At 50.6% G+C, this 57,671-nt stretch carries 50 protein-coding genes and 1 tRNA gene (1 of these 51 cut by a window edge); 14 read left to right on the top strand and 37 right to left on the bottom strand.

All coding sequences use genetic code 11. From position 1 onward, the window contains the following. Positions 1–35 precede the first annotated feature (35 nt). Together HCX92_RS13275 and pyrF are read left to right on the top strand one after the other, a co-directional pair. Positions 36–425 (top strand): diacylglycerol kinase, encoded by a 390-nt coding sequence (locus HCX92_RS13275; RefSeq protein ID WP_169295442.1) that lies wholly within the window; start codon positions 36–38, stop codon positions 423–425. A gap of 6 nt (positions 426–431) precedes the next feature. Beyond that, a complete protein-coding gene (pyrF, locus tag HCX92_RS13280; RefSeq protein WP_169295443.1) occupies positions 432–1,253 on the top strand; it encodes an orotidine-5'-phosphate decarboxylase in 822 nt (273 codons plus the stop codon). Between the two features lie 25 nt (positions 1,254–1,278). On the opposite strand, the gene HCX92_RS13285 is transcribed toward pyrF, so the two are convergent. The 6 genes from HCX92_RS13285 to ribBA form a co-directional block, all read right to left on the bottom strand. Beyond that, positions 1,279–1,791 (bottom strand): CinA family protein, encoded by a 513-nt coding sequence (locus tag HCX92_RS13285; RefSeq protein WP_169295444.1) that lies wholly within the window; start codon positions 1,789–1,791, stop codon positions 1,279–1,281. Positions 1,792–1,869: 78 nt separating this feature from the next. Then, positions 1,870–2,430, bottom strand: coding sequence for a phosphatidylglycerophosphatase A (locus tag HCX92_RS13290; protein WP_169295445.1), 561 nt, complete (start codon positions 2,428–2,430; stop codon positions 1,870–1,872). Positions 2,431–2,475: 45 nt separating this feature from the next. Further along, a complete protein-coding gene (gene thiL, locus HCX92_RS13295; RefSeq protein WP_169295446.1) occupies positions 2,476–3,450 on the bottom strand; it encodes a thiamine-phosphate kinase in 975 nt (324 codons plus the stop codon). 6 nt (positions 3,451–3,456) lie between these two features. Next, positions 3,457–3,903 carry a transcription antitermination factor NusB gene (gene nusB / locus HCX92_RS13300; protein ID WP_169295566.1) on the bottom strand — a complete coding sequence of 149 codons (447 nt, stop codon included), beginning with the start codon at positions 3,901–3,903 and terminating at the stop codon, positions 3,457–3,459. Between the two features lie 26 nt (positions 3,904–3,929). After that, on the bottom strand, positions 3,930–4,466 hold the full coding sequence (gene ribH, locus HCX92_RS13305; RefSeq protein WP_169295447.1) for a 6,7-dimethyl-8-ribityllumazine synthase: 537 nt from the start codon (positions 4,464–4,466) through the stop codon (positions 3,930–3,932). Positions 4,467–4,500: 34 nt separating this feature from the next. Then, on the bottom strand, positions 4,501–5,649 hold the full coding sequence (ribBA, locus tag HCX92_RS13310; RefSeq protein WP_169295448.1) for a bifunctional 3,4-dihydroxy-2-butanone-4-phosphate synthase/GTP cyclohydrolase II: 1,149 nt from the start codon (positions 5,647–5,649) through the stop codon (positions 4,501–4,503). Positions 5,650–6,078: 429 nt separating this feature from the next. On the opposite strand from ribBA, the gene HCX92_RS13315 reads away from it, so the two are divergent. The 3 genes from HCX92_RS13315 to HCX92_RS13325 all read left to right on the top strand — a co-directional run bounded on the left by HCX92_RS13315 (position 6,079) and on the right by HCX92_RS13325 (position 9,952). Further along, positions 6,079–6,561, top strand: a complete 483-nt coding sequence (locus HCX92_RS13315; RefSeq protein ID WP_169295449.1) for a MarR family winged helix-turn-helix transcriptional regulator — start codon at positions 6,079–6,081, stop codon at positions 6,559–6,561. Positions 6,562–6,613: 52 nt separating this feature from the next. Next, positions 6,614–8,152 carry a glycerol-3-phosphate dehydrogenase gene (glpD, locus tag HCX92_RS13320; protein ID WP_169295450.1) on the top strand — a complete coding sequence of 513 codons (1,539 nt, stop codon included), beginning with the start codon at positions 6,614–6,616 and terminating at the stop codon, positions 8,150–8,152. A gap of 90 nt (positions 8,153–8,242) precedes the next feature. Further along, entirely contained in the window at positions 8,243–9,952 is a 1,710-nt protein-coding gene (locus tag HCX92_RS13325) for a CYTH and CHAD domain-containing protein (RefSeq protein WP_169295451.1), read from the top strand. 179 nt (positions 9,953–10,131) lie between these two features. On the opposite strand, the gene ftsY is transcribed toward HCX92_RS13325, so the two are convergent. Continuing rightward, positions 10,132–11,256, bottom strand: a complete 1,125-nt coding sequence (gene ftsY / locus HCX92_RS13330) for a signal recognition particle-docking protein FtsY (protein WP_211182408.1) — start codon at positions 11,254–11,256, stop codon at positions 10,132–10,134. A gap of 441 nt (positions 11,257–11,697) precedes the next feature. Here ftsY and rsmD point away from each other — a divergent pair, with 441 nt between their 5' ends. The 3 genes from rsmD to HCX92_RS13345 all read left to right on the top strand — a co-directional run bounded on the left by rsmD (position 11,698) and on the right by HCX92_RS13345 (position 13,361). Continuing rightward, positions 11,698–12,285: a 16S rRNA (guanine(966)-N(2))-methyltransferase RsmD gene (gene rsmD, locus HCX92_RS13335; RefSeq protein WP_169295453.1), complete on the top strand. Its 588-nt coding sequence runs from the start codon at positions 11,698–11,700 to the stop codon at positions 12,283–12,285. Between the two features lie 42 nt (positions 12,286–12,327). Next, positions 12,328–12,837 (top strand): pantetheine-phosphate adenylyltransferase, encoded by a 510-nt coding sequence (coaD, locus tag HCX92_RS13340; RefSeq protein ID WP_169295454.1) that lies wholly within the window; start codon positions 12,328–12,330, stop codon positions 12,835–12,837. A gap of 278 nt (positions 12,838–13,115) precedes the next feature. Then, the gene (locus tag HCX92_RS13345) at positions 13,116–13,361 is read left to right on the top strand and encodes a YfhL family 4Fe-4S dicluster ferredoxin (RefSeq protein ID WP_169295455.1); all 246 of its coding nucleotides are present in this window, start codon (positions 13,116–13,118) and stop codon (positions 13,359–13,361) included. A 72-nt stretch (positions 13,362–13,433) separates the two neighbouring features. Here the strand turns inward: HCX92_RS13345 and HCX92_RS13350 are convergent, their stop codons facing one another. The 12 genes from HCX92_RS13350 to HCX92_RS13405 all read right to left on the bottom strand — a co-directional run bounded on the left by HCX92_RS13350 (position 13,434) and on the right by HCX92_RS13405 (position 25,133). Then, positions 13,434–13,784 (bottom strand): hypothetical protein, encoded by a 351-nt coding sequence (locus HCX92_RS13350; RefSeq protein ID WP_169295457.1) that lies wholly within the window; start codon positions 13,782–13,784, stop codon positions 13,434–13,436. Positions 13,785–13,869: 85 nt separating this feature from the next. Further along, positions 13,870–16,575 carry an AsmA family protein gene (locus HCX92_RS13355; RefSeq protein WP_169295458.1) on the bottom strand — a complete coding sequence of 902 codons (2,706 nt, stop codon included), beginning with the start codon at positions 16,573–16,575 and terminating at the stop codon, positions 13,870–13,872. 100 nt (positions 16,576–16,675) lie between these two features. Then, entirely contained in the window at positions 16,676–17,767 is a 1,092-nt protein-coding gene (gene ychF / locus HCX92_RS13360; protein WP_169295459.1) for a redox-regulated ATPase YchF, read from the bottom strand. Between the two features lie 99 nt (positions 17,768–17,866). Continuing rightward, positions 17,867–18,235 (bottom strand): glycine zipper family protein, encoded by a 369-nt coding sequence (locus HCX92_RS13365; RefSeq protein WP_169295460.1) that lies wholly within the window; start codon positions 18,233–18,235, stop codon positions 17,867–17,869. Positions 18,236–18,244: 9 nt separating this feature from the next. Beyond that, positions 18,245–19,003: a CPBP family glutamic-type intramembrane protease gene (locus tag HCX92_RS13370; protein WP_169295461.1), complete on the bottom strand. Its 759-nt coding sequence runs from the start codon at positions 19,001–19,003 to the stop codon at positions 18,245–18,247. A 2-nt stretch (positions 19,004–19,005) separates the two neighbouring features. Next, entirely contained in the window at positions 19,006–19,605 is a 600-nt protein-coding gene (gene pth / locus HCX92_RS13375; RefSeq protein WP_169295462.1) for an aminoacyl-tRNA hydrolase, read from the bottom strand. Between the two features lie 123 nt (positions 19,606–19,728). Then, on the bottom strand, positions 19,729–20,322 hold the full coding sequence (locus tag HCX92_RS13380) for a 50S ribosomal protein L25/general stress protein Ctc (protein WP_169295463.1): 594 nt from the start codon (positions 20,320–20,322) through the stop codon (positions 19,729–19,731). 103 nt (positions 20,323–20,425) lie between these two features. Next, positions 20,426–21,376, bottom strand: a complete 951-nt coding sequence (locus tag HCX92_RS13385; protein WP_169295464.1) for a ribose-phosphate pyrophosphokinase — start codon at positions 21,374–21,376, stop codon at positions 20,426–20,428. A 104-nt stretch (positions 21,377–21,480) separates the two neighbouring features. Then, positions 21,481–21,557: transfer RNA gene (locus HCX92_RS13390), tRNA-Gln, on the bottom strand. Between the two features lie 235 nt (positions 21,558–21,792). Further along, positions 21,793–22,722 (bottom strand): 4-(cytidine 5'-diphospho)-2-C-methyl-D-erythritol kinase, encoded by a 930-nt coding sequence (ispE, locus tag HCX92_RS13395; RefSeq protein ID WP_169295465.1) that lies wholly within the window; start codon positions 22,720–22,722, stop codon positions 21,793–21,795. 9 nt (positions 22,723–22,731) lie between these two features. Next, on the bottom strand, positions 22,732–23,310 hold the full coding sequence (gene lolB, locus HCX92_RS13400; protein WP_169295466.1) for a lipoprotein insertase outer membrane protein LolB: 579 nt from the start codon (positions 23,308–23,310) through the stop codon (positions 22,732–22,734). Beyond that, positions 23,307–25,133: a lipopolysaccharide assembly protein LapB gene (locus HCX92_RS13405; RefSeq protein WP_169295467.1), complete on the bottom strand. Its 1,827-nt coding sequence runs from the start codon at positions 25,131–25,133 to the stop codon at positions 23,307–23,309. The genes lolB and HCX92_RS13405 overlap by 4 nt, the downstream gene beginning before the upstream one ends. A gap of 142 nt (positions 25,134–25,275) precedes the next feature. Here HCX92_RS13405 and mutM point away from each other — a divergent pair, with 142 nt between their 5' ends. After that, positions 25,276–26,103 (top strand): bifunctional DNA-formamidopyrimidine glycosylase/DNA-(apurinic or apyrimidinic site) lyase, encoded by an 828-nt coding sequence (gene mutM, locus HCX92_RS13410; protein ID WP_169295468.1) that lies wholly within the window; start codon positions 25,276–25,278, stop codon positions 26,101–26,103. Here mutM and HCX92_RS13415 read toward each other — a convergent pair. Further along, positions 26,084–27,505, bottom strand: coding sequence for an FAD-binding oxidoreductase (locus HCX92_RS13415; RefSeq protein ID WP_169295567.1), 1,422 nt, complete (start codon positions 27,503–27,505; stop codon positions 26,084–26,086). The two genes, mutM and HCX92_RS13415, sit on opposite strands and share 20 nt — an antisense overlap. Positions 27,506–27,674: 169 nt before the next feature. Here HCX92_RS13415 and HCX92_RS13420 point away from each other — a divergent pair, with 169 nt between their 5' ends. After that, on the top strand, positions 27,675–29,063 hold the full coding sequence (locus HCX92_RS13420) for a phosphomannomutase/phosphoglucomutase (protein WP_371808426.1): 1,389 nt from the start codon (positions 27,675–27,677) through the stop codon (positions 29,061–29,063). 173 nt (positions 29,064–29,236) lie between these two features. Here HCX92_RS13420 and HCX92_RS13425 read toward each other — a convergent pair whose 3' ends face one another. The 10 genes from HCX92_RS13425 to coq7 form a co-directional block, all read right to left on the bottom strand. After that, on the bottom strand, positions 29,237–30,361 hold the full coding sequence (locus HCX92_RS13425; protein ID WP_169295469.1) for a glycosyltransferase family 4 protein: 1,125 nt from the start codon (positions 30,359–30,361) through the stop codon (positions 29,237–29,239). Between the two features lie 4 nt (positions 30,362–30,365). Next, positions 30,366–31,529: a glycosyltransferase gene (locus HCX92_RS13430; RefSeq protein WP_169295470.1), complete on the bottom strand. Its 1,164-nt coding sequence runs from the start codon at positions 31,527–31,529 to the stop codon at positions 30,366–30,368. Further along, positions 31,526–32,656 (bottom strand): glycosyltransferase family 4 protein, encoded by a 1,131-nt coding sequence (locus tag HCX92_RS13435; protein WP_169295471.1) that lies wholly within the window; start codon positions 32,654–32,656, stop codon positions 31,526–31,528. The genes HCX92_RS13430 and HCX92_RS13435 overlap by 4 nt, the downstream gene beginning before the upstream one ends. A gap of 44 nt (positions 32,657–32,700) precedes the next feature. Continuing rightward, on the bottom strand, positions 32,701–34,596 hold the full coding sequence (gene asnB / locus HCX92_RS13440; RefSeq protein ID WP_169295473.1) for an asparagine synthase (glutamine-hydrolyzing): 1,896 nt from the start codon (positions 34,594–34,596) through the stop codon (positions 32,701–32,703). A 2-nt stretch (positions 34,597–34,598) separates the two neighbouring features. Continuing rightward, positions 34,599–35,753: a glycosyltransferase family 4 protein gene (locus HCX92_RS13445; protein ID WP_246587464.1), complete on the bottom strand. Its 1,155-nt coding sequence runs from the start codon at positions 35,751–35,753 to the stop codon at positions 34,599–34,601. Between the two features lie 7 nt (positions 35,754–35,760). Then, positions 35,761–37,116 carry a murein biosynthesis integral membrane protein MurJ gene (gene murJ, locus HCX92_RS13450; protein WP_169295474.1) on the bottom strand — a complete coding sequence of 452 codons (1,356 nt, stop codon included), beginning with the start codon at positions 37,114–37,116 and terminating at the stop codon, positions 35,761–35,763. A 7-nt stretch (positions 37,117–37,123) separates the two neighbouring features. After that, positions 37,124–38,149, bottom strand: coding sequence for an SDR family oxidoreductase (locus tag HCX92_RS13455; RefSeq protein ID WP_169295476.1), 1,026 nt, complete (start codon positions 38,147–38,149; stop codon positions 37,124–37,126). 22 nt (positions 38,150–38,171) lie between these two features. After that, positions 38,172–39,446 (bottom strand): Vi polysaccharide biosynthesis UDP-N-acetylglucosamine C-6 dehydrogenase TviB, encoded by a 1,275-nt coding sequence (tviB, locus tag HCX92_RS13460; RefSeq protein ID WP_169295477.1) that lies wholly within the window; start codon positions 39,444–39,446, stop codon positions 38,172–38,174. Positions 39,447–39,559: 113 nt separating this feature from the next. Further along, entirely contained in the window at positions 39,560–40,633 is a 1,074-nt protein-coding gene (locus HCX92_RS13465; protein ID WP_169295570.1) for a glycosyltransferase, read from the bottom strand. A 453-nt stretch (positions 40,634–41,086) separates the two neighbouring features. Continuing rightward, positions 41,087–41,770: a 2-polyprenyl-3-methyl-6-methoxy-1,4-benzoquinone monooxygenase gene (gene coq7 / locus HCX92_RS13470; protein WP_169295478.1), complete on the bottom strand. Its 684-nt coding sequence runs from the start codon at positions 41,768–41,770 to the stop codon at positions 41,087–41,089. A gap of 305 nt (positions 41,771–42,075) precedes the next feature. Between coq7 and HCX92_RS13475 the strand changes: the two genes are divergently transcribed. The 3 genes from HCX92_RS13475 to HCX92_RS13485 are packed head-to-tail and all read left to right on the top strand — an operon-like array spanning position 42,076 to position 43,840. Then, the gene (locus HCX92_RS13475) at positions 42,076–42,498 is read left to right on the top strand and encodes an OsmC family protein (RefSeq protein ID WP_169295480.1); all 423 of its coding nucleotides are present in this window, start codon (positions 42,076–42,078) and stop codon (positions 42,496–42,498) included. A gap of 3 nt (positions 42,499–42,501) precedes the next feature. Then, positions 42,502–43,296, top strand: a complete 795-nt coding sequence (locus HCX92_RS13480) for a thymidylate synthase (protein WP_169295481.1) — start codon at positions 42,502–42,504, stop codon at positions 43,294–43,296. A gap of 55 nt (positions 43,297–43,351) precedes the next feature. Beyond that, positions 43,352–43,840, top strand: a complete 489-nt coding sequence (locus HCX92_RS13485) for a dihydrofolate reductase (protein WP_169295482.1) — start codon at positions 43,352–43,354, stop codon at positions 43,838–43,840. Between the two features lie 273 nt (positions 43,841–44,113). On the opposite strand, the gene gcvP is transcribed toward HCX92_RS13485, so the two are convergent. The 3 genes from gcvP to gcvT all read right to left on the bottom strand — a co-directional run bounded on the left by gcvP (position 44,114) and on the right by gcvT (position 48,629). Further along, positions 44,114–46,981, bottom strand: coding sequence for an aminomethyl-transferring glycine dehydrogenase (gene gcvP, locus HCX92_RS13490; RefSeq protein ID WP_169295483.1), 2,868 nt, complete (start codon positions 46,979–46,981; stop codon positions 44,114–44,116). A 24-nt stretch (positions 46,982–47,005) separates the two neighbouring features. Then, entirely contained in the window at positions 47,006–47,380 is a 375-nt protein-coding gene (gcvH, locus tag HCX92_RS13495; protein WP_169295484.1) for a glycine cleavage system protein GcvH, read from the bottom strand. A 145-nt stretch (positions 47,381–47,525) separates the two neighbouring features. Then, on the bottom strand, positions 47,526–48,629 hold the full coding sequence (gene gcvT / locus HCX92_RS13500; protein ID WP_169295485.1) for a glycine cleavage system aminomethyltransferase GcvT: 1,104 nt from the start codon (positions 48,627–48,629) through the stop codon (positions 47,526–47,528). Between the two features lie 296 nt (positions 48,630–48,925). On the opposite strand from gcvT, the gene HCX92_RS13505 reads away from it, so the two are divergent. Continuing rightward, a complete protein-coding gene (locus tag HCX92_RS13505; RefSeq protein ID WP_169295486.1) occupies positions 48,926–49,255 on the top strand; it encodes a GrlR family regulatory protein in 330 nt (109 codons plus the stop codon). Positions 49,256–49,295: 40 nt separating this feature from the next. On the opposite strand, the gene HCX92_RS13510 is transcribed toward HCX92_RS13505, so the two are convergent. The 4 genes from HCX92_RS13510 to HCX92_RS13525 form a co-directional block, all read right to left on the bottom strand. Continuing rightward, positions 49,296–50,501 (bottom strand): NAD(P)/FAD-dependent oxidoreductase, encoded by a 1,206-nt coding sequence (locus tag HCX92_RS13510; protein WP_169295487.1) that lies wholly within the window; start codon positions 50,499–50,501, stop codon positions 49,296–49,298. Next, positions 50,494–52,758: an arginine/lysine/ornithine decarboxylase gene (locus HCX92_RS13515; protein ID WP_169295488.1), complete on the bottom strand. Its 2,265-nt coding sequence runs from the start codon at positions 52,756–52,758 to the stop codon at positions 50,494–50,496. Before HCX92_RS13515 ends, HCX92_RS13510 begins: the two co-directional genes overlap by 8 nt. A 36-nt stretch (positions 52,759–52,794) precedes the next feature. Further along, positions 52,795–53,358: a dCTP deaminase gene (gene dcd / locus HCX92_RS13520; protein ID WP_169295489.1), complete on the bottom strand. Its 564-nt coding sequence runs from the start codon at positions 53,356–53,358 to the stop codon at positions 52,795–52,797. A gap of 113 nt (positions 53,359–53,471) precedes the next feature. Next, positions 53,472–57,671, bottom strand: partial view of a translocation/assembly module TamB domain-containing protein gene (locus HCX92_RS13525; protein ID WP_169295490.1) — the 3' portion only. The gene runs 1,809 nt beyond the window's last position; the window shows 4,200 of its 6,009 coding nt (coding positions 1,810–6,009); its start codon lies beyond the right edge, outside the window; it ends in the stop codon at positions 53,472–53,474.

Genomic DNA, 57,671 nt, shown 5'->3' on the forward strand with positions numbered 1-57,671 from the left:
TTGCCGGTTGCGAGTGCCTTTTTACTTTTAAAACCATGACCCTACCGAATGAATCGCCGTTTAAAAGCAAAAGTGGCCTACAACGTATTGTTAAAGCAGCGCAATATTCCACACAGGGATTAAAAGCCGCCTTCAAACATGAAGCCGCTTTTCGCCAGGAATTGCTCTTGTGTGCCATCATGATGCCTCTGGCGTTCTATTTGGGCCGCAACTTGCTTGAAATTCTGTTCCTGCTGGCAACACTGGTATGTGTCCTGGTGGTTGAATTGCTCAACTCCGCCCTTGAGGCACTGGCCGATCAAATTAGCCTGGAGCATCATCCATTGCTGGGACGCGCAAAAGATCTTGGTAGCGCTGCCGTCATGCTCACCCTTATATTTACCACCATCGTCTGGATTGCCATTGCAATCGACCCATTTATTTGATTTAGTATGACTTTTACCGAAAAACTGGAAGCCGCCTGGAAAAACAGCAACTCCTTATTGATGGTAGGACTTGACCCCGACCCAAACCGCTTCCCTCCCTGCATCCAACAAAGCAAACAGGCCATTTTTGATTTCTGCAAGGGCATTATTGATGCCACCGCCCCCTATGTATGCGGCTTCAAGCCACAAATTGCCTATTTCGCCTCAGAAAGCGCTGAAGATCAGCTGGCAGCCCTTTGTGACTACATTAAAAAAACCTATCCACACCTCCCACTAGTGCTTGACTCAAAGCGCGGAGATATTGGCACAACCGCCGAACATTACGCCAAAGAAGCTTACAAACGTTACCAGGCTGATGCCGTGACGGTTAATCCTTATATGGGTTTTGATTCAATTGAACCCTACCTGGCCTGGCAAAACAAAGGCGTCATTATTTTATGCCGTACCTCAAATCCTGGTGGATCCGACCTGCAGTTTTTTGAGTCATCAAGCGGTGAGCCCTTATACCTGCATGTTGCCTCATTGGTGGCGGAAAAATGGAATCGTCATGGTCAATGCGGACTGGTGGTCGGCGCGACCTTTCCTGAAGAATTGAAAAAAGTTCGTGAACGGGTAGGCGATGATGTACCTTTGCTGGTACCAGGCATTGGCGCCCAAGGTGGGGACATAAACAGCACGGTACAGGCTGGCAAAAACACCTGTTCTACCGGTATGATGATCAATTCCTCACGTGCCATTCTGTACGCCAGCTCTGGCGATGACTGGCAGGAAGCGGCAGCATCTGTCGCCATGCAAACCCGTGATGCCATTAATGCAGCACGTGGCTGAAGCGACAAAGCAAAATTGCGCGGGACTAATTTTCTTCAAAAATCCTGCTGGCGGCAGTCAGGGCAAACAACACTGACTGCTGACGCACTTGCGCTCTATCACCGCTAAAATGCCGGGTAAAGGGCAAGGTGACAATCCCGTCTTTCTTTCGGTAAGCAAGCGCAAAACACACCATTCCAACCGGCTTGCCCTCGGTACCACCGGTGGGCCCCGCAATACCGGTTGTACTCATTGCACAAGTGGCGGTAATGGTCCGGGTCAACGCCCCTTCAGCCATCTCAATGGCCACCTGCTCACTGACTGCACCAAATTTTTGCAAGGCCTGTTCGTTAACATCCAGAAGCTCTATTTTGGATTCGTTGGTGTAGGTAACGAATCCACGATCATACCACTCACTGGAACCCGACACAGAAGTAATGGCACCCGCCAGCAGACCGCCCGTGCATGATTCGGCAGTGACCAGCAACCAGCCCTTGTTTTTCAATATTTCACCCAGACGGCTTGCCGCCTCAAATTCCTGTTCTGAATATTCTGTCATGACACTTCCCGCAGACAGTAAGTCCGGGCTGGCATGCAAACCGCCATACCAACCTTTACCTTACCAGTATTTAGTTACTTAAACACCCACCAGACGCATCAGGATGGCAATGACAAACAGCGTATAAGCTGAAGCAAGCAAATCATCCCACATAATGCCAAAACCGTTTTTCAACTTTGCATCAAAATAACGTATTGGAGAAGGTTTGACAATATCAAAAAAACGAAATAAAACAAAAGCAACCAACTGCCAGACCAGGTTCATGGGTGCAATAATAAACAGCACCAACCAGAAAGCCACGAACTCATCCCATACAATACCGCCATGATCATCAGTTTTCAGTTCTTTGGCGGTATAGTGACAGCAGTATGTTCCATATAAAAAAGCAAACAACAAAAACAGGCCCATCAATAACTCGCTACCCAGGACCTGTTGCAAAGGCCACCATAATAACCAGGCAAGCAGCGTTCCCCAGGTACCCGATGCAGGACGCAACAAGCCGGACCCCAAACCAAAAGCACAAAAACGGTGAGTATTACCCGTTATCCATGCAAAACTCGGCCAATTGACCGGATTTTTTTTGTTGTTCAGGGACCTGCGTCGAAAAACAGATTGTTGCTGGGAGTTACTTTGATCCATTAGCGCGTGTATTCTTTTAATGAAAAGTACATAAGATTAATTATATTAACGAAAATGATCAAATCCGGAAGGCAAATCCTGAATTTCAATTAAATCTTCATCCAGTACCTTAAGTTGATTTTCCGATGTAATGGTACCAATCATGCTTAATGAAAGTCCCAATTCTTTACCCACCGCACGGATTTTTTCCCTGCCCCGGACTGGCGCCGTAAAACATAACTCGTAAACATCGCCACCACCCAGTACTGCCTTACGCTTTTGCTTCGCAGAGATGCCGGCAATGGCCGCATTAACGGGTATCTGGCTTAATTGCAGCACCGCACCCTGGTTGCTGGCCTGAAGAATATGACCCAAATCCTGCAGCAGACCATCAGAAATATCTATGACGGCATGAGCGAGATGGCGTAAAGCCAGGCCTAATTCAACCCGTGGCACGGGCATTTCAAGCCAAGGACGGGTTTTCTCGAGCAACTCATGTTCAGGGTCGCTTAGCACTTCACCCTGCCTGACACGCATCAACAGTGAAAGGGCCACATCGGCCGCTCCCAATGAGCCTGAAACCCAAATATCGTCCCCCTCACAGGCACTGCCACGAGTCAGGAACGGAGCGGTAACGGAACCAAAGACAGTAACACTGATAACAATACCCTGCTCACTTCGCGTGGTATCGCCACCAATAAGCGGACAGCCATGTTTGGCAGCCAACGCATGAAAACCGGCTGAAAAACGCGCCAGCCATGCGTCATTGAAATCAGGCAAACCCAGCCCCAAAAGGCAGCCGATGGGTTTGGCACCCATCGCTCCAAGATCGGACAGGTTAACGGCAAGCGCCTTATGCCCTAATTTGAATGGATCAACATCAGAAAAAAAATGCCGTCCTTCCAGCAGCAAGTCTGTGCTGGTTGCTATTTGTGTACCGGGCTCACTCTCAAACACGGCACAATCATCACCTACCCCAACATGTACGGATGGAGCCTGGCGTGTAAAAAACTGCCTGATTAAATCAAATTCCCCAGCCATTAACGCTTAACGGCCAGCATTGACTTCGGCAGACCTGACTTCAGCCGCCAGTTTGTCGAGTACACCATTGACAAACTTGAAGCCGTCGGTACCCCCAAACTCTTTAGCCAATTCAACCGCCTCATTGATGGCCACTTTATAGGGGACTTCCACATGCTTGATCAGCTCGTAACTGCCAATCAGCAAAATGCCGTGTTCAATGGGGGACAGCTCATCAAGTGGGCGGTCTATATAGGGCGTAAACTGTTCACGAAGCATGGGAGCCTCGGCAAAAACACCATGCAGCAAGGTCTTGAACCAAACCCTGTCCGCGTCGCCGAAGTCTTTATCTTCCTGAATATGGGCATCAATAGCACCCGCTTCCCGCAGATCCTTGTCACCACTGATCAGCCACGCGTAAATGCCCTGCAGGGCAAATTCACGCGCGCGACGACGGGCACTTCTGTTGTTCATTTTATTTTTATCAATCACTCGATATCCTATTTATCATCATCTTCATCGTCGAAATCGTCATCATCACGATCATCGTCTTCATAATCTTCATCATCTTCCGCCTCGGGTACCAGGGCAGCAGACAAATTAGCCATTTCAACGGCCACCTGGGCGCAATCCTTGCCTTTTTGGGCTGCACGAACCTGGGCCTGCTCATCATTTTCCGTGGTCAGGATACCGTTTGCAATGGGAATATTGGTATCCAGCGCAACCCTCGTAATAGCTGCTGCACTTTCATTGCTCACAATCTCGAAGTGATAGGTTTCACCACGAATCACCGCACCCAATGCAATCAGGGCATCAAACTCGAAAGTTTCTGCCATTTGTGCCAGCGTAAGACCGACTTCAAGGGCACCAGGAACGGTCACAACCATGATATCACGCTCATCAACACCCAGTTCGCCCAGTTCCTGCAGGCAAGCTTCCAGTTCGGCAAAACCGATTTCCTCGCTAAAACGGGCACATACGATACCAATATGCAGGCCTTCGCCATTAAGATCAGGGGCTAATGTGTAAGGTTTCATAACGCTTCCTATTATTCAGAGTGAGTGGGCAAATTCATTGAGGGGCAGATTCATAACCGGTTACCGTTAGCGAGTAACCGACCATGCTTGGCATTTTACGTGGAACAGCCAGCAAACGCATGATTTCCACGTTTAAATCACGTAATATTTGTGCACCTACACCGTAAGTACGCAAATCATATCGATCTGTCTTTTTGGAGGCAGGTTCTTCTTTGCCCCATTGCGCCATGGTTTCAACCAAAGACTGGGCGGAACCCTGACAATTGAGCAATACCAGCACACCGCATTCCGAAGCGGAAATCGCCTTGAGGGCGTCGGAAACTCCCCAGCTGTGCTCACTGTCTTCAGTATTTAACAAATCGAGTACGGAAAGCGGCTCATGCACGCGCACCAGCACTTCTTTATCGGGGCGGATATCGCCGTGCACCAATGCAATATGGGGTGCGCCCGAGGCCTTGTCTTTATAGGCAACGGCACGGAACTGACCCCATGGCGTTTTAAGCTGACGCTCACCCAATCGCTGGATCATGGACTCATGTTCGCTGCGGTACTGAATAAGGTCGGCGATCGTACCGATTTTCAGGCCATGCTCCTGGGCAAAAGCCATTAAATCAGGCAAACGCGCCATCGTGCCATCGGTTTTAAGGATTTCACAAATGACAGCGGCTGGCGTTAACCCCGCCATCGCAGTCAGGTCACAGCCGGCTTCAGTATGGCCTGCACGAATAAGCACGCCACCCGAAACAGCCTTGACCGGAAAAATGTGTCCTGGATTGACCAAATCGGACGGTTTTGCATCGCGGGCAACCGCTACCTTGATGGTATGAGCCCTGTCAGCAGCCGAAATACCCGTTGTTACGCCTTCGGCAGCTTCGATGGAAACCGTAAAGTTGGTACCAAAACTGGTGCCGTTGTTACTGGCCATGAGCGGCAATTCAAGCTGCTTGCAGCGCTCTTCGGTCAGGGTCAGGCAAACCAGGCCACGCGCGTGCGTTACCATGAAGTTAATCGCCTCGGGCGTGATGAACTCGGCGGCCATCACCAGATCGCCTTCATTTTCCCTGTCTTCCTCATCGACCAGAATGACCATGCGCCCCATTCTGAGTTCATTGACTATTTCAGAAACGGGTGAAATATCAAATTTTTGTTGTACTGAGGCTTGCTCTGTTGCAGATGATGTCATAACGTGAATTCCGGACAAATACAAATGTTATTGAAAATGCGGGCAATAACGAAAAGAGAGTATTTTACCCATAGTATAGGAAGAAAATATGTAAATCGTACTGCACAACATATTGTAACAAGCATGGAATCCGTTTGTTCCAATATCCATTGCCTTGCTGTCAATATTGACGGCCTGTTTACCCGATTATGCCCTATTCCGGAACAAAACAAAAACAATTTGACACATAAAACATGCAAGCAAGGTGCATACCACCCTGGCACCCTGTACTTTGGTACCGGTTTCATTATTTAAATTTAAATAATTTGTTTTACGGTTCAATATTATATGTTCCATATTATGAAAGACAGGTTTAAAATAATGCCATGTTTGATTAATCTTAAAACAAGATTATCTTGATCCAACCAATTACCTCTATCAGGGGGAACTATGCAAAACGACCTGGAAACACGCGCACTGGAATCCGACAACCAAGAACTCAAGCTTTGGCTTCGCCTGCTTACCTGCAGCAATCTTATCGAAAACAAAATCCGCAGTCGCCTGCGCGTTGAGTTTGAAACCACCCTGCCACGCTTTGATTTAATGGCACAACTGGCACAAGAGCCCAAGGGCATGAAAATGGGCAACCTGTCCGAACGGCTCATGGTGAGCAATGGCAACATCACGGCCATTACCGGACAACTCGAAAAAGAAGAGCTGATTACCCGCATTGTCAACAAAGAAGACCGCCGCAGCACTTTCATCAAGCTGACCCCTAAAGGGCGGCGCCAATACAACAAAATTGCCAAGGCCCAAGGCATCTGGTTGCAGGAAATGTTTGACGGCTTGTCCCAATCCAGCCACAAAAGCCTGTACAAATCACTGGCAGATCTTAAAAAACGCCTTCTCCTGAACGATGAGGACGTACAATAAGGGCTAACCCTATATCTCCCCGTTAACCAATATGACCGACACTGGGATGGCAATGAGTACAACGGCAGCACAATATTTGGACAAAGTGGATATTCTTGTTATTGGTGGCGGTATTAACGGTACGGGTATTGCCCGGGATGCGGCAGGCAGGGGCCTGAAGGTATTGCTTTGCGAGAAACAGGACCTGGCGGGCGCAACCTCTTCGGCCAGCAGCAAACTGATTCATGGTGGCCTCAGATACCTGGAACAATATGAGTTCCGACTGGTACGCGAAGCACTGGCCGAACGCGAGGTTTTGCTTGGCAATGCACCACACATTGTACACCCCATGCGTTTTGTCTTGCCCCACAACCAACATCTCAGGCCAGCCTGGATGATTCGCATTGGCCTGTTTTTGTACGACCACTTGGCCAAACGCTCCCGAAATCTGCCCGGTTCACGGCAAATTTCCCTGGCTGAAACCTCGGTCTACGCCACTCCCCTTAATGACAGCATTAAAAAAGGGTTTATTTACTCGGACTGCAATGTTGATGACTCTCGTCTGGTCATTCTTAATGCCATGGACGCTCGGGCCCGTGGTGCACAAATTTTAACCCGTTGCGAATGCATCGGTCTTCAAACGCAAGATAACGCCTGGCTGGCTACCTTACGGCATCAGGATGGCACTGTCCAGAACGTACAGGCAAAGATTCTGGTCAATGCCGCAGGACCATGGGTGGATGATATCCAGAACCTGGCGGCCCAGCACGGCAACAAAGCCGCTGGCCGCAACAAACTGCGACTGGTCAAGGGCAGCCATTTGGTCACCCCCAGGCTTTATGACGGCACGCACGCCTATATCCTGCAAAACCAAGACAAGCGCATTATTTTTGTCACCCCTTACCAAAATGATTTTTCAATGATTGGCACCACCGATGTGGATTTTCACGGAGATCCGGATAAAGTCGCCATTTCTGCCGAAGAAACCGACTATCTGCTGCAATCGGTCAATGCCTATTTCAAACGGACCATCCGCCATGAAGACATTGTCTCCACCTGGTCTGGCGTACGCCCCCTTTACGATGATGCCCAGGGCAATGCCTCAACCACAACACGTGATTACGTATTTGACGTGAGTGGAGGCACGGATTCCGCTCCCCCCCTGCTGTCTATTTTTGGGGGTAAAATCACCACCTATCGCAAACTGGCCGAACACGCCCTTGAAAAACTGGCCCCCTTCACTGGCAAACATCAGCCTTGGACCCATGCAGCCCCCTTGCCTGGCGCTGATATGCCCAATGCAGACATCAATCTTTTCATATCACAACTGCAAAAACAATACCCGTGGCTGCCCGAAAACACAGCCCGTCGATATGCCCGCACCTATGGTACGCTTGCCTTGAATTTTCTGGCAGAAAAAAACAATATCGAAAGTCTTGGGCAACACTTTGGCCATGATTTATATGAAGCTGAAGTGAAATGGCAGCTAGAACACGAATGGGCACGCTATGCGCAAGACATTTTATGGCGCAGAACACGACTGGGCCTGCATTTCACCCCGGAACAAACGCTTGCCTTGCAAAAATGGCTTGAAAAACAGACATTTAGGTGACATAAACGCTCACTGCCATCACTTGTCATTTAATACCTCCATTTCAAATGTTAAGATAGGGTACTCTGAATTTTATAAAGTCAATCCCCTATGTCTGAACAGGAACTTAAACTGCATGTGCCCATTCATGCGCAAAAAACAGTAGAAAAAGCCGTGCGCACGGCGCGGGCTGAAGAACTTCCTTTGCGGGCCATGTATTTTGATACGCCTGCCCGTGAACTTGCCAAGGCCAAAGTCGCGATCAGACTGCGTCTGGAAGGTACCCAATGGGTTCAAACCCTGAAAATGCCCGGCAATAACGCCATCAGCAAACTGGAACTCAATCACGACCGTCCGGGTCCCATTCTGGACCTGTCTCTATACGTCGGGACACCTGCACAGGCCGTATTAACCAACCTGGACAACCCACTGGAACTACGCTATGAAACCGATGTTGTCCGGGTATTCCGAAAACATCGTGTTGCCAAAGGCATTATCGAAATCGCCTATGACCGTGGTGTTATCCGCTCTGGCGATCTTGAACTGCCCGTTTCCGAAGTGGAGTTTGAACTGCAAAACGGTTCACCCGAAGCTATTTTTGAAGTGGGCTTGCGCTGGCTGGAAAAATACAAACTGCAGCTGGATTTACGCAGCAAATCACACCGTGGTGATGCGTTGGCTACTGCCGCACAAAACATCAAACAGGCAAAAACCTCCACATCACCACAAATTGTTCGCACAAGCGAAATTGACCGTTTCTGGGCACCCCGCAAAGCCCGCCCCTATCAAATAAATAAAAACCAGAACGCCACCCAGGCGCTCATTGCCACCACCGAGGAATGCCTTGAACAAATCTGCTTCAATGCGGGTCCACTGGCTGAAATAGACACCCTGGGTGTGGTTTCTGTTGGCCGGCCAGAACATGTGCACCAACTGCGCATTGGCATGCGACGCCTGGCAAGCAACTGGAAACTTTTTGGCAAAATTGCCACCCTGCCCGAACCCGAACTGCGGGCAGAGTTAAAAATACACCTTGGCCATTTTGGTGCCACCCGTGACCTGGACGTCATGCTGGAAACCATTGTGCCCAAACTGGAAGCGGCAGGCATGCCTCATATCCAATTTGAACAGCATGAGAGCGTCCGTACCGCACAGGAAATCGCACAAAGCGTTGCCTTCCAATCATGGCTGGTTAAATTGCTGAAGTGGACGGTATTGACACCCGCCATCGATCCCATCCCCGCAACAGACGAAGCGGCAGAAGTAACAGAAGCCCCTGCGGCCATGGATATGGCAATTGATGTCGAGGATGTGGATAAACATACCCCACTCCAGGAAAGCACAACCAAAGCAGCGGAAAAATCACCTAAGGAAAACACGGCCAACAGCCAGCCTCCCCTGCTGATTATCCCCCTGATTCCATCCACACAGCCTAAAGTCACGCTGCGCAAACAACTGGAAGCACAGCTTAACAAATGGAACAAGGATATTGTCAACCACTGGAAAACCGAGGATAAAAACGATATTGAGGCCTATCATGACCTGCGCAAAAAAATCAAGCGAATGCGTTACGGCCTGAATGTCTATGAGGCACTTCATACCGACAGCAACCTGGGTTTTTATGTGAAGCGACTGGCCGCGGCACAGGAAACGTTTGGCATTCTCAACGACTACTCAACCACCCATACGTTTTACCGTCAGTACACCGATGCTTACCCTGAAACCTGGTTTGCCGTGGGCTGGCTATCCGCCAATCTGGAAACCTGCAAAAAACACGCTGATGAAGCATTGAAAGAACTGCCAAAGCGCATCAAGTTTTGAACCATAAAGCCGTTCATGCCTCCTTTCCGCAAGGAGGGCAATAAATCCTGGAACAACAAGCCTTATACTTGAATAGACCGGCACAATCCGAAAAAACCACCCTATGAACTTTTAATGCCAGCTTGCATTATCTTCATAGGGTGGTTTTCATTTAAGCCGAATGGCCATATCGCAACGACCTAGCCTTCTCCGAGCAGTGCACCGGCAAATTCCGAAGCAACAAACGGCTGCAGATCATGCAGGGATTCACCCACACCAATCCAATAAACCGGAATCGGGCGTACACCATGACTGCCTGCGGCAACGGCTGCCAGCGTACCACCTTTGGCCGTACCATCCAGTTTGGTCACGATAAGACCGGTTAAATCCAGGGCCGCGTCAAAAGCCTTGATTTGGGAAATGGCATTCTGACCCGTATTACCATCCACCACCAGCAACACTTCATGCGGTGCGGAAGCATCCGCCTTGCCAATCACACGCCTGATTTTTTTCAGTTCTTCCATTAAATGAAGCTGGGTGGGCAAACGTCCGGCAGTATCAACCATGACCACTGATGCATTACGCGCCTTGCCGGCATTGACGGCATCAAAGGCAACTGCGGCAGGGTCACCGCCATCCTGGGCAATAACGGCCACATTGTTGCGCGAACCCCATTCAATCAGTTGCTCGCGGGCAGCTGCCCTGAAAGTGTCACCTGCAGCCAGCAGGACGCTGGCGCCCTGGGCCTGAAAATGATGGGCCAGTTTGCCAATAGATGTGGTTTTACCGGCACCATTCACGCCTGCGATCATGACCACCAACGGAGAGGCACGCTTCAGATTAAAATCTTTTTCCAGCGGTTTAAGGTGCTCGGTCAACAGTTCTTTCAAGGCGGCTTTCACTTTTGCGGCATCATCAATCCGCTCTTTCTTGACCTTGGCGCGCAAAGCTTTAAGCAGTGATTCCGTGGCTTCCATACCCGAATCAGCCATGATCAGTGCCGTTTCAAGCTCTTCAAACAGGTTTTCATCAACCTTGACACCGACAAAAATGGCACTAATACTTGAACCGGTTCTGGACAACCCCTGTTTAAGACGCGAAAGCCATGATTTCTTTTCAGGGGCCGGGGCGGGCTCTGGCTCTGGCTCTGGCTCTGGCTCTGGCTCTGGCTCTGGCTCTGGCAAAGAGGATAGCACCGGTTCTGGATCGCTTGTGGCCGGTGATGCCAAAGGTGCGGCAGGTTCAGATTGTTCAACAACAGGCTGACTGGACTGCTGCTCGGGTATTTGTGCATGCTCTATATCCTGGCCCTGCCCCAAAAGCATGGCATCCTGATCCGATCTGGCCTGTTCATTTACCTGAACAGGCGCTGGTGTGTGTTCGGGCAACACGGGAGCATTCTGAACAGCCTCTGAAACAGAAGCCTGATCATTGGCCGTCGGGCTTTCTGCCTCATCACCACGTGCCGTCTGCTCAACAAGACTTTCCTGGTCTTTATGATCCTGCGGCTTGGGTTGCTTTTTTTTCCTGAAGAAACTGAACATATGAAATTCGATATATTAAAAATTTGATTCTGAAGAAGTATTTTAACAGTCCTGTTTTTTATTTTTGCTTTTCTGCTTGCGCTTATAATCTTATCCACGCAAACCACAGGAAGATGCCGTTATTTTGCCCAAACACGTTTATCCTGTACAAGCACAGACAAATATGGCGCTCAACGCCACCATTTTTGATCATAGTGGGTTCAATGCAGCAATACAAAAATCATGAATACAACTTATAAAAAAACCAGCGGGACACCGCATAAAGTCCGTATTATCGGAGGCCATCTCAAGCGCACGATCCTTCCGGTGGCCGACGTTCCGGGGCTGCGCCCCACGCCTGACCGCGTTCGGGAAACCGTTTTCAACTGGATTAACCACTTATGGGACAGTGATTACAGTAATAAATCGGTTCTGGATCTGTTTGCCGGCACAGGTGCCCTGGGCTTTGAAGCCGCCTCACGTGGCGCAGAACACGTGCAAATGGTTGAAAACAACCCCCAAGCCATGCTCAATCTGCGACAAATTCGCGACAAGCTCAATTTGCAGCAAGTACGGATTAACAATGGTGACGCCATGCTGGTTCTAAAACGCATGGATGCCAGCCGCTTTGACCTGGTTTTTCTGGATCCCCCATTTCAAAAGGATTTAATCCAGGAAGTTTTGCCTTATCTGCCCCAAATTTTGAAACCCGGCTCATTACTTTATACAGAATCCGAAAAAAAAATCACCTTAAGTCCCCCTTTCAAATTAATGAAGGAAGGAAAGGCCGGTGCCGTGTTTTTTCAGCTACACCAATTTAATGAAGTGTAGTAAATTACCTTATAATCCCTTTTTTTTCAAAAGATATTTGCCATGATCACTGCCGTATATCCAGGTACCTTTGACCCACTCACCAGAGGCCATGAAGATTTGGTTCGTCGGGCAGCAGGCCTGTTTGACAAAGTTGTTATTGGTGTTGCCTCAAGCGCGGGTAAAAATCCTTTGTTTACGCTTGAGGAAAGACTGGAAATCGCCAATGAAGTATTGGGTCACTACAGTAACGTGACGGTCAAAACTTTCGATGGTCTGCTCAAAGACTTTGCCCGCCAGGAAGAGGCACGTGTCATTATCCGTGGCTTGCGCGCAGTCTCCGACTTCGAATACGAATTCCAGATGGCTGGCATGAACCGCCACCTGCTGCCCGATGTCGAAACCCTGTTCATGACGCCCTCAGACCAGTACCAGTTTATTTCCGGCACTTTTGTACGTGAAATTGCACTGCTCGGTGGCGACGTGAGCAAATTTGTTTTTCCGTCCGTAGAGCGCTGGCTGCAAGAAAAAGCCAGGGCCAGGAAAGAAGCCAAAGCCGCACAATCTAAATAAGCCATATCGTTAAGTACCGGCTTACCGATACGGTTAACGATATTCAAAACACCCTGTCATGACCTGATTTTGCAATAATACAAATTCAGGTCATTTCATTCTGGCATATTTTTTACAGCCTGCAGATGCGCACCAGTTCAGCAGGTTGCATTTTGCCGCCCCGGATTTATTGATTGATGCAGCCCTAATATCCCTAGTAAAATAGTCCGTATATGCCGGTCAGCCCTTAAAATGGAATATAATATAAGGGTAAATACTTAACAGGCAAATTCAATATCATGGCTTTATTAATTACTGAAGAATGTATTAACTGTGATGTCTGTGAACCGCAGTGCCCTAATGATGCCATCACCATGGGCGATGAATATTACGTCATTAACCCGGAAAAATGCACCGAATGCGTGGGTCACCATGACACGCCGCAATGCATGCAAGTTTGTCCGGTAGACTGTATCGAGCCCGATCCACAATGGCAAGAAGATGCCGGTCAGCTAATGGAAAAATACAAAAGGCTTACGGCCTGAGCAGCATGTTATGAACCACCGCCACCTAACGTCCAGCGTTCAGGTGGGGTGTGCCTTCTGCGCTTACATGTTTCAGGCTGTCGCCTGCAAGGCTTGGTGATCTTCCGGGTGCAATTTCATTAAATGAATGGTTTTGCCATAATAGTTGGAAAACCAGGCTGTGGCCAACTCTCCCTCATTCACTGCCCGTAATGATTGCCCATTCAGGGTAATTGACTCAAACGCTTCCTCATCATCTTCCAGGACATCCATGGGGATATCCAGCCGCAACATGCCCGGGGCCCTGAAAACCAGATAAGAAAACCGGATGGACAATGAAAGCTCTGCTGTCTTTCCCTCCGAGTCCTCTAAAACCTGGGCGTTTTCATCCATCAGAAACCAGCGATTCTGGTACTCAGGCTGAACACTATCCCTGACTGCCATACATGAAAAAACCGGGGTGAATTTTGCTGTTTCATTCATAATAAAACGGATGAGAAATAATTAATAAAACAAAAAGAAGAAACCATTATGGTTGGACTTCAACAGGGACAGCGGCTTCGGTTTCTGTTGATGGAACAGGGGCCGCCTCTGGGGCGCCTGACTCGTCGGGTGCTGCCGGAGAGGCCATTTCACTTGCGTCGGATGCCTCCAAAGCAGGCGCCTGCTTCTGCTCTGTAACAGACTGTTCTTTTATTGCCTGCTCTTTTATTGCCTGCTCTTTTTCAGCCCGCTCTTTCGCCACCTGTTCTTTTTTCTTTTCCAGCAATTTGCCCAATGGCGAATTTTTAAGTTTATCCCATTGCAGCTGAACGCTTAACGACTGACCGACTCTTGAAACAATGGCTGGCATGTTTATTTCCTTGATCGAAAGCGTAACAGTACCTTGACTGATGTTAACCGGCTGACGTGTCTTCAAGGTGACAGGAAGCGTGAAGTCTCCCTTGTTCAAATTAACCAGCATTTCATCCGCCTGCCCCTGAACCACAAATTTCTCACTTTCAAATAACAAAGAAGACAGCTGTGCAATGCCGTTGTCAACTTGCGCATCCGCAACAATCCGGGAGTAAGGACTGGAGGCATTAAGATCGACCGTAAATGGATATGTTGACGTATCAGGATCCAGGTATGTCAACGGGTCATTTTCCAGCCGGTTGAGATCAAAACCCTTGACAAGACCATTTTCAGCCTTGACCTGGACCTGTCCCTTGATATTATCCAGGATAGTTTGTTCATTGGATCCCTTGCTTTCAAGCTGTAGCCTGATAAAGGCACGCCCACTTACCCAGGGAGTCCAATTGAGCGCCTGCAACATTTGGGACACGTCTATGGCTTCCAACTCCACACCGGTTTTGATATCTTCATTGGCCAAATCAAACTTTGCATCTGCCCGTACCTGCCCATCAAAAACCCAGGATTTGAACGAAGTCATTTCAAGATTATCGCGATCGAAACGAAAAATAGCCTGTACATCATTGAAAGCGATATCCTGATAGCGCATCTGCTTCAGATTAATCGTTCCCATGCCACGCAATGCCTGGAGCAACTCTCGCTTCAGGCTGCCAGCGGGCGCGGATACTTGCTGGGGTTGGGACGATTGCCCCACAGTGTTTTCAGCTGCCTGGACAGTTACGGCTTTGTTATTTTTTTCCGGCACTGATTCAGGAGACGCTACGGATTTTTCAGCTTTTCCTGTTTCTGCAGTGTTGTTTTCTTTCTTGGCTACTGCCGCAATCGGCCCCAGAATCTGATCAAGACTGATGGAATCTGCCATTAAATCAAAATTTACATTTGGCCTGGAAAAATTATGCAGCTCGCCATCCAGATTAAATTTACCGGCATTCACCACTGCATCCAGCTTGAAGCTGGCCCGATCTTTCTGGAAATCGGCATTGATACTGCCAATCAGAGGAACCTGTTGCTCTTCTAACCCTTGATCCTTGAAACTGGCATTGCCACTAATCGCGGAAAGCATCACGATCCGGTCAATCAGATTCATCTGTGCCGGTGAAGAAATATTCAAACCAATCACACGGTTATTGGGCTGCGCATACTTGCCATCAATTTTGACTTCCGAAATTTTCAGGTTATCGGCAGAGCCACTAATACCCTTGAGCGATAAATTCACCCCAACCTGTTCACGCCCCTTCATCCGAAGAAAACCAATCAGCGGTTTACCACCAGCCACGGTAGAGGAAATATCCAGTTCCGGTGATTCAAAAGACCACTCATAAGACTGCTCATTGACGTGCTGCGCATTGCCCTTGAACGAAAAATTTTCAAGCTGCAGCAAGGGTGCGGAAGAATCGAAAATCAATTTTGGTGCCGTCACACTCACATCAATTTTTTTAAGTGATGCACCTTCGGCTCCATTTCCAGCCAGCACCAACTCCATGCCAGAGCCGGTAATCGCATGGGCAAAACTATCTATGTTGAAACTGCCTTTAAGGGTTGCACTGCTGGCATCAATATCGCCCAGTCTGCCTTTTAAGGCAACCTCCAGTTTCTGGGCATTATAAAGTTTGGTTACCGGGTCCAGCTTGAGCAGCCCCTGCACATTCAATTGTGCATTCACCCGGGGATGATCACCTTCCAGCCGTGCGGCCAGTGAAATATCAAAAGGCTGGTCAAAGGTGACCCTGCCCGTATTAATTGACATGCCTTGCAAACGCATATCCAGCTGATTGGCCAGATCCTTGAAATAAACCTCGCCATTCTGGAGCTCAAGCCCGGCAATATCAATTTTAAAATCGGCATTATGGGGCTGAGGCAATACGGTATCGCCATCGGCCTCGTCTTTAAGATGATCAACGACTACTTTTTGTTCAAACAGGTCTTCAAAGTTCAGATCGCCGGCTTCATTACGTACCACCCAGGCCTTGAAACCACTGACCGCGACATGATCAACCACAAAACGATTGGAAATAAGTGGCCAGATAGCCACCGCAAAACGGGCACTGTTGATAGAAACAAAAACATCATCCCTACCCGGCTCGGACAAAGACAGTTGATTGACCGACAGGCCAATGCGGGGAAAAAGTGATAATTCGATATCGCCTTTTATCTGAAGATCACGGTCATAATTGGACCTGACTATTTCTTCGAGTTTATATTTATAGGCATTTGGATCAAAAGTAAGCAAAAAGACCGCACCACCCACAAAGGTGACAAGCAGAAGCACAACCAGACTCACCAACACGCGCTTGAGCCATTTTTTCATGACGGATTTTTTCACTCACTTTATTTTAAAGACCGGCATTGGCGCAAAATGCACCAATGCGTACCCAAGTCCTTAATACTACCCCAAGTTTTACTTATCTGGTAGGGAAATTAGATCACACGTTGAACAGGAAGTTCAGGACATCACCATCCCTGACGACGTACTCTTTACCTTCAGCACGCATTTTTCCGGCTTCTTTGGCACCTTGCTCACCCTTGAACTTGACAAAATCATCAAAGGCAATGGTTTGTGCACGGATAAAACCACGCTCAAAATCGGTATGGATAACACCCGCCGCTTTAGGAGCCGTATCACCCACCCGAATTGTCCAGGCACGAACCTCTTTGACACCGGCGGTGAAATAGGTTTGCAAACCCAGCAAGTTATAAGCGGCACGAATCACACGATTCAGACCTGGCTCTTCCATGCCCATATCCGCCAGGAAGACTTCTTTGTCTTCATCATCCAGATCGGCAATCTCGGCTTCAATCGCCGCACATACCGCCACCACGGGTGCATTCTCCGCCTTGGCATATTCCTGTACCGCAGCCAGATGAGGATTATTTTCAAAACCGTCTTCTTTCACGTTAGCCACATACATGGCACGTTTGGCGGTAATGAAGCAATAGGACTTGATCAGGGCCTGCTCTTCCTCATCAAGATCCAGCGAACGGATTGGACGGGCCTCGTTCAGGACAGGAATGATTTTCTCCAGCACCGCACACAGTTTTTGTGCGTCTTTATCGCCAGCACGAGCGGTTTTCTGGGCTTTTTGCAGTGCTTTTTCTGCTGAAGACAAATCTGCCAGTGCCAGTTCGGTATTAATGACTTCTATATCTGAAATGGGATCCACCTTGCCGGCCACGTGCACCACGTTTTCATCCTCGAAGCAACGCACGACCTGCACAATGGCATCGGTTTCACGAATATTGGCCAGAAACTGGTTACCCAGGCCCTCACCTTTTGAAGCACCGGCAACCAGACCAGCAATATCAACAAATTCGACAGTGGCTGGCAGGACGCGCTCGGGCTTGACAATAGTGGCAAGTTCATCAAGCCGTGGATCGGGCACTTCCACAATACCTACGTTGGGCTCGATAGTACAAAACGGGTAATTCTCGGCGGCAATCCCCGCTTTCGTTAACGCATTAAACAAAGTTGATTTGCCTACGTTGGGTAAACCAACGATGCCACATTGAAGAGCCATTGAAAATCCTTAATAAATCAAAGCACGAAACCCGCTATTGTACCTCTGGGAAAGGTACAATTTCAGGAAATTTAACCGTTTTTATGAAGAATAAGCCGCTTAATCCAGTACGCGATAGCCGCGACCAATCATACAGTTGCGGATTACCTGTTTTTGAGAAGCCGCTGTTGATACACCCCCTGCCGCTGCGCCTGTCACCGCACCAACACCTGCCGCCTGGGCGATACCCGTGCTATTGCCCCCCCCCACCAGGCCCAGCACTGCGCCAAAGGCGGCACCCGCCAGGGCCCCACCGCCCGTCCGGCCAGCACCATCTACCTGTCGGGCGTAATTCTGACAGTCACGAAGATCATATTCATAATTTGACATATCCCGGCCTTGCCCATCGACGACAGGACGATAGCCGGTGCAGCCTGCCACCAATACGGCCAGAAACACTGTTGAAGAAATCAATTTTACGCTTTTCATATTCACCTCTCAATTTGTGGCCAGTTCAGGACTGAACTGCAATAAAAACCAAACCAGCAAGATAGGACCGGAATTAAAAATCATATGCAGGAAAATAGACGTGCTTATTCCATCACGCACCCGCATCCAACCAAGCACCATGCCTGTAAACCATTGTGGCAACACCAATAATGGCATCAACCACCAATTCATTTCGGTAAACCTGAAATTCCATAAATGCAGGCCGGCAAACACCAGCACCGAACCATGAAAAAACAGGGGAAAAAACCGTTGGTAATTGACACGCCAATGCCATTTTAAAGCATGTTCATTGGTGGTAAGCCCCCGGATATCCAGTATTACAATCAACATCAGTACCAGCAATAGCAACACTATACTATGAAGCTCTGGCCCCATTACAACAACCCAGGTCATTAATGGAATCAACCAAATGCTTAATCGTGGTCTGCGCAAAGAATAACGAAACAATAACTCTTCGGCCACAGGCGCCCACAACACCGCTGTTAAAAAGGGAATATTATTGATATCGAGACGATGGGCTGCACCTGTTTTACTGGCCACCATCAGGGCGATAGGCGCAAACACAAATATATTGATGATCCACAGACACCCCGCCCATTGCAGCATTCGTCCGACAGAAGTCGCAGGCACCCAGTCTTTCCACCAACCATTGCCGCCACCCCTGCCCGGCTTGCGCGGTGACAATGCCGGACGTCTGATATAGCGAAAAAACTCGGCAAACTCCTGTCGAAAACTAGGTGACTTCATTATTAGGCAATTCCTTTTGATTCCTGCAAGGAACTGGAGGCTTTCGAAAACTCTCCTTGCAGCAGCAAAGGAACAATAACACGAGAACGACGGATTTCATCATCAATCAGGGGCATATCTTCCTTACGTGGCATATGCAACACGTAATCGGCCACATTTTGTGCCAGTCCCTGTGTACGGGGATGTCCTATTCCCAAACGCAAACGCCAGAAGTCGGGGCTACCCAATGCGGACTGAATGTCACGCAAACCATTGTGGCCCGCATGACCTCCCCCTTTTTTCAGCTTCACCTGGCCTGGCGGTAAATCCAGCTCATCATGCAACACCAGGATTTCTTCCGGGGCTATTTTATAAAACCGCGCCAATGCACCCACAGCCTGTCCCGAACGATTCATGTATGTAGACGGTTTCAGTAAGAAAATATTGTTTCCCTGATATTTTGCCTTGGCAACCTGCCCAAAAAAAGCAGGCTCCGGATTGAAGGTGGCATTCAGGTCATCGGCGATATGATCGGCCAGCCAAAACCCGGCATTATGCCGCGTGACTTCATATTGACTGCCCGGATTGCCCAGGCCCACAATCAGACGAATGGATAAAGACATGCTCAGCGACCCTATAAAACAATAGCCCCCGAACGGCAAAAAGCATTACGGGGGCTATTCATGAACAAAACATCACAGACAAGATACAACATTGCCTGTTCATTTCGAACGTAATGTTACGACTTACTCGGCAGATTCGCCATTTTCAGTGTTGTCAGCAGCTACTTCAGCAGAAGCAGAAGCCAATACAGGATCATCACCGATCACAACAAACTGCACGCCTGCAGGCGCAACCAACTGGCTCAGGTGGAACACACCGCCTGCCTCAAGGCCGGCCAGATCCACTTCGATAAACTGCGGCAAATCTTTAGGCAGACAAGTAATCTCTACTTCGTTGGCGACAGTGGTGATTTTTGCGCCTTGCAGCTTGACGGCTGGAGACACGTCTTCGTTTTTGAAGTGCAAAGGCACTTTGGTCGTGATGGCCTGGTCAGCGCTAACACGTTGGAAGTCAACGTGCAAAACCTGAGGCTTATAGGCGTGCCATTGAACAGCACGCAACAATACATTTTGTACTTTGCCATCCAGTTCCATGTCAAGAACTGAAGCGTGGAACTCTTCTTTACGCAAAGCGTGGAAGATTTCGTTATGATCAAGTTCAATACTCAAGGCGTCGCCTTTACCACCGTAAACGATGGCTGGCACGCGGCCTGCGCGGCGCAGGCGGCGGCTCGCACTCGATCCCTGTACACTACGCGAAGTGGCTGTGAATTTCATGGAATACTCCAAAATAAACGTAATTAATACGTATAGATAAAAAAATCAAACCGGAAACGGTTTAATCACGAAATCCGATGCCGCGACCAGCACCGGATAAAAATTAGTCTACGAACAGGGAGCTGACCGACTCGGCGTGAGCGATACGCAAAATGGTTTCGCCCAGCAAGGCGGCAGTTGAAAGCTGACGGATTTTAGCACAACCGGCAGCCTGCTCGCTCAGGGGAATGGTATCGGTAACAACCAGTTCATCCAGTTCGGATTCTGTAATACGCTCTATGGCGCTGCCTGACAAAACAGGGTGGGTACAATAAGCATAAACAGCACCGGCTCCGCGCTCTTTAAGGGCGGCGGCAGCCTTGCACAAGGTACCGGCGGTATCAACCATATCATCCATAATGATACAGGTACGGCCATCTACCTCGCCGATAATATTCATGACTTCAGAAACGTTGGCACGTGGGCGGCGTTTGTCAATAATCGCCAGGTCAGCTTCCAGCTGTTTGGCCAGGGCACGTGCACGCACAACACCACCGATATCAGGGGATACCACAACCAGATTGTTCAGATTACGCTGATCGATATCTGCCAGCAAAACCGGCGCTGCATAAATATTATCAACAGGAATATCGAAGAAACCCTGAATCTGGTCAGCATGCAAATCCATGGTAAGGATACGGTCAACACCCACACCTTGCAGCATATTGGCGACCACTTTGGCCGAAATGGCAACACGGGCGGAACGCGGACGGCGATCCTGGCGTGCATAACCAAAATAAGGAATGGCAGCGGTAATACTACCGGCTGAAGCACGACGCAAGGCATCAACCATGGTCATGATTTCCATCAGGTTATCATTGGTGGGGGCACAGGTAGGCTGCAAGACAAATACATCACGGCCACGGACATGCTCGAGAATTTCAACCATCACCTCCCCGTCTGAGAAACGTCCGACAGTCATTTTTCCAAGAGACATGTCAAGATGATTCACTACATTGACAGCCAAACGTGGATTCGCTGTTCCAGTGAAAATCATGAAGTTGTTGTTAGTCATGATAGAGAGGATTTTTTTGAGAGATGAAATAAAAAAAACCGCGAAACCTTAACCCAACTTATAGGCCAGGCCCGACGGCTCCGATGATGTACTTAACGAGATTTTGGCTGGGGCGGAAGGATTCGAACCTTCGCATGCTGGAATCAAAATCCAGTGCCTTAACCAGCTTGGCGACGCCCCAAAATTTCATGTACCGTTAACCAAGAAAGCTTGTGAAAGATTGCTTGTTAACTGAAAGATGAAATTATAGCTGTTTTTCTTAACTTGTGAACCCCTTTCTTCACTTTTTTAATAAATTTGTTGTTTTTGTATCAAATACACGACAAAAAAATTTTTTCTCTTGTTTGATATTGTTTTTTACATTGAAAACCCAAATCACCCACCACCAAGTGATACCACAAGGCCTCGCATTAAGTTTAATTTTTCACCCAGTCATGCAAAGGATGCCGGACCAAGCCCCGAGCGGCGATTATCCGCTCAACAGGCACAGAGGCCCCCTGGTTGAATGCAGGCAACGCGACCTCAAGCTCATGCCCGACCTGCAAGGCATCTTCGTAAGAATTGAAAGGCGCGAAAAAACAGGCCCCCGACCCGGTCATGCGTGCCTTCACCTGCCGGACATCCAACCAGTCCACCAACTGCTGCAATCCGGGATGCTGGCGACAAGCCACCGCCTCCAGATCATTATGACCAAAAAAAGCGGGCTGGCTTAATGACGAGGCTTCAGATATGGGCAAAGACAGGCTTTGCTGCACGTCCTGAACCGTAACCAATGGGGTATTTCGACAAAGGTCGGGATCGGTGAAAATGGCCGGAGTGGGAATTCCCAGCCGGGGCTGAAAAACCAGGTACGCGTGCCCAGGCACACGACAGGCGGTAAATGCTTCACCAATACCTTCGGCAAACGTATTTTGACCAAACACAAACACCGGAACATCAGCCCCTAATGGCAAAGCCAGTTGCTGTAATTCCCAACGGCTTAATCCCGTTTGCCATAAGCGGTTAAGCGCAATCAGGGTACTTGCCGCATCACTGGACCCCCCCCCAAGGCCACCGCCGGCCGGAATGTTTTTTTGCACCTGGATCGTGGCCCCCTTGGCGGTGCCTGTCGCCTTTTGCAAAGCACGGGCAGCGCGCACAATCAGGTCGCTGTCGTGATCAATCCCTGGCAAGCTGGTTTGCCGGCATATCACACCATCATTACGCAACTCAAACTGCAGGCGGTCAGCCAGATCTATGAACACAAAAACCGTTTGCAGCAAATGATAGCCATCTTCCCGGCGACCGGTCACATGCAAAAAAAGGTTCAGCTTGGCCGGTGCCGGCACATCGTACAGATGCTTCATTATTCTTGACTATTCATTAATGACCAATCTGACCGTAATGGTCTGAAAGGGTTCGTTGCGCACCATGCCCAGTTTACGAGGACCTTTATGATCATAATCAGACAGGGTGACTTTCCAGCCAGCCTGGATAAATGAGCCCAACTTACCTTGCGCATCGCGTTGCTCCTGCTCTACGTTTGCCGGTGCCACAATGCCTTTGAGCCAGTAACGCAAGTCCGAAACCGGAATCTCGCTACCCAACACCTCGGCCACCAGGGCATCGGGATTTTCTGCCGTAACAATGGAGCCATCGGCATGAGTCAGCGTGGCACTGTCTGGCGTGACCGATACCCGGGCAAGCGTGGACCCCAAAGGGTTTCGCAAGTCCAGATCCAGGCGTTGCCTGGTATCAAACCATAAAAACCCGCCTTGCACGGCTTCTTTATTACGGTCAACGGTTTTATCCCATACCGTCAGGGCAAACCGCCCCGCCCGGCTGTAAGTGCCTTCATCCTGTTCGGGTTGTTTAAGGGCCGGTGCGCAGGCGGCCAGCGCACCCATCAAGCTCAACGCACCCACATAACGAAAAAACCGCTTGAACTGCTTCATTTTTTATCTCGCAAAGAAATACCAAGACGCTTGATTGCATCTTCCAGTGTCTTGTTTTGTTTTTCCAGTTCCCGGCCTTTTATGAAAATATCACGTGCCCGATTCTTTTCCCCCTTGACCCACAGCACTTCGCCAAGATGGGCAGCGATATCCGCCTGTTCGGACAATTCAAAAGCATTTTCAAGATACTCAAGCGCCAGCTCAAGATTGCCCAAACGGAACTGCAGCCACCCCATGCTATCCAGAATGAACGGATTATCGGGTGCCAGCGCAACCGCCCTATCCAGCAATAACTGGGCCTCATCAAGATGCATGTTGCGATCGGCAAAGACATAGCCCAAGGCATTATAAGCCTCCGGTGAAGACGGTTTGAGAGCGATCACTTCCCGCAACAAGGTTTCCATTTCTTCAAAACTTCCCTGCTGCTCGTACATCATGGCCAGCTCATACTTGATAAGGGCATTCCTGGGCATGTCGTTGTCGGCCTGCCTCAAATAACGAATGGCCTGATCCGCCTTGCCGGCATTACGATAAATAAGGGCTTGCGTCAGACGAATGCGCACGGCATCGTCTTCCTCTTCAGGCTGAAGCGATTTCAACAATGCGGTTGCCTTGGCCTCATTGCCGTTTTTGCCATGCAAGACGGCAATTTGCATTTGGATCTGTAGCTGCGCACTGGGATCATCAATTTTTTCCAATTGACTGATTGCGGCCCGATAATTTTGTTCTTCTTCGTAAATTTGTGCCAGCATAATCCGGGCATCCGCAGACTGTCCCTGGGCATCGGTTTCGGCATCAGACAGGGCCTCACGGCGCTGCGTCTGGACATCCAGAAACTGTTTAAGCAATTTTTTAGCCTGGGTCAGCTGCCTGGCCTGGTAATAAACCTGCGCTTCCATATACAACAAATCAAAGTCTTCCGGAAAGTTTTTTTCCATTTCCTTCAACTCATGGATCGCGGCATCAAACTCCCTGTCATTGACCATCTCGCTAATATAAAGCAAACGCAACCGTCGTGCGGTCGTATTGGCCCGAATGAAGTTGCCGACAAGCTCCATCGCCTCTTTCTTATGGCTTTCCCGTCCGTATTGCAGAACCCGTTCGGCAGCGGCATCAGAGGCGGCATCAAGCTCGAGGGCTTTCAGGGATGAGTGCCAGGCTTTATCCAGCTCTTTGGCCTGATAGGCCAAATCAGCCAGCAACATGAAAGTGGTCGACTCATCGTCCACCAATGCTTCCACCGCTTTTTCATACACATCCAGCGCCATTCTTTTATCATTCATTCTGGCAACAATGGAAGCAGTCTGATAAATCGCCCGTTCTTTATTCTTGGCCTGTTTCAGCCGCAATCTTAATGCATTTACCAGCCCTTCGGTTTCTCCGTTAGAAGCGGCCAGTGCCAAGGCGGTAGCAGCCGCCTCTTCATTGTCAGGGTCAAGTTTGTACCACAGCCTGGCCGCATCTGCCGCTTTCTGGCTGGAAGAACTGGCCAAATACAATTGCATGGCTTTCCTGGCCATTGGCACATCATTTTTTTCTTTGGCAAAATCAAATGCAGCCTGGGCAGCCAGCTCGAACTTCTCATCCTGAATGGCAAACTCGACCACCAGCAAACTGAAAATATCGTCCGCATTGGTATGGTCTACCAACTGGACCGGCTTAAGCTTATAGGCAGGAATGAAATCAAGAGCGGCATGCAAACGGGGCATGACCGGCGCCATTTCGTCCTGGGCGCAGGCAGGGATACCCCACAGGGTGGAAACCGAGACAGCAGAGAGGAGGAGAATTTTTCTGAAAACAGTCACAGATGGAAAAATGGCCATACCGGAAAAAGTTCATACAGGAATACTGATATTATCATTCTTAAGTACAATTTCAGGTAAAACCACTTGTTGGTAAATGTTTAAACACTTGCCAGCACCGTAAAAAACAACACTTTTCACCTAAGCAACATACCTAAGCAACATGCCAGAATTACCTGAAGTAGAAACGACCCGGCGCGGTCTGGACAGCGTCATTACCGGCCATCAACTTAACGAAATCCGCATTCATCATCACCAGTTCCGCTGGCCCATACCGGAAAACCTGAATCAAATCCTGCAAGGCCATGTTTTACAGGCTTGTGAACGGCGCGGCAAATATTTGCTATTAGCCTTTGAACATGGGGTTTTAATCATTCATCTGGGCATGTCGGGCTCCATTCGTCGTGTTGCGCCCGGCGAATTTTTACTTAAACACGATCATGTCGAGTTTGTTTTTGACAATGCCGAATTCCGCCTGAACGATCCTCGGCGTTTTGGCGCGGTTTTATGGCATCCGGCCGAAAACGGCGATATCCTGAACCACCAACTGTTGGCCAGGCTGGGCATTGAGCCCTTTGACCCGCAATTTACGGCCACTTACCTGCACAAGGCCTTGCAGGACAAGAAAAGCGCCATCAAAACCGTCTTGCTAAACGGTGAAATTGTAGTGGGCGTGGGCAATATTTATGCCTCGGAAAGTTTGTTCAGGGCGCGCATAAATCCTCAAACCACCGCACAAACCCTTTCCCTGGCTCGCTGCAAACGGCTACATCAGGCCATTATGGACACCCTGGCCGCCGCCCTTGAATCAGGCGGCAGCACACTGAAAGACTATACCGGCACCAACGGCGAAGTGGGTGCCTATTTTGCCATTCACGCTGCTGTTTATGATAAAGAAAACGTGCCTTGCAAATCATGTGGCACCCCAATCCGAAAAATCATCCAGGGCCAGCGTGCCACCTATTTCTGTCCTAAATGTCAACGCTATTGATGACTTTGCCCGGATTCATGATGCCATTAGGATCAAGCACCCGCTTGATCTTGCGCATCAGGGACAATTCCACGGCCGACTTGTAATTGGGCAACAGGTCTTTTTTCAGTTGGCCAACACCATGCTCGGCACTGATGGAACCGTTAAAGGCATGCACACTGTTGTGTACCACTTCATAGATTTCTTTTTGGCGGGAAAGAAAACCTTCCTCTTGGCCAATGGGCGCACCCACGTTATAGTGCAGGTTGCCATCACCCAGGTGACCAAAAATAATATGGCGCACACCGGGAAAAGACGCCTGTAACAGCTCATTGGTTTTAGCCACGAATTCGGCAATTCTGGATACCGGAATGGACACGTCATGCTTGATGCCCTTGCCGATTTCGGCTTCCGCCAAGGGAATGCTTTCGCGTAAATGCCACAGGTCTTTGCTTTGCTGGATAGACTCGGCAATAACCGCATCCTGCACTTCACCTGCCTCTATCGCCTCACCCACCACCAGCTCGAACCGCTCGCGGGCATGCCCGGCACTTTCACTGTCGGAAATTTCAAGCAGGGCATACCACTCGGACTCAAGACTGGGGCCTTCGAACGGCATTTTTTGCTGGGGAAACAGCTTGGTCACCGACGTCAGGCAGTAATTGGACATCAACTCGAATCCGGTTAAAGAGGCGCCAAATCCGCTACGGGCACGTGACAGCATTTTAACTGCTGCATCAATATCATCCAGGGCAAGCAGTGCCGTACATTTGGCCACCGGCTGCGGGTACAGCTTAAGCGTGGCCGCGGTAATAATACCCAGCGTACCCTCACTGCCAATATACAAATTGCGCAAGTCATAACCGGTATTGTCCTTGCGCAAACCGCGCAGACCATCCCAAATTTCACCATCGGCCGTCACCACTTGCAGGCCAAGCGCAAGATCGCGGGCATTGCCATAACGCAAAACCTGGGTACCTCCGGCATTGGTGGCCAAATTGCCACCAATCGTGCAACTGCCCTCTGCCGCCAGACTTAACGGAAACAACCGCCCTGCCTTTGCCGCTGCCTCCTGGACCGATTGCAGGATGCAACCGGCCTGGACAGTGATGGTATCATTATCGGTATCAATTTCGAGTACCTGGTTAAGCCTGGTTAGCAAAACAACAATGGCATCACCTTTGTTGTTGGGCGTCGCTCCACCGCACAGGCCTGTATTCCCACCTTGCGGCACAACCGGAATATCGTACTGCAGGCAGGTTTTCACCACCTTTGCGACTTCTTCAACCGACCCCGGGCGAACCACCGCCTGCGCCTTGCCGGTATAACGACCGCGCCAATCGGTTAAATAAGCTTGCGCCTGTTCTGCGACAAGGACATGTTCAGCCCCAACGATTTCCTGTAAAACTGCCAAAATACTCATATCACGACCTGTAAAAATTCTGTCCGTCATAAAACCACCTTCATGCGGACAACGGTGGTTTTATAATGTATGTAATTAATTTATTCTATCATTCTACCCAAATTGCATTCTATCGTTAAGTTTCACGTACGATTCAAAACGATTAGTTATCCCTATAAGGATTTATTACGTGGCGTCATTATTAGCAGCAAGTGTATTCAAGGCCTATGACATCCGGGGTATTGTCCCCGAACAACTCAATCCCGGATTTGCCTACCTGCTTGGGCGGGCGCTGGCTGCCCGGGCCAAAAAACAGGACATTACCACCATTGTCACCGGCTATGACGGGCGCAACAGCAGCCCGGAACTGTCCGAAGCCCTGCAACAGGGCATCAATGATGAAGGTGTCAATACCATCAACCTGGGCCAGGTACCCACCCCCTTGGTTTATTTTGTTGCCTATGCCAGAAATATTGGCACAGCGGTAGCCATTACCGGCAGCCACAATCCCCCGCAATACAACGGCTTTAAAATGATGATTGGCGGCAAGGCCCTTTATGGCAGCGAAGTTCTGCAATTGCGCGATGAAATGCTGGCCATTGAATCCCTGCCGCTGCCCAAGATCCCCGGTAACAAAGAGAACCTGGACATTATTCCCGAATATATCCAGCGGGTTTGCAGTGATGTCAAACTGGCGCGCCCCATGAAAATCGCGATAGACTGCGGCAATGGTGTGGGCGGCAACGTTGCCCCCGCCCTGTTCAGGCAACTGGGCTGCGAGGTGGACGAGCTGTTCTGTGAAGTGGATGGCAGTTTCCCCAACCACCACCCCGACCCGGCCGACCCGCACAATCTTGAAGACCTGATCCGGCACGTGCAAAACACCGATTGCGAGCTTGGACTGGCTTTTGACGGCGACGCCGACCGTCTGGGTGTGGTCACTAAAACCGGTACGATCATCTGGCCCGACCGCCAGCTCATTCTGTTTGCCCGCGATGTGCTGGAACGCTGTCCCGGTGAAACCATTATTTATGATGTCAAATGCAGCCGCCACGTGGCCGAAGGCATTTCACTGGCCGGAGGCAAACCCCTGATGTGGCAAACCGGACATTCATTGATCAAGGCCAAACTGGCTGAAACAGGTGCTCCGCTGGCCGGTGAAATGAGCGGCCATATTTTCTTCAAGGAACGCTGGTATGGTTTTGATGATGGCTTGTACACCGGTACCCGCCTGCTGGAAATCCTGTCTCGCCATGACAACCCCAGTGATATCCTGAATGCCATTCCCCAGGATATCTCCACCCCTGAACTGAAACTTGAAATGCAGGAAGGCCAGCCTCATGCCCTGATCAAAACCCTGCAGGAACAGGCTTCATTTGCAACCGCACGGGCCATCAATACCATTGATGGCGTACGCGCCGAATATGCAGACGGGTTTGGTCTGGCACGGGCCTCCAATACCACGCCGGTTGTGGTCCTGCGCTTTGAGGCTGAAAATCCGGCTGCCCTGGCCCGCATCCAGGATGAGTTCAGGCAAGTGTTTAGCACCCATGCTCCTGAATCCAAGCTGCCGTTTTAATTAAATATCAACTCTGCATTCCCAAATATCAACTCTGCATTCCCACGCGGGAGCGTGGGAACGAATAAGCTGCCGTTTTAGTTGAATATCAAATATGTATTCCCACGCGGGAGCTTGGGAATGAGTATTAGCTTGGGAATACGTATTATTTGAGACAAATAAAGCTTGAAACTTCAATCAAGAAGCTCACGATAAATTGCAAGGTGCTTATCAACCACCTTGCGAATATCGAATTCTTCCAAAGCCAGGATACGTCCTGCATTGCCCATGCTTAACCGCAGGTTGTCATCAGCCGCCAGTCTGGCCACTGCCTCATACAGTTTTTGCGCATCCCGGACTGGCACCAGCAAACCCGATTGCTCAATGTCTATGGCATCCCGGCATCCCGGCACATCGGTAGTGACCACCGCCCTGCCACAGGCCGCCGCCTCTACCAGCGATTTGGGCAAGCCTTCACGATAAGAAGGCAGCGCTACAATATGGGACTGGGCATACAGGCGGGCAATATCCTTGACCTCTCCCAACACCTTCACCTCGGGCCCCCAGCTTTGCACCTCAGCCTGGGTGACCGAAGCCGGATTGCCCGGGTCGGGCGTACCGGCCAGTTGCCAGCGTATGTCTCTGCCATGGCGGGCGGAGATTCCTGCCGCCTCGACAAACTCCATCACCCCCTTGTCTTTAAGCAAACGGGCAGCCATGGTCACCACAACCGGTTTGAGTGGCTCTGGCTGTGTGGCAAAGACAGCCACATCAACCCCCGACCCCCTGATTTTTACTGCCTGCGCTTCTTGCATGGCACCCATATCCAGCAAAATCTGTCTGTCATTGTCATTCTGGACAATCACACGACTATGCCTATGCCCCAGTGCCAAACGGTAAAGCTGCCGGGTGATTTGCCTGACCCAATCGATCCCCTTTCGTTCGCGGGTAAAAAGAAAACCCAGCCCGGAAATGGCATAAACCACCGCTTTCACCCTAGCCAGGCGGGCAGCAATACCCCCATACAAAACCGGCTTTATCGTGACCAAATGCACCAGGTCTGGCTGATAGTTGCGATATAAACGATACAGTGCATAAATGGTTCTTAGCTCGGCAAACGGATTCATGCCACTACGCGACATGGGAATCACAAAATGCCTCAGGCCATGCGCCACAATTTGTGCCACCGCCTGTCCTGGCATGGTGGCAACCGCCACCTCATAACCCTCCTCTTTTGCCTTCAGGGCAATAGGCAGGCGGTGCGACAGGAAAAAAGCCGGATTATTCACCACAAACAGTATTTTTCTGGACATATCCATCCTTTTATTTTGTCTTGCCGTTTTCACTTAGCATGTCCATCCAGGTTTGCCGGTATCCGGCAACCATTTTTTCAAGACTGAACGCATTCATGACCCGTTCCCGTACCTGCCGGGCCAAGGTGCTTTTACCGGTCTCTTCAATATAATCAAGGGCCTGAATAATTTTTTCAGCCAGCCTTTCAGGATCAGAAGCAGGAGCCACCCAGCCATCCTCCCCCACGATCAGGGCGGCATCCCCCACATTGGTCACCACATTGGGCACACCACACGCCATGGCTTCGGCCACGACATTGGGAAAGCCCTCGGCAATACTGGACAGCACATGCAAATCAAGGGCACTCATGATACTGGGCACATCATTGCGCATGCCCAGCAAAATGGTTTTCTCCCTGACCCCGTACTCAGTCAACAATCCCATTAACACCGGATTGCCGTCATCCATGTCCTTACCCACCAGGACACAATGCAAATCGGGCTGTTTGGCAAGGCATTGGGCAAAAGCCTTAATCAGGGTTGCATGGTCTTTTAGCGGATTCCAGCGCGCCACAAAACCCATCAGCGGGATCTGCTCGCCAAGTCCCCACTCATTTCTCAAGGTACGGCGGGCCGTCTCATTCCGGACCCAGCGGGACAGATCGTAGCCATTTTGAATAACCACCATTTTTCGAGGATCATATCCCCATTGAACATGACGATGACGGGCCTCTTCGGCACAACAGACAATCCGCTGGGGCACCCAGCGCGAAAAAAAGCCGCTCAGCCGGGCAAACAGATAGGCCGAACGGCTGCTCTTGGCCAGACTGGCACCCGAATTACGGATTCCCCAGGCAACATGCCGGAATCCTGCCACACGGGCAGCCAGACCGCCAATCAGGTCAGCATGATACATCCAGGTCTGGATCACATCAGGATCAAGCCGGGTCAGGCATTTTTTAAGTCGCCAGAAATCTGCCGGGCTCAGGCGCCCCGGGGTCATGCCCAACATTTCCACCTCAACCCCGGCGTCCATCAGCGACTGGCCATAAATACCGCCATCGGCAAATGACACGACAATATGTTCCACTTCCGGGTCTGGCCAGGTGACCAGACGAAACAGGACCGACTCGGCCCCGCCCTGCAAAAGACCGCTAATCAGATGCACGACTCGTATTTTTTTATTTGTCTTCATTCCATTTTGCCTGAAACCGGCACACCCACTTGCCTGAAAAGCGCATCCCACTGCAGCAAGACCGTTTCAAGCCTATATCTGGACCAGACCGCCTGTTTGCCACGGGCACCCAAAGCACACCGAAACTCATCATCACCGAAAAACCGCCGGATTGCCTTTTCCAGTTCAAGCCTGTCATTCAGGCGCACCAGCAAACCCACCGTTCCCTGTTGTGTCAACTCTGCCGGACCACTGGGACAATCAAAACTGATACAGGGCAATCCCAACGCCATTGCCTCGAGCAGGACATTGGGAAAACCTTCCACACGCGACGTCATGGCAAATGCATGGGCATGTGACAGTTCCGCCCAGGGTTCAGTCGTTTTACCCGGCAAGGTAATCCGCTGGCTACAACCCTTTTTTTTCACCTTGTCAATCAAGGCCGCACGCTCTGGGCCATCCCCCCAGATACATAAGTCCCAATCGGGATAGTCCTGGCTAACCGAGGTAAAAACATCGATCAACACATCAAACTGCTTGGCAGGCACAAAGCGCCCCATAGCAACCAGTGTCTTGCGCCCGCTGACGTTACAAAGCCCATTGCAGCTCATCTGCTGCTCAATCCCCTCGGGCAGAGGATTCGGGATAACCGCCACATGCTTCAGGCCAGGCAGTACCTGCATGAACGCCTTTGCCGCATCGGCAGTCTGAATCATCACGGCATCAGCCTGAGGGTACAGCTTATTGCGCAACACCTTCAGAAAGCCGCCAATATTGCTACTCACCACTGGGTGGGTCCTTTCACAAACAATCAGGGGAATATCAATGCCGCGGGTTGCCATCAAGGCCGTCACATTCACATTGGTCAGAAAAGAAACGATCACATCCGGCTGTTCCGCCCTGATTCGCTTCCTGAGCACAAACGGTTTACTGAGCCGGCCCAGCCACTTCTGACGGGGCAACTCATCGGCCAGCCATCGCACCTGGACTTCGGAAGACAAAGGGTAAAACGATTGACCGCTCCCTTTTGAAAAACAAGGCACAAGCACCACTTGATGACCCTGTCTGACCCAGGCATTTGCCAATGTGGCGGCAACACGCTCGGCACCCCCTGCATTCATTGAACTGACCAGCAACATGATTTTCATAATGCCCAACCTTTTATTATGTCTTACGACCTTGCCGCAGAATATTAGCCCTGTATATCGTAATGATCCATCCAGGCTTGCAACATCAAGACCCCCCACAAATGAGGGCTCCAGTCAAACTGCTGCGCCTGGTGCTGTTGCCAGCGTTCATGTATCTGGGCCACATCAAGCAAACCCTGCTTGCGCAGGCGGACAGGATCAAGCAAATCGCTGGCCCAATCTTTCAGCGGACCTCTCAGCCACTCACCCATCGGTACCGAAAAACCCTTTTTAGGGCGATCCAGCAAGGAACGGGGCACCAGTCGGTATAAAAGCTGTTTCAACAGCCACTTGTTCTGGCCATCACGCACCCGGTATTTGTCTTCAAGACCCCAGGCAAATTCAAACATATGGGGATCCAGCAAAGGAACTCGCGTTTCCAGAGAGCACGCCATGGCAGCCCTGTCAACCTTGACCAGAATATCATCGGGCAAATAAGAAACCGTATCGACAATCATCATGGTTTCAAGAAAAGAACCAATGGGTGCCAGGCTGAAAGCGGTTGCCAGCTCCCGACCCCCCAACACCACGCTTGACGGATCTTTCCAGTATGAAACAAACTGCCGGTAAAAATCAACCGCATCGGTGGCACGCAGCACTTCCTGCAGCTTTTGCAATTTGTCTTTTTTATTGCCACCAAAACCCGGGGCCAGTTTTCCCGCTGCGCTGGCCACCAGCGAACGGACTAAAGGCACGGTTTTTTCACGACGATCCCACCAGGACGCAGCCCGCTGATAGCGGGAATAGCCACCAAACAGTTCATCCCCGGCGTCTCCCGATAAAGCCACCGTTACCGACTGGGATGCCATTTTCGTTACCAGCGCCATGGGAATTTGTGAAGAATCGGCAAACGGCTCATCGTACATGGCGGGTAACGATTGCACCAAGGCAAGGCCGTCATTGGCACTGACGTACAGCTCGGTATGATCGGTACCCAAATGTTGGGCAATAGACCTTGCATATTCGGCTTCATTATATTTTTTTTCATGAAAACCGATGGAAAAAGTCTTGACGGCCTGTGCGCTTTGCTGCTGCATCAAGGCGACAATCAGGGATGAATCGGTCCCCCCGGACAAAAACGCGCCCAGCTCCACATCGGAAATCAACTGTGACTGAATGGACCGGGAAAGTACGCCTGCCAGCGCATCAATCGCGGCATCATCAGATTCGTAATGAACCTTGGGTTGCTGCCGGGCTGTTTCATAAGCAGACCAGTAAACCTGTGGCTCCGGTTTGCGCCTGTTTTGCCAGTCCTGTTCAGACAGGCTTAACCAGGTGCCTGGGGGCAACTTAAAAACATCCTGAAAAATACTATGAGGCGCAGGAATGTAGTTGTGCCTAAGCAATAAAGTCACTGCATCACGGTTAAGTGTTTTTTCAAACCCGGGCACATCCATCATGGCCTTGAGTTCCGAGGCAAATACCAGCCCCTGCCTGGTAAAACCATAGTACAAGGGCTTTTCACCAAAGCGGTCGCGCGCCAGGGTTAGTTTTTTTTCTTGCTGGTCCCAGACCGCAATGGCAAACATGCCTATGGCCTTTTTCAGGGTTTGCGCGATGCCCCAGGCACAAAAACTGGCCAGCAACGTTTCGGTATCGGAATGGCCACGCCAGGCCGGTGCCTGAGCACTTTGTTCCAGTTGTGCACGCAATTCAAGATGATTGTAAATTTCCCCGTTAAACACCATCATGAAACGCTGGTCTGCCGAAGCCATGGGCTGGTGCCCCTGCACGGATAAATCCTGAATGGCCAGCCTGACATGACCAAAACCGATCTGTCCTTCCTGACTTAGCCAGACACCCTGGCTATCGGGGCCACGGTAGGCAATTTTGCGACAACTGTCACGCAGTATGTTTTCCTTGCCCTCGTAGCTGCCTGCAATACCCACTATTCCACACATGCTTACCCCTTTTGGCCATTCTTTTTATGGTCCAGGACTTCATTGAACACTTGCTCCCACAACCCTGAAATCCGGCGCATTGAGAAACGGTCACGAACATCAATTGCCCGCTTGCCCAACTCCACCTGTTTGGCCTGATTGAACATGAGGGCCGACAAATGGGCAGCCAGGGCCTCCTCATCTTCGGCGGGTTGCACCAGCACACCATCCAGATCGGGGCGAATGATTTCGCGAGGTCCGGTATCACAATCGAAGGCCACACTGGGCACGCCACAGGCCATGGCCTCAAGCAGGCTGTTTGACAGGCCTTCCGCGCGCGAACTCAACACGTAAATATCCACCATCCTGGACCAGGCAAGCATATTCCCGGCCCTTCCCGGCATGGAAATACGCTCATTCATGCCGGCCTCTTCAAGCTGCTTTTGCAACGCGTCCCGCTTGTCACCCTCACCCAAAATAACCAAATCCCATTCGGGATGCAAATGGGCAATAGAGGCAAAGGCATTGATTAACAAATCGAACCCTTTGTCATGATGCAAGCGCCCCACCCCCAGCAAAAGCTTGCGACCTGGTGCTTTTTCATATTGAATAGCCGGTTCTTTATTTTCAAGCGGCCAATGCACCGCATTGGGTATCACGGCAATATTCGATCCAGGCACATGCTTCTCAAGCCACGCTTCTGTCCCGTGAGTCAGGGCAATCACCTTGGAAGCCTTGGGGTAGGTATAACGACGCAGTTTTTGCCACAGGCCGGACAGTGTTTGGGACGGTGGATGGGTATGTTCGGTCGCAATCACATGACAACCCGAGATGCCCGAAGCAGCCAAAACCGCCAGAATGGAAGAGGTTGTCATGAAACCAATCACGATATCAGGACGGTGACGCCTGATTTCCCGGCGCAAAATATAAACTCGCCGCAAATTGGCCATAACCCCCTTAAGGCCAGCCGTATTCAGGCAAATCCGCTGCACCTGTTTATTCAACTCATAAGCATCTTCAGAGTCATCGGTCTGGGTCACCAGCAAGACATCATGCCCATTGGCAATCCAGCGTGCGGCCAAATCAACCGCCACCCGCTCGGCACCTCCTCCTCGAAGTGAATGAATAAACAGCATGATTCGCAAAGGAGGGGTTTTCGTATGCATCTCGAAAGACATATTTAATTCAGGCTGAAGAAGTTTTTTTTGTCGCGCCATATTTCAGGACCGCAAAAAAATAACAGAGATAAGACAACAAATACATGAGACTTGTCGCCAGCATAATGCCTTCGGCGCCCATTACAGGAGCAAGTATGACATTCATACATGCCTTTAATGAAAAATTGCCAATGGCAATAATGGCCATCAGTTTATAACGGTTCTGGCTGGCCATTAACTGAACCAGGATCAATACGCCAAAATAAAAAGGCAATTGCAATAGCCCCCAGCGCAGCACCGAGGCCACTTTCATTGTATCTTGTGCAGTAAATGCTCCATTTTCAAACAGGAGCTTTACCAGCCAGGGCGCCAGAAACCAGCCAAACAAAACCGCTATCGTACCCGCCATTAACATTAAAGCCGACCATTTAAGCGCCATGGTACGTGCCTGGGCGGGGTTGCCACGACTTTGCACATCGGCCAAGACCGGCAACGCTGCGCGGCCCACTGAAGCGGCACCGATCCCGATAACCAGCGACAGCAAACGGGTTGCATAACCCAGGGTTGCATTGGCATTATCGCCCAGACTGGCTGCCGCCATTTGATCAAGCGGCCCAACAAAACTCATGGCGACTTGCCCAATCAGCATAATACCGGCCGCATTCAGCAACATGGGCCACTGCGGTGATTGCAAACCCGGTCTGGGCCAGCGCCAATGAGCACCATCCGCCTTGCGTGCCAGCGCGGATAACCATATTGCCTGCACCAGATAACCCAGCAATGTACCCCATAGTAGCGGATAAACGCTGGTATTACCCGGTGTTATCAGGATAGCCAGCAGAATCATTAGGGCAGGTATACTGTCCAACAGGTTATTGATGTGCCGCTCGTGGGCCCGCAGTCGGGAAGTACATACCCCTATAACCAGCGTAAGCAGGACAGCAGGCGCAAAGGCTTGGATCAGCTCGCTACTGGCCTGTCTGGTTTGCTCACTTAAGTTGCCACCCGTATATTGCAAAACTTCTGGCCAGAAAAAATAGGTACCCATGGAAAGCAGTACTCCCAGCACCACAATCCAGCCCTGCAATTCACGAATAAAACGGGAGCGCTCATGCTGGCCGGCATACCGAACCTTGACCAGCGTAGGGATAAGAACGATTGAGAAGGCACCCACCATGGTTACCGGTAACCAATTGGCCATGGTTAGGGTGAACTGGTAAGCATCCACGACATCGCTTACCCCGTAACGGTGAGCCACCGCAATTTCCTTGATGGCACCGGCCATTTTCCCGATCAGTAAAAAGAACGCAACGCGCATTGCCCCTTGGGCAATACGCTTATGATCGGGGTGCAGGCGGTTAAGCCTGATACGAAGCTGCTTCAAAAAAAGACTATTTCAAGAATTGAATATACCAGGGCATAGCGGTTTCAATACCCTGAAGAATAGTATGGCTGGGCGCATAGCCCAACTGCGCCTGTGCCTTGCCGATATCCGCCTGTGAATGACGCACATCGCCCTGACGAAAATCACGGTAAACCGGTTGTTTGTCATACTGAATACCATTGGCAGCCAAGGTGGCAGACAAGTAGGAAAACAACTCATTCAGGCTGGTTCTTGCATTAACCGCCACGTTATACACCTCGAAACCACTTTCAGGCATATTGGCCCCCGCCAGCAGATTGGCCTGTACGGCATTATCCACAAAGCAAAAATCACGGCTGGTTTCACCATCACCATTGACCAGGACATCTTCACCCTTGATCATGGCAGCCGTCCATTTGGGAATGACGGCCGCATAAGCGCCATCAGGATCCTGGCGTTTGCCAAACACATTGAAATAACGCAGGCCAATTGAACGGAAACCATAGGTACGGGCAAAAACACTGGCATACAGCTCATCGACATACTTGGTTACCGCATAAGGCGACAAGGGATTGCCGATTTTATCTTCCACTTTAGGCAAATCGGGGTGATCACCATAGGTGGAGCTGGAAGCTGCAAACACAAATGAAGTGACCCCCGCATCACGGGCCGCCACCATCATGTTGAGAAAGCCGCCAATATTCACTTCATTGGTGGTAATGGGATCATTGATGGAACGCGGCACCGAACCCAAGGCTGCCTGATGCAACACGATATCCACACCTTCACATGCCTGGCGACAGGTTTCCAGGTTGCGGATATCTCCTTCGATAAAATTGAAGTTGCGCCATTGCGAGTCGGAAACCTGGCTCTGGACTTCATCAAGATTATGCTGATAACCGGTTGCAAAGTTGTCCAGCCCAACCACTTTCTGATTAAGCCGCAAAAGCGTTTCCAGCAGGTTGGAGCCGATAAAACCGGCACAACCGGTTACCAGCCATGTACGGGGCTGACGCTGTAAATCGGCTTTCAACATTTCAAATGCCTGACTCATGCTTTATTTTCCTTTTACCCAATTAAAGACGAATATCAGCCTGTTCTGCCGTTAACACGTATTTCAGGTCGTACAGAACATGGACAGGTTTGCCCAGCGCACGAATCGCCTCTGCACCCATTTCCACAAACTGCTTATGGGAAACGGCCAGAATGATGCCATCATAAACACCCTGCTGAACCTGGCTGACAGGAGTCACACCATACTCGCGCTGCGCTTCCTGGGCATCCACCCATGGATCGTACACATCGACATCCATATTGTATTCATCCAACTCCTTAAGGATGTCCACCACCCGGGTATTGCGCAGGTCGGGGCAATTTTCCTTGAAGGTTAAGCCCATTACCAGCACTTTGGCACCCTGGACCTGGATGCATTTTTTCGTCATGGCCTTAACCAGCTGGGCCACCACATAAGGCCCCATGCTGTCGTTCAGGCGACGACCGGCCAGAATAATTTCAGGGTGATAGCCAATGGACTGGGCTTTGTGGGTTAAATAATAAGGATCAACGCCAATGCAGTGACCGCCCACCAGACCGGGCCGGAACGGCAGGAAATTCCATTTGGTGCCCGCCGCTTCCAGCACGGCCTCGGTATCAATACCCATTTTATTGAAAATAAGCGCCAGCTCATTGATGAGCGCAATATTCACGTCACGCTGGGTGTTCTCAATCACCTTGGCGGCTTCGGCCACCCGAATGCTGCTGGCCTTATGGGTACCGGCAACAATAATTTCACGGTATAACTGGTCAACCACCTCGGCCACTTCAGGCGTGGAGCCGGAAGTGACTTTCTTGATGGTGGAAACACGGTGTGCCTTATCGCCCGGGTTAATGCGCTCGGGGCTGTAACCGGCAAAAAAATCCACGTTGTACTTTAAACCAGAGAATTTTTCCAGCACCGGCACACAATCTTCTTCGGTGGCACCGGGATAGACCGTGGATTCATAAATGACAATATCGCCTTTTTTCAGGACCTTGCCAATGGTTTCACTGGCTTTTACCAATGGTGTCAGATCGGGGCGCTTGTATTCATCAATGGGAGTGGGCACCGTCACAATGAAAGTATTGGCCTTGGCCAGATCTTCCTGATTGGCACTGAATCGCAAGTGTGGTGCTTCGGCAAGTTCTTCGCTGCTGACTTCCAGCGTGTGATCCTGTCCGCCCTGCAGTTCGGCAATACGGCTTTGGTTAATATCAAACCCCAATACCGGCCTTTTTTTGCCAAATTCAACCGCTAAAGGCAATCCTACGTAGCCCAGGCCGATAACTGCCAATTTAATATCTTGAACTTGCACGAATTTCTCCCAAAGGAATAGCTAAATAATTTTGCAGAATTTTTGATTGTAACAATCAGGGTTATCCAGAAAAACCAGAAACCCAAGATGATGAAATATATCTTTTGCGAATGTCATCGTTTACGTGAAACCGAAGGCAGCAACAGCCAGCGTGGACAACGCCATGCGACCAGGCGTGAATAAAGCCAAATATATACCGAAGAAAAAACCAGCATACTGATACAAAGCAAAACCGCGTCATCCCAGAAAATGGTGGCAGGCACCAGACCAATCAAGGTAAGCACCCACAGATAAGGTGAGGTCAAGGCATTACACAAAGCCGGCACGGCATCACGCCCCGTACGGCTGAAAGTGACCCGTACCAGGCGACGAAAAATAAGCTGATGCAAATGCAAGGCATCGGGCTGGTCAACCGGAACCCCGCGTTTGAAGCGACGTCGCCAAATCGAAAACAGGGTTTCGAAGACAGGATAAAACAACACCGCCAAAGCATAAAACGGCGATACCGATGGATTGCGTATGACCAGCAATACGGCCAGTTCAGCCAGCATGAAGCCAATAAAATAGGCGCCACCATCGCCCAGAAACACCCGACCGAAAGGAAAGTTCCAGACAAAAAAACCGACAATGGAAGAGGCCATGGCCAGCGCAATGGCAAAAATCGCCAAATCATTGACCTGGTAAGCAACCAACGCAATAGAGCTGGCCATGAGCATGGCAACCATGCCCGCCAGACCATTCATGCCATCGACAATATTAAGCGCATGCGTGCAACCGCCCACCGCGATCATGGTAAACAAAAGAGAAACGGGCCAGAAAGACAGGATAAGATCTATAAATGAAAAGCCTACCCGGCTGACGCCACCAAAAAACCACCAGGCAATCGCAGCCGATGCAAAAGCGGCCAGCAAGCGCTTGCCCGAACCGATATCTTTGGTAATGTCTTCTAAAATACCTGCCACAAATACCGGCATGGCAGCCACGAACAAGGCAGGCCATAACCAGTTAAGGGTGGTGTTGTCGGGACGGCCCAGCACCAGCAATCCGGCCAATGTACCGGCAAATACCGCCAGCCCGCCAATGCGGGGGGTTGATCGCTTATGCGTGGCCTGTGGTTTATTAAGATCATAGTCTCCGGTATAGGCACCATGCCACCGTTCGGACGCAACGATGAGGCCGCCCACCATAAAGGCCACTATGCTGATATATAAATATTGCCAAGTAAAATTCAAAGTAAACCCAAGGCGCAAAAAAACATTCAGGACTAATGACAAACCAAAAGGTTCAGTTTAAACCCGATTTTGGCATTAGCAATAAAACAAATCCGAATCATACAGGAAATAATAGATATCCCTTATTTATTTTAAATCCGAAATGAGTTATTGCTTATTGTATAGCGAACAGGCAAAAAAAATGCCCAAAATCTTGCGATTTTGGGCAAAATCCACCAAAGGAGGAGGGTGGAGGAGACAACCTTGGCATGACTGCTTTCTTGAAGCGCACATTAGAATGTTTTTTTAATTCTTAATGTGTTTCGTCATCCGATGTAGTAACTATAACCGAATTTCATGGTGCAATGCAAGAAAAATTACAGGTAAACCCTAAGAAAATCGTAACGAATGTTGTAAAAACAACAAAACTCACACGCGGTAGGCTAAAGTCGTCATGATTTTTGACATAAAACGCATGGCCTGTTTGACAGGTGCCGGCAATTCTTCAGCTCCATTAACCTCGGCCGTGGTCCTGTGCCCTATTTCATCGTCACGCATCTGTGTCACGATTTTACGTGAACGCTCATCCTGTGCAGGTAACGATGCCAGGTGTGACTCAAGGTGCTGCTCAACCTGTCTTTCCGTTTCTGCCATGAAACCCAGATTTTTGGGCACGCCAGCCACACTGGCCATGACACCCAGCGTAAACGAGCCGGCATACCACAAAGGATTCAACAGGCTGGTATGGCTTTTCAGCTCTCCAAGCCGATCATGACACCAGGACAAATGATCCACCTCTTCCTCGGCGGCATGCAGCAATACCTGCCTGATCTGCGGGTCTTTGCACATGATTGACTGACCGCGATACAAAGCCTGGGCACATACCTCTCCCACATGATTGACCCGCATCAAACCGGCTGCATGCCTTTTTTCAGCCTCACTCAACTCAGGATCAGTCACATCAGGCTCACCAGCCGGATTGGGACGGGTGGCCTGTGCCGCCCCCGAAAGCACCTCAAGCGCCTTGTTAACTTCGATAAACAAAGTATCAAGCCCTGATGGCTGTCGACGGAAAGCCGGTTGCGTTCCTGTGTTAGTGATGTTCTGTGTCATAACAATCTCCGGTAATACTGAATGGTTCGGAATTCTAGCCATCTATTTTAGCCAATTGAAACCCGCCTGCCCCCCAAACCCGTCAACATCCCTGTTTATATCTTGCCTTTTCCAATATAAGCACCACAACTGCCTTAAACTTGACTTGTACCCATCGCCGACTGACTCAGTCCTGTCTTTTCTGCTAGCGGAGCCAAACTGCCCGCTCCCATGCGGCCCAATCAAGTAGAATGACAGGTATCTCACCAACAAATTCCGGCAAGGCCTCTTGTTCTTGCGAAAATCGTTATTTCAGGACTCTTAACATGCAGTGTACCGTTGAATGGAATGGCCCCGAGGGCATGCTTTTTGTTTCAAAAACCGGCAGTGGCCACGTTACTGCCATGGATGGCGCCCCCGAAGGAGGCGGCAACAACCTGGCCCCTCGCCCAATGGAAATGATACTGACCGGTGCCGGTGGCTGTGCCGCCTACGACGTGGTACTCATCCTGAAACGTGGCCGCCAGGACATCTCCCACTGCAGCGTCGCCATTACAGGCGAGCGGGCCGATACCGACCCCAAGGTTTTCACCAAAATCCACTTCGTGTTTACCGTCAAAGGCAAAAACCTGTCTGAGAAAGTCGTTGAACGGGCCGTAAACCTGTCCCATACCAAATACTGCTCAGCCGTTGCCATGCTGGAAAAAACAGCCGAAATCACGCACGAAACCAAAATCCTGGAGGCTTGAGTCATGCGTCAATACGAAGACCTCATGCGACACGTCTATGAAAACGGCGCCAGCAAAACTGACCGGACCGGCACCGGCACCCGTTCGGTCTTCGGTTATCAAATGCGCTTTGACCTGTCCGAAGGCTTTCCCATGGTCACCACCAAAAAGCTGCATACCAAAAGCATCTTCATAGAACTGCTCTGGTTCCTGCGCGGTGACGCCAACGTCAAATGGCTGCAAGAACGCGGTGTTAGCATTTGGGACGAATGGGCCGATGAAAACGGCAACCTTGGCCCGGTTTACGGTGTACAGTGGCGCTCATGGCCCACCCCTAACGGTGAACACATCGACCAGATCAGCCAGGTTATTGAACAAATCAAAAACAACCCCGATTCACGCCGCCTGATCGTGTCCGCCTGGAACGTAGCAGACATCGGCAAAATGAAGCTGCCTCCCTGTCACGCCTTCTTCCAGTTTTACGTAGCCGAAGGAAAATTATCCTGTCAGCTTTACCAGCGCAGTGCCGACATTTTCCTGGGCGTTCCCTTTAACATTGCCAGCTACGCCCTGCTCACCCACATGGTGGCCCAACAATGCAACCTGGAAGTTGGCGAATTCATCTGGACCGGCGGCGACTGCCACCTGTACAGCAACCACCTGGAACAGGTCGAACTGCAACTGTCTCGCGAACCCTTCCCCTACCCCAAACTCAACATCAAACGCAAGCCTGCATCCATTTTTGAGTACGAGTACGAAGACTTCGAAATCCTGGATTACCGGCACCACCCCCATATCAAGGCACCCGTGGCCGTTTAAACAGGCACAAGACAGCAATAAACAAGCATTAATCCAGTAAGAAATACCCAAGCACATGACCTCTTTAAACATCATCGTCGCCTACACCGACAACCACGTCATCGGTAAAGACAACACCATGCCATGGCACATCCCGGGCGACCTGGCCAACTTCAAAAAAACCACCGTGGGCAGTCCCATTATCATGGGCCGTAAAACCTGGGAATCCCTGGGTCGCCCCTTGCCTGGCAGACGCAACATCGTCATCACGCGCAATCAGGACTACCAGGCTACCGGTGCGGAATGCGTCCCTACCCTTGAAACAGCCATCACCGCCGCCACCGCAGACGGCGTAGAAAATGTCTTCATCATCGGTGGCGAACAAATCTTCCGCTTAAGCCTGGACCAATGCGACAAGATATATGCCACCGAAATCCACGCCAACATTGAAGGCGACACCTACTTCCCGGCCCTGGACAAAACCCGCTGGAAAGAAACCAGCCGGCAAACCCAGCCCCAAGAAAACGGCCTAAGCTACGACTTCGTCATTTACGAAAAAGCGTAACTGACTGGTTGCCAATAACGTGGGAACTGGGGTTTGTGTGTAACCACCCGGGACTGGGATGGTGCACACAACCACCCCGTCAGGCTTCGCCTGCCACAAATCTGAAAACCATCCCTTTCAAGAAGAAACCACCCGCCCAAAACAAAGAAAAGCGGATTCATCGTTCAGGTGCAGCGAATCCGGCGCGTAGCGGCGTCAGAGCAAACCTGAATGATGAATCCGCACCTTTCAAAAAGAACGGGCTCAAATAACTAAAGACTCAAATCACCAAAATCAAACATAGTCCTTAAGCGGCGGACAAGTACAAACCAGATTCCGATCCCCATAAGCATTATCCACCCGCGCCACCGGTGGCCAATACTTGCCATCCGATGACACCGAATACGGATAAGCCGCCTCGGTACGGGAATAACCATGTTCCCAAACATCCGCCACCAGCATCTGCGCCGTATGTGGTGCATTCACCAGCACATTATCCTGCGCATCCACCTGCCCCTTCTCGACCTGCTCAATCTCCTTGCGAATCGCAATCATCGCATTAATGAACCGATCCAACTCCCTCAGGCTCTCCGACTCGGTCGGCTCAACCATCAGCGTACCCGCCACCGGAAAACTCATCGTGGGCGCATGAAAACCATAGTCCACCAGACGCTTGGCCACATCATCCACCGTAATCCCGCTACTTTCCTTAACAGGACGCAAATCCAGAATACACTCATGGGCAACGCGCCCATTACGTCCCGAATACAATACCGGATAATAAGGCGCCAGCCGCTTCGCAATATAATTCGCATTCAGCAAAGCCACCTCGGTCGCCCGTTTCAGGCCTTCGGCCCCCATTAAAGCGATATACACATAAGAAATGGGCAAAATACTGGCAGACCCGAAAGGTGCCGCAGACACCGGCCCCATCAACGCATGGTCATCACGATGCCCCCGCTCATCCAACACACCTGGCAAATAGGGCGCCAAATGGGCACGCACCGCAACCGGCCCCACACCTGGCCCACCGCCGCCATGCGGAATACAAAACGTCTTGTGCAAGTTAAGATGAGACACATCGGAACCGAACAGGCCTGGCTTGGCCAGCCCCACCATTGCATTCATATTTGCACCATCCAGATAAACCTGCCCGCCTGCCTGATGCACCAGTTCGCAAATCTCGGTAATCGCCTCTTCAAACACACCATGCGTAGAGGGATATGTCACCATCAAGGCCGCGACCCGATCACCCAGCTTTTCCAACTTCACCTTAAGATCACTCACATCCACATTGCCATTTTCATCAGTCGCAACCACCACGACATCCATGCCCGCCAAATGCGCCGAGGCCGGATTGGTGCCATGCGCAGACGCGGGAATCAGACAAACATTGCGTTGATGCTGGCCATTGGCCTGATGATAGGCACGAATCGCCAAAAGCCCTGCATACTCTCCCTGGGCCCCTGAATTGGGTTGCATACTAATCGAATCGTAGCCCGTGACCTCACACAAGGCATGCGAAAGACGATCAAGCAGCTCCTGATAACCGGCCGCCTGATCGCGCGGTGCATAAGGATGCAGGTTTGCAAACTCGGGCCAGGTAATGGGCATCATCTCTGCCGTCGCATTCAGTTTCATGGTGCAGGAGCCCAATGGAATCATACTGCGATCAAGAGCCAGATCTTTATCGGCAAGGCTGCGTAAATAACGCAGCATATCAGTTTCGGAATGAATACTGGAAAAAACCGGATGCGACAAAATGGCAGACTGCCTGGCCACACTATTGGGCACAAAAACATCCAGTTCGGCATAAAGCCCGGCCACATCTGGCGCTGCCCTGCCAACACCGGCTGCAATCACATTCACCAGCTGCTGAAGATCTTCAAGCGTTACCGTTTCATCCAGAGACACCGCAAAACTGTCATTGTCAGGCTGACGCAGATTGATTTGCGCATTCAGGGCTGCCTTGATCACCTCAGCCGCCAAGGCTGTTTTTACCTGCAAGGTATCAAAGAAAGTATCGTTAACCGTACTCAAGTCCAGTCGGGCCAGGGCTTCTTTTAACACCAGCGTACACACATAAACCCGCTGCGCAATCGCACGAATACCATTAGCCCCATGATAAACCGCATACATGCTGGCCATTACCGCCAGCAGGACCTGGGCCGTACAAATATTGGACGTGGCCTTTTCACGGCGAATATGCTGCTCACGGGTTTGCAAGGCCAACCTTAATGCCGGGTTCCCCTGGGCATCTAGCGAAACCCCCACCAAGCGACCGGGCATATTGCGCTTGAAGGCATCTTTACAGGCCATGAACCCGGCGTGTGGACCGCCAAACCCCAAAGGCACCCCAAAGCGCTGCGCACTGCCAACGGCAATATCGGCATGCCATTCGCCGGGGGCTTTCAAAATGGCCAGGGCCAGCAAATCGGTAGCGACGGCAACAACCGTGCCTTTTGCCTGCAGGGCCATGGTCAGACTGGCGTAATCAAGTACCCCGCCAAGACTATGCGGATACTGCAGCAACACCCCAAAACAATCCGGGATATCTTCCAGCTCATTGCCACAAACCACCTCTATCCCCAGGGCTTCGGCACGAGTACGAACCACCGCGATGGTTTGCGGATGACAATGCATGGACACAAAAAACACCTGGCTTTTGGATTTTGATACCCGCTTTGCCAAGGTCATGGCCTCGGCAGCAGCCGTGGCTTCGTCAAGCAAAGAGGCATTGGCCACCGGCAATCCGGTCAGATCAGCCACCATTGTCTGGAAATTCAGCAAGGCTTCCAAACGGCCCTGGGAAATTTCAGGCTGATAAGGGGTATAAGCGGTATACCAGGCCGGATTTTCAAGAATGTTGCGCAAAATCACATTCGGCGTGTGTGTGCCATAGTAACCCTGCCCGATATAGTTCCGATACAGTTTATTGCCCGATGCAATACGCTTGAGTTCAGCCAGCACATCGGTTTCACTGCGGGCATGATCCAGCGCCAGAGGGCCTGCCAGACGAATACCCGCAGGCACAATTTCCTCAATCAGGTCATCCAGGCTTTCAGCCCCGATAACAGACAGCATTTTTTTCTGCTCGGCCTCGGTAGGCCCTACGTGTCGACCAATAAACGCCTGGGACACATCCTTATGTGTACGCAACATATCTTTATCCCATAAAAATGGTGATTATTCAGCCTGCTCCTGATAACCGGCGGCATCCAGCAAGGCTTCAAGATCTGCCGGGTTATTGGGCTTTATCTTGAAGATCCAGTTTGCGTAAGCGTCTTCGTTGATCAAATTGGGCTCCTCTTCAAGGCTTTCATTAAAAGCCACAATTTCACCATCAACAGGCGCATAAATATCTGAAGCGGCCTTGACCGACTCAACCACTGCCGCTGTTTCACCGGCCTTCAGGGTATCACCCACATTCACATCTCCCACATAAACCAGATCACCCAACTGATCCTGTGCATTATCGGTAATACCGACCAGGAATACGTCACCTTCTGCCAAAACCCATTCATGAGTCTTGGTATATTTACGATCGGTAGGCAAATTCATTGATTAATCACTCCTGATTGACAAATTTATTTATATATAACAAACACGTTTTAAACGTAAAATTTATAACAAGCACGTTTTAAACGTAATATTGACACTGATTTGTTCAAGATTTCCAAGACCCGTGAGCCGCAAAACCGCCGGATCAAGACACTAATGGCTTGCCATGTCGCACAAAAGGCAAGGCGCACAAGGTTGCCGGCAGCCATTTGCCACGCAGCTCCACCTGGACCGGGTCACCGGCCTGAACGCCTTCAGGCAAACGGGCAAAACCGATGGAAAATCCTAAAGTGGGTGACATGGTACCACTGGTAATCTCGCCCTCGCCCAATTCGGTCCTGACTTTCATATGAGACCGCATCACACCGCGCTCATTCAGCTTGATGCCCATAAAAGCATTGCGCTTTGGATCCTGGGAAATGGCCTGGCGGCCAATAAAATCACGGGCTTCGTCTTTAAAACTGACCGTCCAGGCCAAACCCGCCTGGGCGGGCTGGATGGTTTCATCCATATCCTGACCGTATAAATTCATGCCGGCCTCAAGGCGCAAGGTATCACGGGCACCCAGGCCACACGGTTTTACCCCCTGAGCCAGCAGATCATTCCAGAAAGCCACCACCTGTGTGGCAGGCATCACGATTTCAAAACCGTCTTCTCCGGTGTAGCCGGTACGGGCCACCATGAAATCCGGCTCAATAAAGACCGCTGTAAAAGGTGTCAGGGATTCGGTTTGCGTTTTCAGGCCGGAACGGACATTCCAGACCTTCTCCCGGGCATGCGGCCCCTGCACGGCAATCATGGCCAGGTCATGACGGGGTGTAATCACGACCTGCCCTGGCCCCTCTTGTTGAGCCTGCGCCTGCAGCCAGGCCACATCAACCCCGGCCCTGCCGGCATTGACCACCAAACGCCAGTTATCAGGCGCAAAGAAATACACAATCAAATCATCAATCACCCCTCCTTCGGGGTTGAGCATGCAACTGTATAAAGCCTTGCCTGGAACAGTGAGCCTGGCCACATCATTGGCCAGCACATGGCGCAAGAAATCAAATGACCCCGCCCCGGAAACATCGATATTCAACATGTGGGAAACGTCGAACATCCCCACGGCATTGCGCACCGCGTGATGCTCTTCGATTTGTGAACCATAGGACACCGGCATGTCCCAGCCGCCAAAATCCACCATTTTGGCGCCCAGCGAAACATGCGTGTCGTGCAAAGGGGTAAATTGAAGATTTTCAGATGACATGGGGAAACCCTGATTGGTATTTTATTGATTGGCAAAGAAACTGCCCGGATATGGCAAGGCCATGCAAATAACTACCTGAACCTCCCATTTCTGAAAATTATATTACTAATTAACGGCAATAAATAAGCTGTTTTCTAGGTATTTACCAGAACTGCCCACCAGACTGATTCATGTTACAAACTAACCTCCTGGTTTTACCAAGTACCAATCATTTAACGGGTCTACGTATTTTTGTCATATCACTATCATGAAAAGTCTGTTAATGTAGACCCGATTACAACCAAAAGGAGCCAACTATGGATAATGGTTTTTATGCAACCCTGATTGCTGAATCAAAGACAAACCCCGGCATTACCGTTATTGAAGATGCCCGTATCCGTGGTGGAGATGCCAATTATCTTTACTCTGGAACCATTCAGGCCACTACACCTGATGAAGTGGTGGCCAACCTGAAAATCAAGGCCTATAAAGCCCAGACCAACGAAGCATTCGGCACCACCAACGATGCCTTTGACCTGTCCCTGACCGGTGTCAAAACCGAAACCGGCTTTGAAATGACCGGCTACTCACCCAGTGGTCGTGAAATCAAAATTGCCGCCACCAAAATAGCCAATATAGATTTATAAACTTTTTGGCCAAGCCTTGCAGGCTGCTTGTTTTCAAAGATTAAAGCACCTGCCCGCAGGCCACTCCGGATGCCCAGGCCCACTGGAAATTATAACCACCCAGCCAACCTGTTACATCAACCACTTCACCTATAAAATACAGGCCTGGCAGTTTTTTGGATTCCATGGTTTTCTGATCCAGCTCTGCGGTATCCACCCCCCCTTTCATGACTTCGGCTTTTTTATACCCGGCCGTACCGGTTGGTATTAATTGCCAGTCATGAATCAGGGTGGCCAACTCTCTTATTTTTTTGTCGGGCATATCAGCCAGGCGCGTATCATGGGCAATGCCCAGGTTTTCAAGCCAACACTCTGCCAGCCGTTTGGGCCACATATTACCCAATACGGTTAACAACTGCTGGCGGCTGCCCGATTTCTTTTCAATCAATGCAGACTCAAGATCCTGCTCTGGTTGCAGATCAAGCATGATGGGGCTGCCTGGCTCCCAATAGCTGGAAATCTGTAAAATAGCAGGCCCCGATAAACCTCGATGGGTAAACAGCAGATCTTCATGAAACTGCGGTTTCTTTTTACCGCTACCGGTCGCCACCACCGCTTCAAGTGACACACCCGCCAGCGTACTGAAACGCCGCCAGGTGTCAGCATCAAATGTCAGGGGCACCAGGGCCGGACGGGGCTCCACCACTTTCAGGCCAAACTGGCGGGCGATTTTCATGCCATAGTCACTGGCACCCAGCTGGGGAATGGCCATCCCGCCAGTGGCCACTACCAGCTTTGCGGCACGAATCGTTCCCGCTGATGTGTGCAGCACAAATGACTGCTCTTCCGGCCGTTGGATCTCATTGACGGTACACCCCATACGCCAGGCCACCTTGCCCAGATCACATTCAGTACGCAGAACATGAATAATGTCCTCACTGGAGTGATCGCAAAACAGCTGCCCCTTGTGCTTTTCATGCCAGGCTATCTTGTATTTCGCCAGCAGGGCCAGAAAATCCTGCGGAGTATAGGCCGACAGGGCCGAGCGGCAAAACCGGACATTGCTGGAAATGAACTGCTGGTAGGTGGTCCCCAGATTGGTGAAATTGCATCGACCACCGCCAGAGATACGAATTTTCTCGGCCAGCTTGGTGGCATGATCAATTAATACCACCTTCCGGCCACGCTGGCCGGCGACAGCGGCACACATCATGCCTGCCGCCCCCGCACCAATGATGGCAACGTCAAACACCGTACCGTTACTCATCAAGCTTCAGACAATCCACATACAGACGGGTATTGCCGTTTTTATCAACGTCAGTACCCAAACCATGAATGAACGTTTCAAAACCGGGGAATTTTGCGTTGAAAGAACGGGCAAACTGCAAGTACTCCACAATGGTTTTATTGAAGCGCTCGCCTGGAATCAACAGGGGGATACCCGGAGGATAAGGGGTTAACAAAACACCGGTTACCCTTCCTTCAAGATCATCAATGCTCACCCTTTCAACGTCCCGATGCGCCATCTTGTCGAAAGCATCGGATGGTTTGAGCGCGGGCACCATATCACTTAAATACACTTCGGTGGTCAGGCGGGCCACGTCATGATCCCGGTATGCCTCGTGAATCATCTGGCATAAATCGCGCAGACCCATATGTTCGTACTGCTTATGGTTCGCGCAAAAATCGGGCATGATACGCCACAGGGGTTGATTTCGGTCGTAATCATCCTTGAACTGCTGCAATGCCGTCAGCATGGTATTCCAGCGGCCTTTGGTAATGCCAATGGTAAACAGGATGAAGAAAGAGTACAGTCCGGTTTTTTCAACCACAATACCGTGCTCGGTCAGGTACTTGGAAACCAGTGCCGCCGGAATGCCGGTGGCATCAAAACTGCCATTGATATTCAGGCCCGGTGTCACAATGGTGGCCTTGATCGGGTCAAGCATGTTAAAGCCTTCGGCCAGATCACCAAAACCGTGCCATTCCTCGCCTGAACGCAGGAACCAGTCTTCCTGTGTACCAATATCATCAGCCACCAGACGGTTGGGACCCCATACCCTGAACCACCAGTCATCCTTGCCATATTCAGAAGCGACTTTACGCATGGCACGACGAAAATCCATGGCTTCGCGGATGCTTTCCTCTACCAGGGCGGTACCACCCGGCGGCTCCATCATGGCTGCCGCCACATCACAGGAAGCAATGATCGCGTACTGGGGAGAGGTTGAGGTATGCATCAAATAAGCTTCATTGAAGATATTGCGGTCCAGTTCGCGGGTTTCGGATTCTTGCACCACAATCTGGGAAGCCTGTGAAATACCCGCCAGCAGTTTATGGGTGGAATGCGTGGCATACACCATGGCATTCTTGCTGCGCGGACGTCCTTCACCAATGGCATGCATATTGTTGTAGAACTCATGAAAAGCAGCATGCGGCAACCATGCTTCATCGAAATGCAGGTTTTCAACCATATCACCCAGCCTTTCCTTGATCATTTCAACGTTATAAATAACGCCGTCATACGTACTTTGGGTAAGCGTCAGGATTTGCGGCTTCTTGTTAAGCGCATTGCGGGCAAACGGATTGGCCTCTATTTTCTTCATGATGTTTTCAGGCTCGAACTCCTCAAGGGGAATCGGACCGATAATCCCCAGGTGATTGCGTGTTGGACGCAAAAACACCGGAATGGCACCCGTCATGGTAATGGCATGCAAAATGGATTTGTGACAGTTACGGTCTACCACCACCACATCATTGGACGCAACGTTGGCATGCCACACCACTTTATTGGAAGTGGACGTACCGTTAGTCACAAAAAAGCAATGATCGGCATGAAAAATACGGGCCGCGTTTTTTTCTGATTCGGCAATCGGTCCGGTATGATCCAGTAACTGCCCCAATTCTTCGACCGCATTACAAACGTCGGCACGCAGCATGTTTTCACCAAAAAACTGGTGAAACATTTGGCCTACCGGACTTTTCAGGAAGGCAACCCCACCCGAATGGCCCGGGCAGTGCCAGGAATAAGAGCCATCCTGGGCATATTTAACCAACTCACGGAAAAACGGTGGTGGCAGGCTGTCCTGATAGCTGCGCGCTTCGCGGATAATATGGCGTGCCACGAACTCGGGCGTGTCTTCAAACATATGAATGAAACCATGCAATTCCCGCAAAATATCATTGGGGATATGCTGGGAAGTTCTGGTTTCACCGTACAGGTAAATCGGAATTTCAGCATTACGAAAACGCAATTCGCCAATGAACGACCGCAGGTTCTTAATCGCAAACGCAACGTCTTCGGGAGAATCCACATCAAACTCTTCGTCGTCAATGGATAAAATAAAGGCACTGGCCCGGCTTTGCTGCTGGGCAAACGAACTGAGATCCCCATAGCTGGTCACGGCCAGCACCTCTACCCCTTCCGCCTTGATGGCATCGGCCAGGGCTCGTACACCAAACCCGGAAGCACTTTCCGAGCGAAAATCTTCGTCAATAATAACGATGGGAAAGCGAAACTTCATTCGAAACTCCTTCACTCACAATACGGTGAGCAACTATTATGTTCTTGGCAGTGTTACGCCCTGTTGACCCTGATACTTGCCGCCACGGTCTTTATATGAAGTCTCACACTCTTCATCACTTTCCAGAAACAGCATTTGGGCACAGCCTTCACCGGCATAAATTTTGGCCGGCAAAGGAGTGGTGTTTGAAAATTCAAGCGTCACATGGCCTTCCCATTCGGGTTCGAGGGGCGTGACATTGACGATAATTCCACAGCGGGCATAGGTGCTTTTGCCCAGACAAATGGTCAGCACGTTGCGGGGAATCCTGAAATACTCCACCGTACGGGCCAGAGCAAAGGAATTGGGCGGAATAATGCATACATCACCCACAAAATCAACAAATGATTTTTCATCAAATGACTTGGGGTCGACAATCGTGGAGTTGATATTGGTAAAAATCTTGAACTCATTGGCACAACGGACATCATAGCCGTAGCTGCTGGTACCATAGCTGACGATTTTCTCACCATTTACCGAGCGAACCTGCCCCGGTTCGAAGGGTTCGATCATACCGGCAGCCGATGCCTCCCGGATCCAACGATCATTCTTTATGCTCATTGCCTTACTCTCAGTGAAATTGCACAAACCGATTTTGTCTTTCGCCAAAACCGGCTTCATAAATTGAATATAGAATTGTAGCCTTACCTGAAGACCGGCAACTCTGATTTCCCTCAATCCCGGAAAAAACGCCGATAGACAAATTCAATACCATTCGTTGTACCCACTTTTGCATCAACCGTTATATATCTGAACAGTTTATAACTGGCCTTGACTACCGTACCGGTTCCTGCCAAAGCCTGTTCCACACTGACAGTCACCCCATTGGCGAATTTCTTGCTGGCAACAAAAAACTGGGTTGACAAATTACTGGAAGAATCAAACTCCAGACCGGAGGCCACAGTTTGCTCAGGCAAAACACTGCCTGATTTGCCCAAGTCACCGGTACGCACGGCCACATCATCTATCCCCAATTGCCGGTAAAAAGGCTCACCACCCCCCAAGATGGATGACCCCACCGAAAACAGCAAGGCAATATCCCCACCGTTACTGTCAGGGCCACGCCCCATAATCAGCCAGGACAATTTTTCAACTTCGCTCACATCAGGATAAGAGACCAGCGTAATCCGTGGTCTTCTGGCCGTGCCCACCACTCGCAAACCGGCCTCTACCTCGAGACCGGTCCGGATGGCTTCAATATCCAGCACCGGATTTTCTATATTGCCCTGAAAGGTGATCCGTCCGCGACGAATTTGCAAACGCTGTCCATACGCCTCGATGGCACCACCACGGGTGCGAAATGCCCCTAATGCCGTCAGGCGACCATCTCGTTGAGTAATATTCAGGTCACCCACAAGACCCGAGTTCAGGCCCATGCCCACCAGATAAAACCGCGGCCCCAAATCAACCGTAAAATCCAGATTCAGGTTTGTGGTGGACTGACTTGGCACCACCTCTTTCTGGCCAGGCTGAAGCACAACCACGTCGCTATCCACCGTGGGGACAGTACCAAGAATATCAATACTGGCCCACCCGGCATCGACCGTTACCTTGCCATCAATATCAATATTAGGCAGGCTGGCATCAATATCAACACTGCCACTGACCATGGCAAAACGGTCAGCCCGTTGTACGATCGGATAATATTCAAGCACTACCTTGGCATTACCCTTGGCTGTCATCAGGTTCCAGCGACCGGTAATATTCATGCTGCCTTTCTGGGCCGGCGGGTTTTCTTCAATCCATTGCCGGGTACGCCACTCGGTTGGCACCACCCGGATGACCGAAGGAAAATGCAGGGTGTTGATCACAAATTCATTATTGCGGAAAGTACCATTAAGTGTCCCGTCCAGCAGGCGCACCCCATTTTCAATTTGCACAACCCTCACTTTATTGCCCGTTACCGATCCTGAGGTTGACCATTGACCCGATGTACTGCTTTGCGCCGTCATATCAAGATTGATACTGCCCCCCAGGTCAAGCAGCTCTCCGGTGAAAGCGGAAAGCCAGGCAATATCGTCCAGCCGGCCTTTAAGGGCAACGCTGGTCCCACCATTGATATCAGGCGTCATGCCATTCATGCGACTATTGACACGGGCTGTCAGGGTACCTTTGTCCCGGGTATCAATAAGCAGATCGGCCGATACCTGACTTTGGGTTCCTGATACCGGATTAGCCTTGACAGCCAGGGACATTTGCTTCAAACCCAATGCCAGGGGATTCTGAAGAGGAACCACGAAATCACCGCCAATCCGCTTCAGGTTGGCCGTACCTGCCAGGGTACCATTAAACTGCAGATCCCAGTCAAAATCAAAGAGCAGGTTTTCATCAACAGCCTGCTTCTTGCGATTGTCGACAATCCTCCCGTTGCTCTTCTTGTTGTTTTCCAACATACCCAGCACTTCCTGCATGTCTTTGACCAAAGCAGGATTAATTAAGAGGCGATTGATAGACCCCTTGCTGGCCCAGTTTCCATCCCGGCCACTGGCACCCTCTTGGTTGATCACCACTTCATGCTTGCCTGGCAGGCCAATCCTTAACTGGGACACACCCAGTTGCCACTCAGGCTTGCCCCCCGCCCCGGCAGGCAGGAGCATGGCCTCCAGCGGTTTTTCCTGATTGGCCGAGAATCCGGCATGTGAGACCTGGAGCCGCTCAAGGGTACCCTTCCAGCCATCAGCGCCCGCAGCCAGTTCTCCCCAGAAGCCCTTTAACCCTACATCAAAACCAACCGGTGCCCGACCCAATTCTGTTGACTTGCCCTGTGAAAACGTGCCTTTAAGCCCAAGCACGTGACTGGCAAGCGAACCATCGAGATTGCCATTCAAAACCAGGCTGCCCGGCAAACCTGGCCAGAAATCGGAAAACCGCGGAGCATTCACCGACAAGCTCAGTTTATCAGTGGCCTGCCCGAAAGCACCTGCTGACTTGATGGCACTGCCGCCCAACGTCAGGTTGATATCGGCCCTGGGAATGGTATAAACATGTGGATCAATCGCACCAACAGCCACACCACCGGATGAACCCAGTTGGCGCAACAGGGCAACATCAAACTTGCCTGCCAGTTTCTGCTTATTCCACTGACTGCCCTCGTCAATATCCCCTTTGACTGACACATTCAAAAGACCAACATCCGGAGACAGTTCCGAATCCAGCTCCAGCCTTGCCCCAACCACTGAAGAAGGAATAATGCCTTCAAGCAGTTTACCCAGCGCCAGCTTTTGCGTGGCCAATGAACCCAGAATACGATACGAGCGATTGGCCTCATTGGGCGTTACCGTTACCCGGGTTTGCAAGGCAGAGCCATCAGGAAGACTGACACTGATATCAGCATCATTCAAGTAATAGGCAGACAGCATATCGGCATTGATATTGGCACTCAGGCTTGATTTCTCACCCTGACCCAAAGCGCTCAGGTGGATAAGATCACCCTGGCCTTCACCACCCGGCTGCTGCGTGATATCCAGGCTTAACGCATGAAAATCAAGTGGTATCGGTGTGGCAAACGGCAAAACACCGGTACCATTGGTTCGCTCAAGATTCAAACTCCCCAGCAAGAACCGGTCAAAGTCCAAATTCCAGTCGGCATCCAGCACCACTTCCCTACGTTCTTCTTTCTTTTTACCATTGGCGCTGGCCAGTTTTTGTTTCAGGGCTGGATCTATTAATTGTCTTACCTGATCAATCAGTTCAGGGCTAATGGCCAAATCCTTGATGGCTCCGCTGGTTTGCCATTTCCCGTTACTGCCCCGGGCCCCTTCCTGCAAGATGGACACCCGATGATCATCGGGCAATTCAAGGCTTAAGGCAGATGGACCAACCGTCCACTGCATATCACCAACCGCGGAAGGCATCAGCGAAAACGACAAAGGTGAAGTTTGCAACAGCCGGATACCGGCATGTTTGGCATCCAGTACGCCAAGGGTACCCACCCAGCTATTGCCTTCCCGGGCACTGGCCCAGCGTCCGCGAAGATCCAGATTCAGAGTGACCGGTGCCTTGCCAAGACGATTATCGGCGGCATCGGCATACATGGCCTGCAAAGCCAGCTTGTGATTCGGCAAATTACCATCCAGAACACCATTGAAATGAATGCTGCCCGGCAAACCTGGCCAGAATGAGGCCAGTGTGGGCGCATTCACATCAAGCGCCAACTGGCTGTGTGCCTGTCCAAAACCGCCCGAACCGGCTATCCGGTTATTGCCCTGCACCAGGTAAATATCGGTCTCTGACACGCTCAGGTTTTCATAATTGGCCCTGACCGCTTGCGGTGCTGAAGGATCAATACCAACCGGGGTGGACGCAAACAAGCCACTGGTATCAATACGGGTTTTCAAATGCCCGTCCAGGGGCTGATTGTTCCACCGGCTTGGCGGGCTGAAACGGGCATCAAGCACCACACTCCTGATTTCCTGTTGATCCAGCAAATCTATGTCCACACGAATATCGGTATTCAATAAGGCCGGGGGCACTGCGCCCGCCAGCAGTTTGTCCAGCGCCAGGTCTTGCATGTGTAACGTGGTACTGATTTTATCCCCGCTGTTTTCACCCTGGTTTTCATGCACCACGGTTTTCAGCTGCAGGCGGGAGTTATCAGTAAGGCCCAGGTTTACATGGCCATCCCGTAAAGGAAAAGGCGAGTCCAGATCAAGATTCAGGCTCATATCCAGGGAAGACTTGTTGCCCTGCCCGGTAGCACCAATGACCATCAGTGGGGACTCATCAAGCTGATGGGTTTCTTTCACCTGAATCGCCAGGGTATTGAAGTCCAGAGGAATGGTTACCGCCAGTGGCAAAATGCTATCGCCTGCGGTACGCTGCAAATTGACCGTACCGGTCAAGGCCTGCACTTGCTGGAAATCCCAATTACCATC

It is taken from the genome of Advenella sp. EE-W14, assembly GCF_012923605.1.
Taxonomy (GTDB): domain Bacteria; phylum Pseudomonadota; class Gammaproteobacteria; order Burkholderiales; family Burkholderiaceae_B; genus Advenella; species Advenella alkanexedens.

Coding starts and splice junctions, on each gene's coding strand:
- HCX92_RS13275 (WP_169295442.1), top strand. CDS start 36: ATGACCCTACCGAATGAATCGCCGTTTAAAAGCAAAAGTGGCCTACAA.
- pyrF (WP_169295443.1), top strand. CDS start 432: ATGACTTTTACCGAAAAACTGGAAGCCGCCTGGAAAAACAGCAACTCC.
- HCX92_RS13285 (WP_169295444.1), bottom strand. CDS start 1,791: ATGACAGAATATTCAGAACAGGAATTTGAGGCGGCAAGCCGTCTGGGT.
- HCX92_RS13290 (WP_169295445.1), bottom strand. CDS start 2,430: ATGGATCAAAGTAACTCCCAGCAACAATCTGTTTTTCGACGCAGGTCC.
- thiL (WP_169295446.1), bottom strand. CDS start 3,450: ATGGCTGGGGAATTTGATTTAATCAGGCAGTTTTTTACACGCCAGGCT.
- nusB (WP_169295566.1), bottom strand. CDS start 3,903: ATGAACAACAGAAGTGCCCGTCGTCGCGCGCGTGAATTTGCCCTGCAG.
- ribH (WP_169295447.1), bottom strand. CDS start 4,466: ATGAAACCTTACACATTAGCCCCTGATCTTAATGGCGAAGGCCTGCAT.
- ribBA (WP_169295448.1), bottom strand. CDS start 5,649: ATGACATCATCTGCAACAGAGCAAGCCTCAGTACAACAAAAATTTGAT.
- HCX92_RS13315 (WP_169295449.1), top strand. CDS start 6,079: ATGCAAAACGACCTGGAAACACGCGCACTGGAATCCGACAACCAAGAA.
- glpD (WP_169295450.1), top strand. CDS start 6,614: ATGAGTACAACGGCAGCACAATATTTGGACAAAGTGGATATTCTTGTT.
- HCX92_RS13325 (WP_169295451.1), top strand. CDS start 8,243: ATGTCTGAACAGGAACTTAAACTGCATGTGCCCATTCATGCGCAAAAA.
- ftsY (WP_211182408.1), bottom strand. CDS start 11,256: ATGCTTTTGGGGCAGGGCCAGGATATAGAGCATGCACAAATACCCGAG.
- rsmD (WP_169295453.1), top strand. CDS start 11,698: ATGAATACAACTTATAAAAAAACCAGCGGGACACCGCATAAAGTCCGT.
- coaD (WP_169295454.1), top strand. CDS start 12,328: ATGATCACTGCCGTATATCCAGGTACCTTTGACCCACTCACCAGAGGC.
- HCX92_RS13345 (WP_169295455.1), top strand. CDS start 13,116: ATGGCTTTATTAATTACTGAAGAATGTATTAACTGTGATGTCTGTGAA.
- HCX92_RS13350 (WP_169295457.1), bottom strand. CDS start 13,784: ATGGCAGTCAGGGATAGTGTTCAGCCTGAGTACCAGAATCGCTGGTTT.
- ychF (WP_169295459.1), bottom strand. CDS start 17,767: ATGGCTCTTCAATGTGGCATCGTTGGTTTACCCAACGTAGGCAAATCA.
- HCX92_RS13365 (WP_169295460.1), bottom strand. CDS start 18,235: ATGAAAAGCGTAAAATTGATTTCTTCAACAGTGTTTCTGGCCGTATTG.
- HCX92_RS13370 (WP_169295461.1), bottom strand. CDS start 19,003: ATGAAGTCACCTAGTTTTCGACAGGAGTTTGCCGAGTTTTTTCGCTAT.
- pth (WP_169295462.1), bottom strand. CDS start 19,605: ATGTCTTTATCCATTCGTCTGATTGTGGGCCTGGGCAATCCGGGCAGT.
- HCX92_RS13380 (WP_169295463.1), bottom strand. CDS start 20,322: ATGAAATTCACAGCCACTTCGCGTAGTGTACAGGGATCGAGTGCGAGC.
- HCX92_RS13385 (WP_169295464.1), bottom strand. CDS start 21,376: ATGACTAACAACAACTTCATGATTTTCACTGGAACAGCGAATCCACGT.
- ispE (WP_169295465.1), bottom strand. CDS start 22,722: ATGAAGCATCTGTACGATGTGCCGGCACCGGCCAAGCTGAACCTTTTT.
- lolB (WP_169295466.1), bottom strand. CDS start 23,310: ATGAAGCAGTTCAAGCGGTTTTTTCGTTATGTGGGTGCGTTGAGCTTG.
- HCX92_RS13405 (WP_169295467.1), bottom strand. CDS start 25,133: ATGGCCATTTTTCCATCTGTGACTGTTTTCAGAAAAATTCTCCTCCTC.
- mutM (WP_169295468.1), top strand. CDS start 25,276: ATGCCAGAATTACCTGAAGTAGAAACGACCCGGCGCGGTCTGGACAGC.
- HCX92_RS13415 (WP_169295567.1), bottom strand. CDS start 27,505: ATGAGTATTTTGGCAGTTTTACAGGAAATCGTTGGGGCTGAACATGTC.
- HCX92_RS13425 (WP_169295469.1), bottom strand. CDS start 30,361: ATGGATATGTCCAGAAAAATACTGTTTGTGGTGAATAATCCGGCTTTT.
- HCX92_RS13430 (WP_169295470.1), bottom strand. CDS start 31,529: ATGAAGACAAATAAAAAAATACGAGTCGTGCATCTGATTAGCGGTCTT.
- HCX92_RS13435 (WP_169295471.1), bottom strand. CDS start 32,656: ATGAAAATCATGTTGCTGGTCAGTTCAATGAATGCAGGGGGTGCCGAG.
- asnB (WP_169295473.1), bottom strand. CDS start 34,596: ATGTGTGGAATAGTGGGTATTGCAGGCAGCTACGAGGGCAAGGAAAAC.
- HCX92_RS13445 (WP_246587464.1), bottom strand. CDS start 35,753: ATGTCTTTCGAGATGCATACGAAAACCCCTCCTTTGCGAATCATGCTG.
- HCX92_RS13455 (WP_169295476.1), bottom strand. CDS start 38,149: ATGAGTCAGGCATTTGAAATGTTGAAAGCCGATTTACAGCGTCAGCCC.
- HCX92_RS13465 (WP_169295570.1), bottom strand. CDS start 40,633: ATGGTGGGCGGCCTCATCGTTGCGTCCGAACGGTGGCATGGTGCCTAT.
- coq7 (WP_169295478.1), bottom strand. CDS start 41,770: ATGACACAGAACATCACTAACACAGGAACGCAACCGGCTTTCCGTCGA.
- HCX92_RS13475 (WP_169295480.1), top strand. CDS start 42,076: ATGCAGTGTACCGTTGAATGGAATGGCCCCGAGGGCATGCTTTTTGTT.
- HCX92_RS13480 (WP_169295481.1), top strand. CDS start 42,502: ATGCGTCAATACGAAGACCTCATGCGACACGTCTATGAAAACGGCGCC.
- HCX92_RS13485 (WP_169295482.1), top strand. CDS start 43,352: ATGACCTCTTTAAACATCATCGTCGCCTACACCGACAACCACGTCATC.
- gcvP (WP_169295483.1), bottom strand. CDS start 46,981: ATGTTGCGTACACATAAGGATGTGTCCCAGGCGTTTATTGGTCGACAC.
- gcvH (WP_169295484.1), bottom strand. CDS start 47,380: ATGAATTTGCCTACCGATCGTAAATATACCAAGACTCATGAATGGGTT.
- gcvT (WP_169295485.1), bottom strand. CDS start 48,629: ATGTCATCTGAAAATCTTCAATTTACCCCTTTGCACGACACGCATGTT.
- HCX92_RS13505 (WP_169295486.1), top strand. CDS start 48,926: ATGGATAATGGTTTTTATGCAACCCTGATTGCTGAATCAAAGACAAAC.
- HCX92_RS13510 (WP_169295487.1), bottom strand. CDS start 50,501: ATGAGTAACGGTACGGTGTTTGACGTTGCCATCATTGGTGCGGGGGCG.
- HCX92_RS13515 (WP_169295488.1), bottom strand. CDS start 52,758: ATGAAGTTTCGCTTTCCCATCGTTATTATTGACGAAGATTTTCGCTCG.
- dcd (WP_169295489.1), bottom strand. CDS start 53,358: ATGAGCATAAAGAATGATCGTTGGATCCGGGAGGCATCGGCTGCCGGT.